General features: G+C 41.8%; 50 protein-coding genes, 2 tRNA genes and 1 pseudogene (2 of these 53 cut by a window edge). 24 read left to right on the top strand and 29 right to left on the bottom strand.

Going from position 1 to position 57,671, the window contains the following annotated elements; all coding sequences use genetic code 11:
* On the top strand, positions 1-1,920 hold the final stretch of the coding sequence (locus tag FD725_RS12680) for a Calx-beta domain-containing protein (RefSeq protein ID WP_179048481.1). The gene continues 3,717 nt to the left of window position 1, outside the view; only the last 1,920 of its 5,637 coding nucleotides appear in the window; the start codon falls outside the window, past its left edge; its stop codon occupies positions 1,918-1,920.
* A 368-nt stretch (positions 1,921-2,288) separates the two neighbouring features.
* On the opposite strand, the gene FD725_RS12675 is transcribed toward FD725_RS12680, so the two are convergent.
* On the bottom strand, positions 2,289-2,588 hold the full coding sequence (locus FD725_RS12675) for a hypothetical protein (RefSeq protein WP_256871895.1): 300 nt from the start codon (positions 2,586-2,588) through the stop codon (positions 2,289-2,291).
* Positions 2,589-2,640: 52 nt separating this feature from the next.
* On the opposite strand from FD725_RS12675, the gene FD725_RS12670 reads away from it, so the two are divergent.
* Positions 2,641-3,264 (top strand): Uma2 family endonuclease, encoded by a 624-nt coding sequence (locus FD725_RS12670; protein ID WP_179048480.1) that lies wholly within the window; start codon positions 2,641-2,643, stop codon positions 3,262-3,264.
* 93 nt (positions 3,265-3,357) lie between these two features.
* On the opposite strand, the gene FD725_RS12665 is transcribed toward FD725_RS12670, so the two are convergent.
* The 5 genes from FD725_RS12665 to FD725_RS12640 form a co-directional block, all read right to left on the bottom strand.
* Entirely contained in the window at positions 3,358-3,912 is a 555-nt protein-coding gene (locus tag FD725_RS12665; RefSeq protein WP_179048479.1) for a hypothetical protein, read from the bottom strand.
* A gap of 12 nt (positions 3,913-3,924) precedes the next feature.
* The gene (locus FD725_RS32450) at positions 3,925-4,833 is read right to left on the bottom strand and encodes a hypothetical protein (protein WP_179048478.1); all 909 of its coding nucleotides are present in this window, start codon (positions 4,831-4,833) and stop codon (positions 3,925-3,927) included.
* Positions 4,834-5,274: 441 nt separating this feature from the next.
* A complete protein-coding gene (locus FD725_RS12650) occupies positions 5,275-6,759 on the bottom strand; it encodes a glycosyl hydrolase family 57 (protein ID WP_179048477.1) in 1,485 nt (494 codons plus the stop codon).
* Between the two features lie 166 nt (positions 6,760-6,925).
* Positions 6,926-7,807: an SDR family oxidoreductase gene (locus FD725_RS12645; RefSeq protein WP_179048476.1), complete on the bottom strand. Its 882-nt coding sequence runs from the start codon at positions 7,805-7,807 to the stop codon at positions 6,926-6,928.
* A gap of 716 nt (positions 7,808-8,523) precedes the next feature.
* A complete protein-coding gene (locus tag FD725_RS12640; protein WP_179051515.1) occupies positions 8,524-10,179 on the bottom strand; it encodes an alpha/beta hydrolase in 1,656 nt (551 codons plus the stop codon).
* 343 nt (positions 10,180-10,522) lie between these two features.
* Here FD725_RS12640 and FD725_RS12635 point away from each other — a divergent pair, with 343 nt between their 5' ends.
* Positions 10,523-10,705: a hypothetical protein gene (locus tag FD725_RS12635; RefSeq protein WP_179048475.1), complete on the top strand. Its 183-nt coding sequence runs from the start codon at positions 10,523-10,525 to the stop codon at positions 10,703-10,705.
* A gap of 81 nt (positions 10,706-10,786) precedes the next feature.
* Here FD725_RS12635 and nagZ read toward each other — a convergent pair whose 3' ends face one another.
* Complete coding sequence (nagZ, locus tag FD725_RS12630) at positions 10,787-11,872, bottom strand: beta-N-acetylhexosaminidase (RefSeq protein WP_179048474.1); 1,086 nt, start codon at positions 11,870-11,872, stop codon at positions 10,787-10,789.
* Positions 11,873-12,245: 373 nt separating this feature from the next.
* Here nagZ and FD725_RS12625 point away from each other — a divergent pair, with 373 nt between their 5' ends.
* The 5 genes from FD725_RS12625 to FD725_RS12605 all read left to right on the top strand — a co-directional run bounded on the left by FD725_RS12625 (position 12,246) and on the right by FD725_RS12605 (position 17,485).
* Positions 12,246-13,226 carry a hypothetical protein gene (locus FD725_RS12625; RefSeq protein WP_179048473.1) on the top strand — a complete coding sequence of 327 codons (981 nt, stop codon included), beginning with the start codon at positions 12,246-12,248 and terminating at the stop codon, positions 13,224-13,226.
* Between the two features lie 175 nt (positions 13,227-13,401).
* Entirely contained in the window at positions 13,402-14,841 is a 1,440-nt protein-coding gene (pds, locus tag FD725_RS12620; RefSeq protein ID WP_179048472.1) for a 15-cis-phytoene desaturase, read from the top strand.
* The gene (gene crtB / locus FD725_RS12615) at positions 14,825-15,757 is read left to right on the top strand and encodes a 15-cis-phytoene synthase CrtB (RefSeq protein ID WP_179048471.1); all 933 of its coding nucleotides are present in this window, start codon (positions 14,825-14,827) and stop codon (positions 15,755-15,757) included. Before pds ends, crtB begins: the two co-directional genes overlap by 17 nt.
* Positions 15,758-15,883: 126 nt before the next feature.
* Positions 15,884-15,975 (top strand) — tRNA-Ser (locus FD725_RS12610).
* Between the two features lie 190 nt (positions 15,976-16,165).
* On the top strand, positions 16,166-17,485 hold the full coding sequence (locus tag FD725_RS12605) for an ABC transporter substrate-binding protein (RefSeq protein ID WP_179048470.1): 1,320 nt from the start codon (positions 16,166-16,168) through the stop codon (positions 17,483-17,485).
* A gap of 117 nt (positions 17,486-17,602) precedes the next feature.
* On the opposite strand, the gene FD725_RS12600 is transcribed toward FD725_RS12605, so the two are convergent.
* Together FD725_RS12600 and FD725_RS12595 are read right to left on the bottom strand one after the other, a co-directional pair.
* Positions 17,603-18,334, bottom strand: coding sequence for a hypothetical protein (locus tag FD725_RS12600; RefSeq protein ID WP_179048469.1), 732 nt, complete (start codon positions 18,332-18,334; stop codon positions 17,603-17,605).
* Positions 18,335-18,517: 183 nt separating this feature from the next.
* Positions 18,518-19,456, bottom strand: coding sequence for a serine hydrolase (locus FD725_RS12595; protein ID WP_179048468.1), 939 nt, complete (start codon positions 19,454-19,456; stop codon positions 18,518-18,520).
* A gap of 6 nt (positions 19,457-19,462) precedes the next feature.
* Here FD725_RS12595 and FD725_RS12590 point away from each other — a divergent pair, with 6 nt between their 5' ends.
* The 3 genes from FD725_RS12590 to FD725_RS12580 all read left to right on the top strand — a co-directional run bounded on the left by FD725_RS12590 (position 19,463) and on the right by FD725_RS12580 (position 23,115).
* Complete coding sequence (locus FD725_RS12590; RefSeq protein ID WP_179048467.1) at positions 19,463-20,167, top strand: C40 family peptidase; 705 nt, start codon at positions 19,463-19,465, stop codon at positions 20,165-20,167.
* Between the two features lie 196 nt (positions 20,168-20,363).
* Positions 20,364-21,377, top strand: a complete 1,014-nt coding sequence (locus FD725_RS12585; protein WP_179051514.1) for a glycosyltransferase family 2 protein — start codon at positions 20,364-20,366, stop codon at positions 21,375-21,377.
* Positions 21,378-21,882: 505 nt separating this feature from the next.
* Positions 21,883-23,115, top strand: coding sequence for an MFS transporter (locus tag FD725_RS12580; protein WP_179048466.1), 1,233 nt, complete (start codon positions 21,883-21,885; stop codon positions 23,113-23,115).
* Positions 23,116-23,160: 45 nt separating this feature from the next.
* Here FD725_RS12580 and FD725_RS12575 read toward each other — a convergent pair.
* Positions 23,161-23,234 (bottom strand) — tRNA-Arg (locus tag FD725_RS12575).
* 37 nt (positions 23,235-23,271) lie between these two features.
* Here FD725_RS12575 and moaC point away from each other — a divergent pair.
* Complete coding sequence (gene moaC / locus FD725_RS12570; protein ID WP_179048465.1) at positions 23,272-23,778, top strand: cyclic pyranopterin monophosphate synthase MoaC; 507 nt, start codon at positions 23,272-23,274, stop codon at positions 23,776-23,778.
* Position 23,779: 1 nt separating this feature from the next.
* Here the strand turns inward: moaC and FD725_RS12565 are convergent, their stop codons facing one another.
* The gene (locus FD725_RS12565; protein WP_179048464.1) at positions 23,780-23,977 is read right to left on the bottom strand and encodes a DUF2795 domain-containing protein; all 198 of its coding nucleotides are present in this window, start codon (positions 23,975-23,977) and stop codon (positions 23,780-23,782) included.
* A gap of 387 nt (positions 23,978-24,364) precedes the next feature.
* Entirely contained in the window at positions 24,365-25,270 is a 906-nt protein-coding gene (gene lipA, locus FD725_RS12560; protein WP_179048463.1) for a lipoyl synthase, read from the bottom strand.
* A gap of 355 nt (positions 25,271-25,625) precedes the next feature.
* Between lipA and FD725_RS12555 the strand changes: the two genes are divergently transcribed.
* The 4 genes from FD725_RS12555 (at position 25,626) to namA (ending at position 30,317) form a co-directional block, all read left to right on the top strand.
* On the top strand, positions 25,626-26,282 hold the full coding sequence (locus tag FD725_RS12555; RefSeq protein WP_179051513.1) for a response regulator: 657 nt from the start codon (positions 25,626-25,628) through the stop codon (positions 26,280-26,282).
* Between the two features lie 386 nt (positions 26,283-26,668).
* The gene (locus FD725_RS12550) at positions 26,669-28,231 is read left to right on the top strand and encodes an NAD(P)H-quinone oxidoreductase subunit N (RefSeq protein ID WP_179048462.1); all 1,563 of its coding nucleotides are present in this window, start codon (positions 26,669-26,671) and stop codon (positions 28,229-28,231) included.
* 650 nt (positions 28,232-28,881) lie between these two features.
* Positions 28,882-29,067 carry a hypothetical protein gene (locus FD725_RS12545; RefSeq protein WP_179048461.1) on the top strand — a complete coding sequence of 62 codons (186 nt, stop codon included), beginning with the start codon at positions 28,882-28,884 and terminating at the stop codon, positions 29,065-29,067.
* Positions 29,068-29,246: 179 nt separating this feature from the next.
* Positions 29,247-30,317: an NADPH dehydrogenase NamA gene (gene namA / locus FD725_RS12540; protein WP_179048460.1), complete on the top strand. Its 1,071-nt coding sequence runs from the start codon at positions 29,247-29,249 to the stop codon at positions 30,315-30,317.
* A 155-nt stretch (positions 30,318-30,472) separates the two neighbouring features.
* On the opposite strand, the gene secA is transcribed toward namA, so the two are convergent.
* Positions 30,473-33,265 carry a preprotein translocase subunit SecA gene (gene secA, locus FD725_RS12535; protein WP_179048459.1) on the bottom strand — a complete coding sequence of 931 codons (2,793 nt, stop codon included), beginning with the start codon at positions 33,263-33,265 and terminating at the stop codon, positions 30,473-30,475.
* A gap of 314 nt (positions 33,266-33,579) precedes the next feature.
* Positions 33,580-34,662, bottom strand: coding sequence for a class I fructose-bisphosphate aldolase (locus tag FD725_RS12530; RefSeq protein WP_179048458.1), 1,083 nt, complete (start codon positions 34,660-34,662; stop codon positions 33,580-33,582).
* A 427-nt stretch (positions 34,663-35,089) separates the two neighbouring features.
* Between FD725_RS12530 and FD725_RS12525 the strand changes: the two genes are divergently transcribed.
* The 5 genes from FD725_RS12525 (at position 35,090) to FD725_RS12505 (ending at position 40,786) form a co-directional block, all read left to right on the top strand.
* Positions 35,090-37,315 (top strand): FdhF/YdeP family oxidoreductase, encoded by a 2,226-nt coding sequence (locus FD725_RS12525; RefSeq protein WP_179048457.1) that lies wholly within the window; start codon positions 35,090-35,092, stop codon positions 37,313-37,315.
* A 31-nt stretch (positions 37,316-37,346) separates the two neighbouring features.
* Positions 37,347-38,135, top strand: a complete 789-nt coding sequence (locus FD725_RS12520) for an ADP-ribosylglycohydrolase family protein (RefSeq protein WP_179048456.1) — start codon at positions 37,347-37,349, stop codon at positions 38,133-38,135.
* Between the two features lie 5 nt (positions 38,136-38,140).
* Positions 38,141-38,980, top strand: a complete 840-nt coding sequence (gene fdhD / locus FD725_RS12515) for a formate dehydrogenase accessory sulfurtransferase FdhD (protein ID WP_179048455.1) — start codon at positions 38,141-38,143, stop codon at positions 38,978-38,980.
* Positions 38,981-39,042: 62 nt separating this feature from the next.
* The gene (locus FD725_RS12510) at positions 39,043-39,840 is read left to right on the top strand and encodes an alpha/beta fold hydrolase (protein WP_179048454.1); all 798 of its coding nucleotides are present in this window, start codon (positions 39,043-39,045) and stop codon (positions 39,838-39,840) included.
* 100 nt (positions 39,841-39,940) lie between these two features.
* Positions 39,941-40,786: a polysaccharide deacetylase family protein gene (locus tag FD725_RS12505; protein WP_179048453.1), complete on the top strand. Its 846-nt coding sequence runs from the start codon at positions 39,941-39,943 to the stop codon at positions 40,784-40,786.
* A gap of 277 nt (positions 40,787-41,063) precedes the next feature.
* On the opposite strand, the gene ureA is transcribed toward FD725_RS12505, so the two are convergent.
* Genes ureA through FD725_RS12480 form a run of 5 tightly spaced genes read right to left on the bottom strand, consistent with a single transcriptional unit; the run spans position 41,064 to position 45,324 of the window.
* Positions 41,064-41,366: an urease subunit gamma gene (ureA, locus tag FD725_RS12500; RefSeq protein WP_179048452.1), complete on the bottom strand. Its 303-nt coding sequence runs from the start codon at positions 41,364-41,366 to the stop codon at positions 41,064-41,066.
* A gap of 10 nt (positions 41,367-41,376) precedes the next feature.
* Positions 41,377-42,258, bottom strand: coding sequence for an urease accessory protein UreD (locus FD725_RS12495; protein WP_179048451.1), 882 nt, complete (start codon positions 42,256-42,258; stop codon positions 41,377-41,379).
* A 19-nt stretch (positions 42,259-42,277) separates the two neighbouring features.
* The gene (locus FD725_RS12490) at positions 42,278-43,564 is read right to left on the bottom strand and encodes a photosystem II assembly protein (protein WP_179048450.1); all 1,287 of its coding nucleotides are present in this window, start codon (positions 43,562-43,564) and stop codon (positions 42,278-42,280) included.
* Positions 43,557-44,495, bottom strand: a complete 939-nt coding sequence (locus tag FD725_RS12485; RefSeq protein ID WP_179048449.1) for a radical SAM protein — start codon at positions 44,493-44,495, stop codon at positions 43,557-43,559. Before FD725_RS12485 ends, FD725_RS12490 begins: the two co-directional genes overlap by 8 nt.
* 49 nt (positions 44,496-44,544) lie before the next feature.
* Entirely contained in the window at positions 44,545-45,324 is a 780-nt protein-coding gene (locus FD725_RS12480; RefSeq protein WP_179048448.1) for a class I SAM-dependent methyltransferase, read from the bottom strand.
* 347 nt (positions 45,325-45,671) lie between these two features.
* On the opposite strand from FD725_RS12480, the gene FD725_RS12475 reads away from it, so the two are divergent.
* Positions 45,672-45,953: a hypothetical protein gene (locus tag FD725_RS12475; RefSeq protein ID WP_179048447.1), complete on the top strand. Its 282-nt coding sequence runs from the start codon at positions 45,672-45,674 to the stop codon at positions 45,951-45,953.
* 228 nt (positions 45,954-46,181) lie between these two features.
* Here FD725_RS12475 and FD725_RS12470 read toward each other — a convergent pair.
* The 9 genes and pseudogenes from FD725_RS12470 to groES all read right to left on the bottom strand — a co-directional run.
* Positions 46,182-46,490: pseudogene (locus FD725_RS12470) on the bottom strand (flagellar assembly protein H); the annotation flags it as partial.
* Between the two features lie 447 nt (positions 46,491-46,937).
* On the bottom strand, positions 46,938-47,333 hold the full coding sequence (locus FD725_RS12465; protein ID WP_179048446.1) for a DUF5615 family PIN-like protein: 396 nt from the start codon (positions 47,331-47,333) through the stop codon (positions 46,938-46,940).
* A complete protein-coding gene (locus FD725_RS12460; RefSeq protein WP_179048445.1) occupies positions 47,330-47,704 on the bottom strand; it encodes a DUF433 domain-containing protein in 375 nt (124 codons plus the stop codon). The genes FD725_RS12465 and FD725_RS12460 overlap by 4 nt, the downstream gene beginning before the upstream one ends.
* 35 nt (positions 47,705-47,739) lie before the next feature.
* Positions 47,740-47,925: a hypothetical protein gene (locus FD725_RS12455; protein WP_179048444.1), complete on the bottom strand. Its 186-nt coding sequence runs from the start codon at positions 47,923-47,925 to the stop codon at positions 47,740-47,742.
* A gap of 421 nt (positions 47,926-48,346) precedes the next feature.
* On the bottom strand, positions 48,347-48,946 hold the full coding sequence (locus tag FD725_RS12450; protein ID WP_179048443.1) for a GNAT family N-acetyltransferase: 600 nt from the start codon (positions 48,944-48,946) through the stop codon (positions 48,347-48,349).
* The gene (locus FD725_RS12445; protein ID WP_179046225.1) at positions 48,930-49,067 is read right to left on the bottom strand and encodes a hypothetical protein; all 138 of its coding nucleotides are present in this window, start codon (positions 49,065-49,067) and stop codon (positions 48,930-48,932) included. Before FD725_RS12445 ends, FD725_RS12450 begins: the two co-directional genes overlap by 17 nt.
* A gap of 146 nt (positions 49,068-49,213) precedes the next feature.
* Positions 49,214-49,714, bottom strand: coding sequence for a hypothetical protein (locus tag FD725_RS12440; RefSeq protein ID WP_179048442.1), 501 nt, complete (start codon positions 49,712-49,714; stop codon positions 49,214-49,216).
* A gap of 492 nt (positions 49,715-50,206) precedes the next feature.
* Positions 50,207-51,841 (bottom strand): chaperonin GroEL, encoded by a 1,635-nt coding sequence (gene groL, locus FD725_RS12435; RefSeq protein ID WP_179048441.1) that lies wholly within the window; start codon positions 51,839-51,841, stop codon positions 50,207-50,209.
* Positions 51,842-51,903: 62 nt separating this feature from the next.
* Complete coding sequence (groES, locus tag FD725_RS12430) at positions 51,904-52,215, bottom strand: co-chaperone GroES (protein WP_066375868.1); 312 nt, start codon at positions 52,213-52,215, stop codon at positions 51,904-51,906.
* A 1,074-nt stretch (positions 52,216-53,289) separates the two neighbouring features.
* On the opposite strand from groES, the gene FD725_RS12425 reads away from it, so the two are divergent.
* Complete coding sequence (locus FD725_RS12425; RefSeq protein WP_010997804.1) at positions 53,290-53,967, top strand: response regulator transcription factor; 678 nt, start codon at positions 53,290-53,292, stop codon at positions 53,965-53,967.
* A 136-nt stretch (positions 53,968-54,103) separates the two neighbouring features.
* On the opposite strand, the gene FD725_RS12420 is transcribed toward FD725_RS12425, so the two are convergent.
* Positions 54,104-56,923, bottom strand: coding sequence for a Calx-beta domain-containing protein (locus tag FD725_RS12420; RefSeq protein WP_179048440.1), 2,820 nt, complete (start codon positions 56,921-56,923; stop codon positions 54,104-54,106).
* Positions 56,924-57,286: 363 nt separating this feature from the next.
* Between FD725_RS12420 and FD725_RS12415 the strand changes: the two genes are divergently transcribed.
* On the top strand, positions 57,287-57,671 hold the 5' portion of the coding sequence (locus FD725_RS12415) for an HdeD family acid-resistance protein (RefSeq protein WP_179048439.1). It continues 194 nt past the right edge of the window; 385 of the gene's 579 nt are visible here — the first part of the coding sequence; it begins with the start codon at positions 57,287-57,289; its stop codon lies beyond the right edge, outside the window.

Below are 57,671 nucleotides of genomic sequence, written 5' to 3'. Positions count from 1 at the left end.
GTGTTTACTTTTTACGGGATTGCAGGTGTCAGTGTCGGGGTTGATATCGAAGCCATCATCTCAATGTTAGTTGATACAACTGTAGGTTTTGATACACAAGGATTCTATGTGATTGAAAGTGGGGCGAAAGCTCCTTCAGGTCGAACTGTAGGAAATATGTTATTTTCTCTCAATCCTACGGTAACTGGAATCATAACAGGAACCCTAGACATAATAACAGTTGTGCCGTTGATTGATATTGCTGGAAGAGTTTCTTTGATAGGGCAACTCGGACTTCGCCTAGATGATAGTCCTTCGGGGGTTGATTCCGATCCTAAAGTTCGTTTATCAAAGCTGAATGATACGAATCTATTTCCGACACTGAAAATCGATCTTGGATTAGGTCTGACTTCTACTTTGTTCCCTATAGGGGATTTGGGTCTGCCTTTAGTTAAAAAAGGGGAAGTTGAAAAGATTGTGCCTCTTTATAACAAGAGCGCAGGTTCTCTTGCTGATGTCAAGAATGATGTTAAGGCTTTTATTGATAAAACTAGAGGAGAGGGGGCATTAAAAGTTTATGCACTAGGTGTTATTACTGGCGATCCCACGTTACTTACTGCGGGTACTGTCCTTTTGGGTACTTCTCCCCAAGTGACTCAAGCATTTAGTGAGTTGGCGACTGGGTTGAAGGAAAGTGGTCGTGATATGTTGGGTGCAGCAAAGGATTTGGCACTGGTAACGAAGACCTATGGACTTAAGTTAGGAGACACAGCTAAATTCCTGTATGAGAATTTTACGGGGGGTGTTGTCGGTGTTGCGAGTGCTTTATATAAGGAAGTAACTCAAGATATTAGTGATATTGCAAAGGGTCTTTACAATGGAGTAACTCAGGATTTACGGAGTATTGCCAGAGGTCTTTACGATGGAGTTACAACCAATTTAGATAGCATTGCAAAAGGTATTTATAACGGTGCTATTCAAGACATCGGTAAAATTGCAAAAGCAATTATAGATGAGTTTGGGAAAGGCTTTTTCTTCTCACTTGGTAATTTAGTGTCAGAATTTCTTCCTGATGGTAGACAAATAGAAAACTACTTCAATGATGCAGGGAACTATTTGAGAAGAACCTTTAACTCAGCAGGTAAACTCATTGAGAAAATAGATTTTCTTCCTGATGGCAGACAAATAGAAAACTACTTCAATGATGCAGGGAACTATTTGAGAAGAACCTTTAACTCAGCAGGTAAACTCATTGAGAAAATAGATTTTCTTCCTGATGGCAGACAAATAGAAAACTACTTCAATGATGCAGGGAACTATTTGAGAAGAACCTTTAACTCAGCAGGTAAACTCATTGAGAAAATAGATTTTCTTCCTGATGGTAGACAAATAGAAAACTACTTCAATGATGCAGGGAACTATTTGAGAAGAACCTTCAACTCAGCAGGTAAACTCATTGAGAAAATAGATTTTCTTCCTGATGGTAGACAAATAGAAAACTACTTCAATGATGCAGGGAACTATTTGAGAAGAACCTTCAACTCAGCAGGTAAACTCATTGAGAAAATAGATTTTCTTCCTGATGGTAGACAAATAGAAAACTACTTCAATGATGCAGGGAACTATTTGAGAAGAACCTTTAACTCAGCAGGTAAACTCATTGAGAAAATAGATTTTCTTCCTGATGGTAGACAAATAGAAAACTACTTCAATGATGCAGGGAACTATTTGAGAAGAACCTTCAACTCAGCAGGTAAACTCATTGAGAAAATTGAGTGGTTAGGAAATATACAAAAAGAATTTTATTATGTTGAAGGTCAGTTAAATAAATATTATGAATACGTTGGAGGAAGCCTCAAAAAATACTGGGATACTGCTCAAGGTTGGTGGGATTCTGCGATTGGCTGGTTAACTACAAAGCCTAGCTGGTGGCCTTTCTAAAAAATTTCTACATTGTGACTTAAAGGATAAAGTAAACCTTAAATTTTAGAGTGCATTATAGCAACGCTTAACGCACCGAGAAACATAGTGCGTTACGGCTGATTTCTACTCTCTCAAACTCCTAAATCTTTGCACAGCCGTAACACACCCTACCTTAATATTTACTTTATAAATAGGCTCGAATTTTATGTTGGAGATTTACTAAAATGGCTTATCTAGTAGATTGTATTAACCAAATTCAATGCGCCTTTACCCTATTTTTAGAATTTAGTGTAACAGGCAATCATGGCGATCGCTCTCTATGTTGATAAGCTTTTTGGGCTTGTTCTTTGATATCTTCTGGTAGGTTTGCATAAGCTTCCCAAAAATCACTTGTTGCAAATGACTTCATTGATATTCTTGACCCTGTTACCTGCAATGTCTGCTTCTGCTTTAGCCATGAGTTTATCTAATTTGCCTGATTTCAAGTCTTCTGCAATTTGTTGATCCCATATCTCATTTAAATATTCTTGCAGCCATGTTGCAAGTTGACGAATATCATCTTCTGGTAGCTGTCTAATCGCTGCCTCAATCTCTGATAAAGTACCCATACATAATCTCAAAACTACTTTTGTATTTATATTATCTTCTCCTTGAAGGAGCGATCGCCCTCCCTTACCCAACCTCAAGCTATGATTTCAGAAGTAGAGTCAAGTACCCGTCAGCAAGAGGAAGAAGGCGATGTACGCAACCGTTACACAACCACTGACTTTTGCGGAGTTTCTGGCCTGGGATGATGGTTCAGGCAGAGAGTTTGAACTATTAGATGGGATTCCTGTGCCATTATCAGAACCAAATGCTAATCATGAGGATTTAATTCAGAGGCTGTGTGCTTACTTAGAAAATCACTGCCAAGAAAATAATCTACCTTACGTGTCGCGCCAGTCTAAGCAGGTTCGGCTCAAAATAGCATCAGGAGAAAAGGAAAAAAGCCGCAAAGCAGATATTGTGATCTTTGCTAGGGAGGAATGGCAGAGAATGAAAACTAGCTCTAGTTCTGCTGCTGCTTACATTCCCCCACCAGGAATCATTGAAGTTGTTAGTAATAACTGGAAAGATGACTATCTGACAAAGCTGGCAGAATATGAGGATTTGGGTGTTTTCGAGTATATTATCATAGACTATGCTGCTTTCGGTGGCATTCGGTTTATTGGTTCTCCCAAGCAACCGACTATTACAATCTACCAACTTGAAGATGGAGAATATTTACCGCCAAAGGTATTTCAAGGACAGGATAGAATTGATTCTAAATTGTTTCCTAATATTCCCCTAACGGCAGAACAAATTTTTGCTATGAGTCGCTGATTAGCCACAAAAAAGTTTATTCTAATCATCTTCTTTTCATAATCAGCCAAAGGTAATCAAATGTAATGTATCTAGTGATAGTGATTCGCTGTTTCAACAAGTATTCTTCGTAATTCTAATCAAAAAACGTAGAGCTTCATTTACTGCTTGAGAATTAGGAAACATTGCTGCAACATCTGCTTCTAAACGAACTGTCAAAGCTCCAGAATTTTTGCTATTATGTTCAAATTTGTCTATATTGTTATTTTCCAAAACTTGTTCTGAATGAGTTTTAATCTTATGTATAAGCTTGTGAGAAGATGAATCATTTAATTTGTTAACAAGGGATTGCCAACTAGTTGCTTTTATCTTAAAGTGATTCTTTGCTTCACTTAATGTTTTAAATTTTTGTTTGAGAATCTCAACTGTATAAATATCATTTTGATACGTCTGAGATGGTTGATTAAGGTCTTCTTCAACCATCTCAACTACCTCATCAATCAGTCGGTCGTGATTTTCGGAAATTTGAGCCGCAGCTCCTAAAATACGAGAGGTGGCTTTGATCTGTATTTCTGTTTCTTGTTTAAGCTTATCGGCAATATTACGAATTTGCTGTCCCAGCTTTGCTTGATTTTGAGTTCCTATAGTTGATGCTGATTTTTGACTCATAAAGATGCTTGTTTATTCTGAAAGTATCTCTTTAATAGCAAGCCAGATACGTTTAAACTTTTGTACCAAACCTACAGGATTGCCTGTTGTTTCTGCTTCCACCGAATCTACTAGAGATTGAATTCTATCCATGCGATCTGCTACAACGTAGAGATTATTTATAGCTTCATCTTTGCTTGCCAAAGATTCGCGTAGTAGAACAACCATCTCGGCAATTTCCCGTTTTAGCCTTTCGTTCTCGGCTTTACGACGAGTTTCCCATCCCTTAATACCAGCCTTAGAACGTCGCTCATATTTAAGTTGTATTTGTACTTCATTATACATACTTAAATAATTGTCTCGCTCAGACCTGACTTCCTCATATTTGGCAAGTAATTCAGTCGCTCTTGCTTTTTCTTCAGTGTAACGATGTAGAGCTTGCTGATAATTTTTTTGCTCATCAAGATATATCTGATAATTGTGTGTTGCACGTTCTTTTAATTCATGAACCTCAACTTGGTAAGTTTGGATATCTTGCTGAACTTGAGTCAGTTGGGATGCAGCTTCCTGATTTTCTATCGCACGTTTTTCCCATTCATCACATTGGGTAATTAATTCAGTTACTCTCGTTTTTTCTCCATTGTAAAGGCATAAAGCTTGCTGATAATTTTGTTGTTCATTCAGATATATCTGATAATTGTGTGTTGCACGTTCTTGTAATTCATGAACCTCAACTTGGTAAGTTTGGATATCTTGCTGAACTTGAGTCAGTTGAGACGCAGCTTCCTGATTTACTTTAGCTTGTTGTTCCCATTGAAGTGCATCAGCACGAGCATTCTTCCATAGGTGTTTAAGCTCATGATAAGAAAGTGGTTCTTTGGCAGGCGGGTGAGGATTGTTGACAGAGGGATTTTTGCGACGATCCTTATCTGCGTCTCGCATAGCTATAATAAATGTGATAAATATTACTTCAACTTCTATATTAATACAATTTTTTTCAGTTTTTTAGTATCCTCGTGCCTTGATATTTTCCAGTAACCTGGGTAAAGACTCATCATCGTATTCAGTATATTCTCCATTGTTTAGCTGTTCAGATGCGATCGCCATATCTCACTGTAATACTTTTAATTTCAGCTGATGTAGTTCCTCCTCTGCACTTTTAAGTCAAAGGTTTGACAGTAGCTAGTTGCTTCAAGAAGTGCGGCTACAAGAAGAAGGCACTCATCCGCGACTTCTATGCAGTGGGTGATGATAAGATCATGTTCTGCAAAGTTTGAACGCAGACTAGGCTACAACTAATTACATTATTCTGAAATACAAATCTTCCAACTGAATTACCTTGCCGATTAAGGGTTTAGCTGAAGTCGGACTAGTCAAAACACTTTATGCTAGGACATTTTTACCACGTTGGTAAATTTCCCGCGCATAATCTGTCCAAGCACCTTGTCCCCAATAGCGAAAACAGCTGGTTTGCAGTAAAAGATTATGTAGCAGTGCTTGACGATAATCAGCTTGTTTAGTAATAGATGCTGCTGAGTTTGTGAGCAATAATTCATCAAATTTTTGATGAAATAAACTACTCAATTCATACATAGGATTTAAAACATTATCATATCCTTTAACCCAACTAATATGATTTGTCCAAGAAGCTCCGTCTAGATGAAAATTAGGATTAATTTGCTTTAATTCTTGGATAGCATTTTCCACTGCTTCCGGTTGACAATTATCTGGAGAAACCTTCTCCCATATTAGATGTTGCCCCACTGGCTGACAAGTAGGAAAGTCTTCCGATTGACATCCAGCAGCTGCGATTAATTCTAAATATTCTGTACCACACACTCCCACAGTCCCAGATTTTTTGCCACCATGATTAACCATATCCCACCAAGCTTGTTTAAAGGCGCTGGGAAATTCGTTCATCATCACGCCGCCGTTTTCACCATCACCAATTTGGCTGACTATTGGTGGGATCGATATATTACCCAAGTTGCGTTTTGATAATGTTTTGGCTTCATAGTATGGCTGCATCTGTCCCACTAATTTAGTATCTGAACCTTGGGTTTTAATTAAAGCTGTGATACTAATTGTTTCGCCTTGAGAATTCCGCGCTATTAAACGATGGGGTAAATGTTTATCACTCAGAGATTTACCATCAATTGTTTCGACAGTATGTTCTTGCACTAGTAGCCAGCGATAACCACATTCTTTGAGGGCTTTGATAAAGGCAAATAGTGTGTCAGGGTGATTGGGTAAGTGCATTTCTGGTGGTGAAAAACCTTTGACTCGCGCTAATGCTTCCCAGCCAAAAATTGCGGCAAAATATTGTTGCCATGCCAAAATATGCAACTTAATATCTGGTATGGGGGTAGAAGGGACGACTGCATGACCCCACATTGTCCCTAACCATTCTACATAGGGTTGATAGGTGGGGTTACAAGTAATGCGCTTCAAGTTATCTAACACATCGTTGCGTCCCATTTGTCTGAGTCCCCACAATAGATTACCAGAGTAATCCAACATAACACGGGGATTGCAACCTTGACTCACCAGTTCGGGAATGAAATCGCCCATGCGACTATAGCAATAGGCAAAAGTCCCGGCGTTGTGGTTGTCCCCGTCGTGGGGATGAGCAAACATATATTGCAGATTACTGATCAGTTCGCCACTATCACCAGCTGGTATAGTTGGTTGGTGCATATGTAAGGCGATCGCAAATGCTGCATTCACATCCTCTAACTTCAGATTCGTTGAAGGTAAGAACACTGGTGCATCACGATTAACTACGGTAAGAACCTCAGCTTCCCATCCAGATATATTCGGTAAACCATCAATAATTTCCGGTGGAGTTGTATCAACTAAGGAAAGCATTTTGGTCGCTCCAGCACAAGAGAACATCTCATTATCTAATGAGAACACCAGTAAATAATTACTAATTCGTAATTCGTAATTCGTAATTCGTAATTAAAATCGGCTGATGCGCGTCTGGATAACACAGTCTCACTGGTGAGATGTCCAGAGTGACTAATGACTACTATCAAGATTTGCGTGCAAACACAAAGGGGAAACGATTTCCTAACAGTAATGAATCGCTAAAACGGTGAATTTTTGTCCAAATACTCACATTTTCAGCAAATTGTGGCTTTTTGGTGGTTGGTGGTGCGGCAATTTTTAAAATAAATTCCAGTAACCACGGTGCTAGGCGTTGACACCAAATAGCGACATGACTTTGCCATCCTACCAGGATTTCTGCTGAATCTGTTTCTAGTCCAGCAATCAGTGCTTTGGCTACTTGTTGGGGAGTCATCGGTGTTACCCAGCGAAATAGTTTTAAGTCACGCACCATATCTGTGTCGGTGAGAGATGGTAACAAAGCTTTTACCTGAATATTATACTCAGCTAATTCTTGTCGCAAGGCTTGAGTAAACCCCAAAATGGCAAACTTCGTTGCAGAATAAGTCGCCATTGTCGGTGCAGCGACTTTCCCCATTAAGCTAGACACATTGACAATTGTCCCTTGTCTTTGACTCGCCATCCGTCTGGCGATAAGGCTGGTGAGGGTGTACATTCCCAATAAATTGACAGACAATTCCTCTTGCACTTGGGGAAGTTTTGAGCGCAAAAATGAGTTTTGATAAGCTACCCCTGCACAGTTTACCAATAGGTGAATGGGGCCGTAAGTGCGCCATAGTTGAGCGATCGCAATATTAACCTCCGTCGCTCGTGTCAAATCAATTGCTAACGTTGTCGCTTCAACACCCATTATCTCAATTTCTTGGGCAACTTCCGCTAACTTTTGGCGATCGCGTGCCACTAAAATTAATCTTTGTATGCCCTGTTGGGCTAATTCTACAGCGATCGCTCGCCCAATGCCACGTGAAGCCCCAGTGATCAGGGCTACTTTGCCTTGAACATCCATAATTATCATCCTCTAGAGTCTAAGTCTTACACCTGTTTTTGATTAACCTCTCAGCACAGGTAAGACAAATCATCAGTTGTATTGAATTCTCGACAGCAATTAGCCTTATAGCAACGAAATATTTTTAGGCTAATCTGCAATGCAAATCAATTTCTTACATCATTGGCTGAATTGATATAGCTCATAGGTTTAACTTACCTCTCTTAAATCAGAGCGTTCATCAGCATCGTTGCCTCTACACACGTTAGCAATTAAATCAAGGTCTTGCAATATTCTTTAATAAGAATTTCTTAATACTTTTTTACAATACTATATATAAACGATCAATTTTTAAATAAGTTTTTGTGAATACTTCCAGTTAAATGTTGTGATCCCCTGACAATGCAGCATAAAGCTTTTAACTAATAAAAAATTGTCACGTCAAAGACATAAAAAAACACATTTTTTAGGAACAGTTTTTATTAGATTGTCGTCAGCAATTGTACTGAAAATTTCAATAGTCAATAGTCAATAGTCATTAGTCAATAGTCAATAGTCATTAGTTATTGATAAAACTCTTACCCAATACCCAATACCCAATACCCAATACCCAATACCCAATACCCAATACCCAATACCCAATACCCAATACCCATTACCCAATACCCAATACCCAATACCCAATACCCAATACCCATTACCCAATACCCATTACCCAATACCCATTACCCCTTCCCTCACTTAATTGCTTGATTTAACTGTTCTGGAGTCAATGACTGTATAAGATTGAGATTGAGGGGAGCTTTACTGATATATTGGGCGTAAGCTGGTTGTAAATAAGCACGATATTCAGGACGGTTGAGAAGGTTAGCTTCTAAAAAAGCCACACTTAAAGCATTGAGATAACCATAAGCTGCTGTACGTTCTGGCCCTACCAAACTAGTCGGTACAGGTAATACATTAGCCACCAGGGGAGAATCGGCAATAACAGTAAAATGGGTGGCATTTTCCATCAATACTAAATACTTGTTGGGATTAGGAAGGAAGGTAAAAGGGCGGACTTGTTCAGGAACTGGTGGGGCAAAAATATCTTGGCTAGCTGCTACTAACATGACAGGGACTTGAATCTGACTGATCCCAGTTTCACCAAAAATAGAACTATCAATTGGATTAATTGCAATGACTGTCTTGATGCGCTCATCCTGTAATGAATAATCTTGTGGGGGTAACAAAGCAGCTTGGCATTGCAATAACAGAGAAAAATTTAAATTGGAATTATTAGGGTTACAATCCTGACGGAGTTGCGTAAAATTTAGCGTTGCCCCTGCTAAAGATAAAACAGTATAACCACCAAAAGATTGACCGATCGCACCAATTTGCTGAAAATTAATTTTACCTTCGATTTGGGGATCAGACTTGTCTAGGCGTTGGAGTTCATTGAGCAAAAACTTGATATCTAAAGGTCTGTCGATAAATTCTCTGGGTTCTGGTGGCCCTGCTAAACCAGTAAAATATTGCTGAAAGCGTTGAGCATTACTACCAGGATGTTCTAATACAGCCACAGCAAAACCATAGGATGCTAAATGTTCAGCTAGGTAAATAAAACTGTAACGGTCTGAAGCGATGCCATGAGAAATAATAATTAATGGAAAAGGTGGTTTTTTTTCACTTGTTGTAGTGGTTTTTGGCAAATATATATCTACTGGGAGATTGCGGTTGCCTTCGGTTGGAGTTAGACCTCTACGAGTAGCATCATTTAACTGTAAGCTCACTACTTGCCAACGGAACTTACCAGGGGATCTTAAATCTGGTAGTTTGGTAAAGTCTACTGGAGTAGCGATCGCTCTAGCAAAGGACTCTCTTTGTAAAAAAGCGACAACCTTATCTCTAGTTTTCAGCAACTGTGACAATTGATCAACTATTCTTACCCCTTCTGAGAAATTGATCCGCACATCATTGCTAGGAAACCTCCGCAGCAAATTAATTACAGATAAACCTTCTGAGTCAGCAGCTGATAAAATCAAAGCAGCACGCAAAGCATAAAAGCCATTTTTGCGAGAATCAGTTAGAACTAATTGCCCTAATCGTTGTAAAACTTGTTCACCAATTGGTGAGTAAGTTACTTGGGAGACTAAGGTAGGTGTAACATTAAAACGCTGCTGGAGTACTTCCCGTAGTTGAGCTAATTGCTCAGGAGTGGCACGTTGAGCGTAAAATTTTAAATCACTATCTATCTTTCCTTCCTTAGCAAAAGTTTCTAGCGATTTCACAGGTAAAGAAAAATCGCCAAACGGAGGATAAAAAAAACTAATCCGTTCAGCACTTAATCCAGGTGTCGCGGTTAAAAGTGTAGATACTAGTCCAAAGCTTAGGTATTTACCAATCTTTTTCATCATAAACAACCCACTTGTCTACCCTGTCCAAATCAGCCTGGAATGTAAGAAAAGCAGGTGTAATATTGACCGCTTTCCTATTAATTAAGTTGAGATAGCAGAAATCAGCTATTAGCATCATAAAGCAAGTACTTACCCTCACACTCTCGCACTTGCATGATTAAACACAACAAGTTGTCAGATTAGCCATTCTGGCTGTAAACCGCATGGGAGGGAGTGCTGAGTGCTGAGTAGGGAGTGAGTGCTGACTATTGACTATTGACTATTGACCATTGACCATTGACCAATGACTATTGACCAATGACTAATGCAATAATAGATTATAGAGATCAAAATACCTGATATGACTTTACCTTCCTGCGCCAGTTGTGCTGTTACCCTGAACCAGCAACAGGAGCAAAATATCTCCCATCAAAATCAATGCCAGGGTGTTCCTGTTCAGCACAGTCAGCACGTGGGTAAAACTTGTACTGTGGTAGAAAATGGTAAGGTTGTAGTTAAAGCAGTACAATCGCCAGAAAGTTAGTCTCGAATCACAAATTCCCGCAGATTAGTGCTTCTTACTACCTACATTGATGTAATACCATTTTTAATTGTTAAAACATCTTCAACAAGCACAAGCGATCGCCAATTCTGCATGACGTAATAAAATATCTTTATCTAACGCTTGTACAGCATATTGTGGTGTCATTGCCAACAACGTCTCAATTCTAGTTTTTGCTGTTGTTACAACTTCTTCAGCTAGTTCGCCTTTACTCAAAGACTCAGCAAAATCTTCAGCAATTTTATAAGTACGTTCCATAGATGATGAGTGGATGTTGCGCGAGACAATGAATAAGTCACAGCCAGCATTTACTGCTCGTGCTACTGTACCATTCTGAGTAAACATATCAGAAACAGCTTTCATATCCAAATCATCAGACACAACCACACCCTGAAAACCCAGTTCTTCTCTGAGTATGCTTTTAAGAATAGGACGAGAAAGGGTAGCTGGCAAATCTGGGTCAATTTTCGGGAATAAAATGTGAGCTGTCATAATTAAGGAAATTTGTTCCTTAATCAAAACTTGGAAAGGTATCAGTTCTCGATTTCGCAATTCTTCCGGAGTTAGGTTGAGTATAGGTAATTCCACGTGGGAGTCTTTACTCGTATCCCCATGTCCGGGGAAGTGCTTGGCGCAGCCAATAATCCCCACTTCTTGCAATCCTAAATAGTATTCCCGTGCCACTTTTGCCGCAGTATTCGGCGTACTACCAAAGGCACGAGTACCAATAACCGGATTTTGAGGATTAGAATAAATATCAGCGACAGGTGACCAAGATACATTAATTCCCAGAGACTTTAACTCAATTCCTGTAGCTTTCGCTACTTCACGTGAGTGCGATCGCAACAATAATCCATGAGGAAATCGAGTAATTGGTAATGGTGTCCGAACAACACGCCCGCCCTCGTGGTCTAACGTGAAAAACATAGCTTCACGTTCAGTATATTCTCGTATCTGTCTATTCAATTGCTGAAATGTTTCTAGCCAATGTTCATAAGGAAAACCATCTAGAAAGTTTTTAGCAAAAAATATTACACCTATTGGTTTTAATTCATTGAGGGCGCGTTTATCTTCATCACTTAAACTAGTACCGGAGATCCCCAGAATCAAGTGATTACCAAAGTTATTGAACTCCTGTGATGCTGACATAATTCTTTACCTATGATTGTGTTGCCATTTGTCATATCAGATGCTTAACCCGAATTTCTCACAAAATTTATCAAACCGAAGTCCAGAGGCTGTAGGGGCGGGTTAACGAGATATTTGTGAATGATTGAAGCATATTTGTGAACCCGCCCCTACTGTTTTGTGAGAAATGCAGCTTAAGGAAATATTTTTTGGCCAAATTTCTCAGCTTTTTCAGTAATTATCCAAAAAATAGAAATATTTTTCTAAAAAATTATCATACTCTTCAAATTCATTCATCTACTAGTCATGTAAGATAGCACGTAAGTAAAGTTACTCATCAAAAAATCTATAATTTGTTTTCGTAATTTTATGCTTAGTTAAATTATGAGCTTTTATGTCTACACTTATTTTAAAAAATTGGTCAGAGAAATTATTTGCAACTTTGTATGACACTTGTTCTGAAAATTACAAAGGATTAACGAAAAACCCCAGATGGTTGTTAATGCGTAAACTGGCGAGGTTTAAGTGGGTACGCAATATCATCACTTATTTATCCAAACGTTCGACCAAAGCATATTTATCTCTAATTAATATTGATAATTCTTGTTTGAGAAATGTTGATGTAGATAAAGTTGTTAAAAATCTGCAAACTGAAGGATTATATTACGGTCTTTATCTACCTCAAGAGATTGTCTTAGAAATAGTGCAATTTGCCAATTCTACTGTTTGTTATGGTAATCGCAAGCCAGAATTAGGATTTTATTACCATAATAAACAAGCAGCACAAATCAAAGCAGGTACAAACTTTATTACGGGCAACTATTTCAATACAGGCTTAGAATGTCCAGCCATTAAAAAATTACAAAACGATCCCATCTTATTGGCAATAGCAGCTAGATATCTAGAAGCTCAACCAGTACACCAAGGAAATCAGATGTGGTGGAGTTTTGCTGGTAGTTCCACATACCGAGAACAAGATAAAGCTGCTCAATGTTTTCATTATGACTTAGATGATTATCGATTTATCAAATTTTTCTTTTACTTAACTGATGTCGATGAGCAGAGTGGCCCCCATATCTGTATTCGTTCTAGCCACAAACGCAAAAAAAGCTCTCACATTTGGTTCCGCAAAAAAGAAACCGATCAAGACATTATTGATTACTACGGTCGAGAATCTGTAGTCCAAATCTGTGGTCATGCAGGTTTTGGGTTCGCGGAAGATACCCTTTGTTTTCATAAAGGTCTTTCTCCTACTCATCAAGACCGCCTAATGTTGCAAATAGAATTTGCCATAACAGACTATCAAATGCAACATGACATCAGAGCAAAATCTCTACTGAAACTGATCAACAACACAGGCGTTGGTGTAGTCTGATGGCACGCTACAAGATCAGACGATCGCTAATGACTATTGACCAATGACTATTGACTAATGACCAAAATAAACTTTTTCGGGAAGCGATCGCACAATTACTGCCAAATGTAACAGATTGCAACGTATAATGAGAACGACAAAACTATAAAGAAATCTTGAAGAGCAGTAGGTTTAAATGCGAGTAGCGATCGCGGGTGCTGGACTAGCAGGACTTTCCTGCGCGAAATATCTCACAGACGCAGGTTACACCCCCATCGTCTTGGAAAGCCGGGACGTATTGGGCGGTCTTGTGGCCGCGTGGCAAGACTCGGACGGCGACTGGTACGAAACTGGGTTACACGCCTTTTTCGGTGCATATCCCAATATGCTCCAGTTACTCAAAGAATTGGGCATTGAAGACCGACTTCAGTGGAAAGAACACACACTGATTTTTAATCAACCAGAAAAACCAGGAACATACTCCCGTTTTGATGTTCCGGATATTCCCTCACCATTCAACGTCATTGCATCGATTCTGCGTAACCAAGATATGTTGACTTGGGAGCAAAAGATTCGCTTTGCTGTAGGCCTACTTCCAGCCGTAGTCAGGGGTCAGAAGTACGTTGAGGAGATGGACAAATACAGTTTCTTAGAATGGTTGGAAAGGCAAGGTGTAGACGAACGAGTTACAAGCGATGTCTTTATCGCTGCGTGTAAAGCACTAACCTTTATTAACCCCGATGAAGTTTCATCAACAATCCTCTTAACTGCACTCAATCGCTTTCTCCAAGAGCGATATGGTTCTAAAATTGCCTTTTTGGATGGTTCACCAACAACAAGGCTATGCCAGCCCATCGTCGATTACATCACAGAACGTGGTGGACAAGTGCGATTAAATGCCCCTTTAAAAGAAATTTTGCTCAACCCTGATGGTACAGTGAAAGCATTCGTCTTGCGGGGGTTAAATGGGGAACCAGATGAATTACTCACAGCAGACTGTTATGTGTCAGCCATGTCAGTTGACGCAATAAAAGTCATGTTGCCCCAAGCTTGGCAGCAAATGGAATTTTTCCAGAAGTTGCAAGGTTTGGAAGGTGTGCCAGTAATTAACCTCCATCTATGGTTTGATCGGAAATTAACAGAAATTGATCACCTGCTATTTTCGCGATCGCCCCTCCTCAGCGTATATGCTGATATGAGCAACACTTGTCGTGAGTATGCTAATCCAGATCGCTCAATGCTAGAACTAGTTCTGGCTCCAGCTAAAGATTGGATTGCCAAATCTGACGAGGAAATTGTGGCTGCAACTATGACAGAGTTGGAAAAACTATTCCCCGATCATTTTGGGGGAGAAAACCCCACCAAGTTGCTGAAATATCATGTGGTGAAAACACCACGCTCAGTATATAAAGCCACTCCTGGTCGTCAACAATACCGCCCCACACAAGTTACGCCCATTGCTAACTTCTATCTGGCAGGAAGTTACACCATGCAACGTTACTTAGGAAGTATGGAAGGAGCCGTACTTTCTGGTAAGCTGACAGCGCAGGCGATTTGTGAATCGCTGCCAGTGGCAAATGCCTCAAACCTGCAAACGCTAACCCGACCGCCTGCAACGAATGCTGCAACTGTCTGATTCCAAACCGCGCATGAAAACGCTGGTCTCTGTAGACGAGTCCTATAAACTTTGTCGGCATCTCACAGCCAAGTACGCCAAAACCTTCTACTTGGGTACTTTGTTGATGAGTCCGGCAAAGCGTCAAGCTATTTGGGCAATCTATGCCTGGTGTCGCCGTACAGATGAATTAGTGGACGGCCCCGCATCTGCCATTACTACACCAGAAACCTTAGACCTGTGGGAGCAGCATCTGGAATCAATTTTTACCGGTCGCCCCACAGAAAACTACGATGTAGCCTTAGTAGATACACTCCAACGCTTCCCCATAGACATTCAGCCCTTCCGGGATATGATTGCTGGTCAGCGTATGGATTTATACCGTAGTCGCTACGAAACATTTGAGGAGCTATACCTTTACTGTTATCGTGTGGCTGGCACTGTCGGCTTGATGTCCACAGCAGTGATGGATATAGATATGACTACCAACACAGCACCGTGGCATCAAAAACAACCAGTCTATATTCCCACAGAAGAAGCGATCGCTCTAGGAATTGCCAATCAATTAACCAACATTCTCCGGGATGTGGGAGAAGATGCCAGAAGAGGACGAATTTACATCCCTCTGGAAGACTTAGCGCGATTTAATTACACAGAACAAGATTTTTTCAATAGTGTAGTAGATGAGCGCTGGCGTTCCCTCATGCGCTTTCAAATTGAACGAGCGCGACAATTCTACATCAAAGCAGAAAAGGGCATTACTTACCTAGCACCCGATGCTCGTTGGCCTGTGTGGGCAGCATCCATGTTATATGGACAGATTTTAGACGTAATTGAACGCAACGATTACAATGTCTTTACCCAGCGTGCCTACGTCCCCCAATGGAAAAAATTACGCACCTTGCCCCTAGCGTGGATGCGATCGCAAGTCTTATAAATATTAGTCAATAGTCCAAAGTCAACAGTCCACAGTCAAAAACTAATGACTAATGACTAATGACTAATGACTAAAAATTATTTGACTTAGCAAAAAAAGTCTGCTAATATTAGCATTCGTAGACCTGGAGAGGTGGCTGAGTGGTCGAAAGCGGCAGATTGCTAATCTGTTGTACGGCAGGCAACTCCGTACCGAGGGTTCGAATCCCTCCCTCTCCGTTTTCATCAGATTGTTGACACACAAAAAACTTGTGTAACAAAAAGATACTAATCTCAGAGCAAAAACTTTTATATCCAAAGGTGGATGTTATTATTTAACCTTTGGAGTCCTGTTAAGATAAAGCTAACCTGAAAATTTAGTTTACATCTTACTTTCAGGCTCCCAAATCTTTGAGGAGTGAAAGTAATCATGGAAAGAATTAGTACTGCTCTCACTTTAAGTTTAACGACCTTTGCAACTGGGTTCTTCCTAGCAGCCTGTGGAAATAATACCACTAACCCTGGTGGCACAGCAGGAACCAGTAGCCCAGCAGCCAACTCCACCACCGCAGCTAGCAGTGGCACAGGTCTGAAAATTGGTTCTTTACTGCCAACAACAGGTGACTTAGCATCTATCGGGCAGCAAATGGCAGCAGCCGTCCCCTTACTAGTAGATACTGTTAATACCTGTGGTGGTGTTAATGGTCAACCAGTCACGCTTGTAGCGGTAGACGACCAAACCGATCCCAAAGCCGGCGCGGCGGGTATGACTAAACTGGCGACAGTCGATAAAGTTGGAGGTGTAGTTGGTTCCTTTGCTAGCAGCGTCTCTACAGCGGCCGTCTCCATTGCAGCCCAAAACAAAGTCATGCTCATCTCACCTGGTAGCACTAGTCCCGTCTTTACAGAAAAAGCGCAAAAAGGTGATTTTAAAGGTTTTTGGGCGCGGACAGTTCCCCCCGATAGCTATCAAGGCCCAGCCTTAGCCGAACTCGCCAACAAAAAAGGCTTCAAGCGAGTTTCCACCGCCGTCATTAACAACGACTATGGGGTGGGTTTTGAAAAAGCATTTGTCCAAGCTTTTGAAAAACTCGGGGGAACCGTAGTTAACAAAAGTAACCCTGTACGTTATGACCCGAAAGCCACTACCTTTGAAACTGAAGCTACCGCCGCCTTTGCGGGTAAGCCAGACGCAGTTCTAGGCGTTTTTTACGTAGAAACAGGTAGCTTGCTGCTGAAATCAGCATATCAGCAAGGTGTGAGCCAAGGTGTGCAAGTCATGCTTACCGATGGCATGAAATCCGATGAATTTCCTGGTCAAGTTGGCAAAACCAACGATGGTAAATTCATTGCAGCTGGAGTAATTGGTACAGTCCCCGGTTCTGATGGTAAAGGATTGGAGGCTTTAACAAAACTCTGGCAGTCGAAAAAAGGTAGTGCGCCAGGAGAATTTGCCCCTCAAGCATGGGATGCGGCTACATTATTAGTCTTAGCAGCCCAAGCAGCTAAAGACAATACTGGTGTGGGAATTGCCAGTAAAATCCGTGAAGTGTCCAGTGCGCCTGGTGTAGAAGTGAGTGATGTCTGTGAAGCATTGAAGCTAGTCAAAGAAGGCAAAGATATCAACTACCAAGGTGCTAGTGGTAATGTCGATGTTGATGCTAACGGTGATGTCGTCGGTGTCTACGATGTGTGGCGAGTAGAAGACGACGGTAAAATTAAGACCATTGATAAGGTGACTCCTAAGTAGTTTGGGAGATGGGGAGATGGGGAGATGGAGGGAAAGAGTAATAAAGAATTTTCTCCTTGTCCCCTCGTCCTCTTGTCCCCTTGTCCCCTTCCTTGTCCCCTTCCTTGTCCCAATTAATTAGAAGCCAGAGAAGTTGTAACCAACTCCTATTAACAAACCTACGTCAGTGGTATCAAAAAAGCCAGCATTGACGGCAGCTGTGGCTGTGAATTGAGCATTTAATGGTACATCAAGACCACCAGTGGCTAAAAAGCCGACTTGAGAGTCATCACCAGTTTTAATAGCAGCACCGATGCCAACATAAGGTGCGATCGCTAAAGGTTCACTAAAAGCATCGGCTGATTTGAGACTAAAATCATATGTGACGGGAATTAAGATGGTGGTGTTATCGCCAAAAACTGCTGATGGTCTGACAGAGATGGCATTGCTCAAGCCAATTTTACTGACAGCCGCAAAATTACCATCACTGATAGATGAGTCTTCACCACTGAGGCCAATATTTCCAGCCACACCGATGTAACTCCGTCCACCACGAGTAGGTCTACCGACATCAATATCTGATTGGGCGATTGTGGAGGTAGATGATTGAGATGGTTGAGTAGTCGGTTCTACATAACCAGAAGCCAGAACAGAGGATGAAGTAGCTACTGTTCCTGGAACAGGCGTGATTGTGCGACTAGTAGCATCCTCTGTATTAATATCGGGAAATTGCTGTAAGCTAGTTGCTGTTGATACAGGTGCTTGAGTGTCAACTGGTGCGACGGTTTGAGCATGAGCCGATAAGCCAGTATTGGCAACAGCGAGAACAGTTAAACTGGTCAACCAAAAAGTACTTTGACGAAGAAACATATTATTCACATTCACTCCTAACAAAACAAACCCACATCAAATAATTCTAGCAATTGCGATAAATTTGGCGAATTTATCCCAATACCAAAACTCTAGCACCTGAAAATGTATTCTCACATCCTGATATGGACGCAAATAGCTAATGTCCACTCAGCCAAAATTATGGAAAATTTGTATTTATGCCTATAGCCTGCTAATTGCTTGAGTGATTAACTTAGACACATAGGGCAAAATATCACGGTTGGTAGCATTGGCTTTGCCTTCAGTGAAGACTACCAATAGATAGGGACGCTGATTTGGTAACTCAATGTAGGCTGCATCATGGCGTACTTGACTTGTCCAACCCGCTTTTGACCAAATTTGCCCGCCTTGGGGTAATCCACCGCCTAAAAAGCCGATTACTTGGTCTTCTTCTCCGTTTTGAGATAAATCATCGACGTGGAGAGAGCGTTTGAGCAAAGCCATCATTGCTTGCGATCGCCCACTAGAAACTGCTACACCACCGACGATACTATGTAATAGACGAGCGATCGCATTTGTCATCAGCATATTGCGATTCTCAAACATCTCGCCATAAAACTCCCTCTCCCGTCCATAGGGGCCATCACACCAAGTTTTTTGGCAGACGTTAATTGTGGCCATATCTTCCCAGCCCAAAGACTGATAATAGCGGTTAATAATGTGACGCTGCTGTTGCCAAGTTTCAAAGGGACTTAATGGTAACTCTGGCCCTGAAGTTGTCCCAGTTAAAACATCTACCACTAAGCTAGTAGCATCATTACTAGAGTCAACAATCATATCACGTAATGCTCGATCTAACTCCTTCGAGGGTTGCGTCATGCCTTTTTCTTGCCACTCATGAGCCGCTACCAAATAAAACAACTTAACTACACTCGCCGGATAAATCCGTTCCACACCACGATAACTAAAACCCCGGACTGGATGATGCCAAAAAGCATCAGGAGTCAAAGCACCGCCAGTATTTACAGGGACTGGTGGATCGTAAACAATCCACGTCATAGCAATTTGATTAGAGGCTAAAGTGGGAAACTCTGCCCAAGTAGCCTCTAAAATGCCATTACCAAGATTTTCTAATTGTTCGTCTTTTTTGAAAAAAACCATTGCCGAATGCTCTCTAATCTAAAATCCGAAATCTCAAGTTCACGATTAGCCGAATATCAATGTCTGGCTGATTTGAACTTATATGATTCTCCTGAATGCACCCTTCTCGCAACTCAGGCCGCAGTTGGGCGACATTTACAGGTAACATCAAATCATCAAGGTACAGCTGTCGAGGTGTGTTTATGTGAGGATGATTATCCGGGGTGGTTGTCTGTTGGTGACTTAGATTTATTACAACCTGCTACTGTACTTTATCAGGCTAAATCATTTTCGCCAGCAGAAATTAACAAACTACTACCAGAGGCGATCGCTTTTACGCAAACAGCCAGGCAACAATCTAATTATTATCTCTGGGGTGGTACAGTCGGGCCAAATTATGATTGTTCCGGTTTAATGCAGGCGGCGTTTGTGTCTGTGGGTATTTGGTTACCGAGAGACGCTTATCAACAAGAAGCATTTACCCAACCCATCGCTATGACTGAATTATTACCAGGAGATTTAGTTTTTTTTGGCACTCCCGCCAAAGCAACTCATGTAGGATTGTATTTGGGTGATGGCTGTTACATCCACAGTTCTGGGAAAGCTCAAGGACGCGATGGTATTGGCATTGACATTCTTTCGGAACAGGGAGATGCCGTTAGCCAGTCATACTATCAACAGCTACGGGGTGCAGGTAGAGTAGTTAAAAGTTATGTACCTAAAAGAGGGTAATCGGGAATGCTGTTAGCGGTAGCGCGGCGTTTAGCCGGTGCTGTTAGCGGTAGCGGGGCGATGCAGCCCGTGCTGAGTGATGAGTAAAGAGTGAGGGAGTGAGAGAGTAAGGGAGTAAGGGAGTAACAATTGCTAATGACTATTGACCAATGACTATTGACTATTGACCACTGACCAATTAAATTTTGAATTGCTTATGAGGGGTGGATTGATTTCGGCTAGGATGTCTGAGGAAAATGAGGCAATATCCGCCATTATTCCTGATGTTTCTGTAGTAGTACCAGTACATGACGAAGTAGAAAGTTTGCCTTTTTTGTTAGAAGCGATCGCCTCTACTTTATCAACTAGTGGTGTGAGTTACGAAATTATTTGTGTAGATGACGGCTCGACCGATGGTTCAGACGTATTTCTCAAACAACAAGCACAACTGCGTACAGATTTAAAAGCAGTAATTCTCCGCCGGAATTATGGACAAACGGCGGCCATGTCAGCCGGATTTAATTATGCTTTAGGGAATGCGATCGTCACTCTAGATGCTGACTTACAAAACGATCCAGCCGATATTCCCATGTTATTGGCCAAGTTAGAGGAAGGCTACGATTTAGTTAGTGGTTGGCGACACAAACGTCAAGATGCAGTTGTCTCACGCTTACTTCCTTCCAAAATTGCTAACTGGTTAATTGGCAAAATCACCGGAGTCCAATTACATGACTATGGCTGTTCTCTCAAAGCCTATCGTGCCGAAGTCGTGGCAGATATGAATTTATACGGAGAACTGCACCGCTTTTTACCAGCCTTAGCTTACATCGAAGGAGCAAGAATTACGGAAATACCCGTGCGTCACCATGCCCGCCGCTTTGGCAGGAGTAAATACGGCATCTGGCGGACATTCCGAGTCCTGATGGATTTGTTAACCATTTCCTTTATGAAAAAATTTCTCACTCGTCCCATGCACGTTTTTGGGCTATTGGGTTTAGTTTCTATGGTTTTGGGAGTCGGGATCGGGATTTACCTAACTTTTGTCAAATTAGCTATGGGACAAATGATTGGTAATCGCCCGTTATTGATTTTGGCAGTATTACTATTAGTCACAGGAGTACAGCTATTTTCCTTTGGTTTGTTGGCAGAATTACTCATGCGTACATACCATGAATCTCAAGGCCGTCCCATCTACCGAGTGCGTGAGGTAGTAGCAAAAAATGGCAACTAAGGTAAAAATATTAATCAAACATATTAGGACTTACGCAGTGTCACTAAATTTTCTGGCTTTTTGTCAATAGTCAATAGTCAATAGTCCAAAAAAACTTGATTTTGAACGCCAGTCCGCACAACGGGAAGGCAGTCATACCAATTCAAAATTCAAAATTCGTCTTGAAAAGTTGAGCCACTGCGTTGGACGGGTTTCCCGGCTTATAGCAAGTGGCGTTCCTACGGCGGGAAACCCGCCTACAGAACTTTCCGCAAAATTCAAAATTAAGAAAGCCTGGTTTTACAAGGATTTCCGTGTTTGGATCTGTATCAGATTTTTCGTGAATTGGTATCACGTGGACGGGTTTCCCGACTTGAGCGAACTGCCGTGGAAACCCCCGCAAGCGGCAGGCTCCCCTTGACTATGGACTATGGACTATTGACCACCCTCAGAAGGATTTATTGGTTGAGTGCGTAAGTCCTACATATCTAGCTTCTAGCCTCTAGTCTCTAAAATGAGGTCTAATTTGAAAGCTTTTAATACCTTTGACGCTAGCCTGCGACTTAACCTGCTGATTCTATTTACGGCAGGATTATTATTTTGGTCAAGTACTGCTACTTTTTTACCAACCCTACCGCTTTATATTGAAAGTGTGGGGGGAAGTAAGCAAGAAATTGGCATTGTGATGGGTGGTTTTGCCATTGGTTTGTTGCTGTTCCGCCCGATTTTAGGACGCATGGCAGACAAACACGGTCGAAAATTGTTGTTATTAATTGGCACAATCGTAGCCACGATCGCCCCCTTTGGCTATATGGCATTTACATCAATTCCTTTATTGATGTTGGTGCGGATCTTTCATGGCATTAGCATCGCCGCTTTTACCACTGGCTACAGCGCTTTGGTGGCAGATTTAGCCCCCTTGGCTGTGCGTGGTGAGATTATTAGTTACATGAGTTTAACTGCTCCCATTGGCTTGGCAATTGGCCCGGCTTTGGGGGGATATCTACAAGAATCTACTAGTTATTCTCTGTTATTTTTAGTCACTGCCGAATTGGCTTTTATTGGCGTATTGGGAGCGATTCAAGTCAATAATTCCCCCATCCAGCGACAGCAAGCGATAGATCAGAATAGTAATTTTTGGCAAATTTTAGTGAGTCCACGGGTAAGAATACCAGCTGTTGTCATGTTGTTAGTTGGGATTGGGGTTGGGGCTGTACATACATTTGTCCCATTGTTTATCAAATCAACCGGGGTAGTTTTTAACGTTGGGTGGTTTTTCAGCATCGCCGCTATTGGCAGTTTTTTGGTGCGAGTGTTGGCGGGACGTGCTAGCGATCGCCTCGGCAGGGGTTTATTTATTACCATTGGTATTATTGCTTATCTGGTGGCATCATTATTGTTATGGCAAGCCAACAGTACCAACGCCTTTATCATCGCTGCCTTAGCCGAAGGATGTGGTGGTGGAACGATGATCTCGATGATTACAACCATGATGGCAGACCGATCGATGCCGCAAGAACGAGGGAGAATTTTTGCGATTTGTATAGCTGGATTTGATTTAGGAATTGCGATCGCTGCACCAATTTTAGGTTTTGTGGCTGAACAAACTGGCTACCGGAGTTTGTTTGCTTACACTACCAGTCTCACCTTATTAGCGTTGCTCATTTTCCTCACCCTATCAAATAAAAACTTACCCCACTCCCTGCGTTTTGCTTTGGGTCGGGGTGAAGATGTCTACTCTTTGAATAATGTTAATTAGAGCCATAAAAAAAGAGGCAAGCTTTTTGCCTCATTTTTGATCAAGCGGGCGAGGAGGGATTCGAACCCCCGACACCGTGGTCCGTAGCCACGTGCTCTAGTCCACTGAGCTACACGCCCTTACAAGAAATACATAATAGCACTTTATTCAGGAAGTATGCAAGACAATTTACCAAAAAAATCTGCCGACCTCACTCATCTAGATAGCCAGGGACAGGCACAGATGGTAGATGTATCTGCTAAAGCATCCACTATCAGGCAAGCAGTAGCAGCTGCTCAAGTGCGGATGCTCCCAGCGACTTTAGCAGCCATCCAGGCTGGAAACACACCCAAAGGAGACGTTTTAGCCACCGCCAGACTAGCAGGAATTATGGCGGCTAAACAAACATCCACCCTGATTCCTCTGTGTCATCCCTTGCCATTACAAAAAGTTGCTGTGGAAATTACTCCTGATTTCCAACTACCCGGTTACCAAATCCAAGCCACAGTCAAAACCAAAGCCGAAACTGGTGTAGAAATGGAAGCTTTAACAGCCGTTTCTGTTGCAGCTTTGACTTTATACGATATGGCAAAAGCTCTAGAAAAATCCATGCAAATTGAATCAATTAGGCTAATTAGTAAAACTGGTGGTAAATCAGGAGATTACTTACTTACAGAAACTTAAATTACTCAATCTCGCCTATCGCTTTGTTGAGATCAGTAGGATTTTCATACTCATCTTCTTCTGGTAATTGTTCTAATAGGGAAATTACCTTCTGATCGGCTCCCTGCCTTTGCGCGTGCTGGATTAATTCTTGCTTGTTAGCAGGATAATCAACCCCTTTTAAGTGTTTTTGAATTTGGACTGGGTTTGCCTTAGCCATCGTTATCCACCTCTAAAGATTAGTACCATCTTTACGGGTGAATATGTTAGCTTCCTCTGGCCAAAAGGTGAATCATTTGTAACGCCAACCAAGACAAATGTCATCCAATTGATTGATGTTATGTGGTGATTTGAAATTAGATAGTTGAATATCGACGGCTTTTATACATGGAAGTTTTCAGGAAGATTATCGGGATCAACACCCAAGTTACGAAGATACTCTGCTAATTGTTCAGTGCGTTGGTATTCTTGTTTTAATAACATAGGACTTAGGCAGTGTCACTAAATTTTCTGGCTTTTTTGTCAATAGTCAATAGTGATACCATTTCACGTTAATCATGATACACATAAATTATCTAGAGACGTTGCATTGCAACGTCTCTACTGTTCACTCCTCCCCTGCATGATAGGAACTGCGAACCAATGGCCCAGAACGGACATGACTGAATCCCATTTCTGTAGCTAGTTTGCCGAGTTGGTCAAATTCTGCTGGTGTCCAGTATTTTTGTACTGGGAGATGTTCTAGGGATGGACGCATATATTGCCCGATGGTGAGGCGATCGCATTTTACAGCCCTTAAATCTCTCATCGCTGCAACGATTTCTGCTACACTCTCCCCATGCCCCAGCATTAAACCTGATTTTGTGGGGATGGTAGGGTTGAGTTCTTTGACGATGGAAAGAACTTGGAGTGAGCGATCGTATTTTGCTCCCCGGCGCACCGGGCCAGTTAAGCGGCGTACTGTCTCTATATTGTGGTTAAAACAAGCCGGAGCCGCTTCGACAATCATTTCTATCCGTTGGCGCTGTCCTGCCTCTCCAGACCCCATACCACCCCAAAAATCTGGTGTTAGCACTTCAATTTGCGTATCTCGGTTCACCTGACGAATTGCTGCCATTGTCTTGACAAAATGACCTGCACCTTGATCTGGCAAGTCGTCACGAGCTACAGAAGTCAGTACAACATAACGCAATCCCAGAAGCTGTACCGCTTCTGCTACCTTTTGCGGCTCATCCAAGTCAAGAGGCATTGGTGCATGACCCTTATCGACTTGACAAAAAGCACAAGCACGAGTACAGACAGGCCCCATCAGCAAGAAGGTAGCAGTTTTTTGGGCATAGCACTCACCCCGGTTCGGACAACGTCCTTCTTCACAAATCGTATGAATTTGACGCTGTTTAATAATCCGTTGTACCGTCGAGAGTTCGCTAGCCTTACCAATGGGACGGCGTAACCAGTCAGGCATTGCCATAATTTCGGACTTAAATTCGGCCGGTTGTGAAGAAGAAGTCATAAACCTGTAAGTAAGTAGCTAAACAACAATAGTCATTAGTCAATAGTCATTGGTCATTGGTCACATTATTCACTCCCTCACTCTCTTACTCAGCACTCAGGACTCAGCACTCAGTACTCATCACTCTCTTACTCTCTTACTCAGCACGGGCTAAACGCCCCGCTACCGCTAACAGCACTCATTACTCATCACTCCCTCCCACATAAAAGTTTTATAAAACATTGCCGACAATGAGATTTATACCGAAATATACTATCCCCCAATTAATAACAATGTTGGATATAGTGGGATGACTCTCAAGGTCAATCGGCAAAGCCGCTATTTAAACTTAAATATTCTGTTAGAGCAATCAGTCGTGGCAAGTAACAAAATTCTAGTTATCGATGACACTACCGTTGTCAGGGTAAAAGTACGAGAAATGTTGCCTCCTGGCAATTTTGAAGTATTAGAAGCAAAAGACGGGTTGGAAGGACTAAATTTCATCCGTCAAGAAAAACTCAGTTTAATCATGTTGGATTTCCTTTTACCCAAAATGAGTGGTTGGGAGGTTTTTCAGCAAGTGCAAGCTCATCCTGAACTCAGAAAGATTCCCTTAGTCATCATGTCTGGGCGCAAGGAAGAGGTGACGGAGAAAATTACTGAACCTTTTGAATATTTTGAATTTTTAGGTAAACCCTTTGATCAAAAACAGTTAATTAACGCCATTAAGTCAGCAATGACTAAGGCTAAACTACCACGCCAAGAACCTGTAGGAGCAGTTGCCTCGGTGAAAAATAGTGCGGTAGTCACAGCTACAGTTACCAATGGTTCTGTAGCTGTAGCCACCCCTCCCACAACGGCTACGACTACAACTACTACAGTAGCGACTCCTGAAGTAGAATTAACCTCATCTGCATCTGCCGCAGAAATTCAAGCACTCAATGAGAAAATTGCCACAATGCAAGCCGAAATTGAAGGCTTGAAGAAGCAGCTAGCTCAAGTAGTAACTTTTATTAAGCAGAAGATTAAGTAGGGGATAGGTGACAGGGGATAGGGGATAGGTGACAGGTGACAGGGGATAGGGGATAGGTGATAGGTGATAGTATTTATGCTCAACACTCAGTACTCAGCACTCCCTCACTCAGTACTCAGCACTCCCCTACTCAGCACTCAGCACTCAGTACTCCCCCACTCCCTACTCTGACAAAGATATAAATATTACATTTCAACATAATTTAATCTGATGGTATGTATAGTAGTGTGGCGTAAATAAAAGCTACGATGCCATCGGCAAGCAGTTTTTGAGCAAAACAGGGTATAAGCTAAAAGACGAAAAGATAAATGCAACTTTGGTCAAGAACAATAGATAGAATGATCACAGTTAGCGTTGATGTCTAATCGCCAAAACCTATATATCTCATGGATTTTGCTAATCTTGCAGCCCAGTTGAATGCTGGAACAATTCTGCCAGAGGGAATTGTCATTGTTACCCTCATGGGGGTTTTGATTGTTGATTTGATTTTAGGGCGTACATCTTCACGCTGGATTGGATATCTAGCGATCGCAGGTTTACTGTCTGCGGTTGTTGCCCTATATTTTCAATGGGATGCTAGTAATCCCATTGGTTTTACTGGTGGGTTTAATGGCGACGACTTGAGTATCGTTTTTCGCGGTATCGTCGCTTTATCTGCCGTTGTGACTATTTTGATGTCGATTCGCTACGTTGAGCAGAGTGGCACTGCCTTAGCTGAATTCATCGCTATTTTGTTGACTGCGACTTTGGGAGGGATGTTTGTCTCTGGGGCGAGTGAGTTGGTGATGATTTTCATCTCCTTAGAAACCCTGAGTATTTCCTCTTATTTGTTGACAGGTTATACCAAGCGTGACCCCCGTTCTAACGAAGCGGCACTGAAATACTTGCTGATTGGAGCTTCCAGTACAGCAGTATTTTTGTATGGTGTATCATTGCTGTATGGTCTGTCTGGTGGACAAACAGAATTAAATGCGATCGCTCATGGTATCGCTACTGCTAATGTTGGTCAATCGTTAGGTTTGGTGATTGCCCTAGTTTTCGTCATTGCTGGTATTGGCTTTAAAATCTCCGCCGCACCCTTCCACCAATGGACACCGGACGTTTATGAAGGCGCTCCCACCCCAGTCATCGCCTTTTTATCTGTCGGTTCCAAAGCAGCTGGTTTTGCTCTAGCTATCCGCCTCTTGGTAACGGTGTTCCCTCTCGTTGCGGATGAGTGGAGATTTGTCTTTACAGCCTTGGCTGTCCTCAGCATGGTTTTGGGTAATGTCGTCGCTTTAGCCCAAACCAGCATGAAACGGATGCTTGCTTATTCATCCATTGCCCAAGCAGGTTTTGTGATGATTGGCTTGATTGCTGGTACTGATGCTGGATACGCTAGCATGATTTTCTACTTGCTGGTTTACCTGTTCATGAACCTGTGCGGTTTTACCTGCGTGATTTTGTTCTCACTGCGGACAGGAACCGACCAAATTGCCGAATACTCTGGGTTATATCAAAAAGATCCCTTACTAACTCTGGGCTTGAGTATCTCCTTACTCTCTTTGGGTGGTATACCTCCATTAGCCGGGTTTTTTGGCAAGATTTACTTGTTCTGGGCTGGTTGGCAAGCTGGGCTTTACTGGTTAGTTTTGCTAGGTTTAGTTACCAGTGTTGTCTCCATCTACTACTACATCCGTGTAGTCAAGATGATGGTAGTCAAAGAACCTCAAGAAATGTCAGACGTGATCAAGAATTATCCCGAAATCCGGTGGAATTTGCCTGGATTTAGACCATTACAAGTGGGTTTGGTGGTAACTTTGATTGCTACTTCCATCGCGGGAATTTTCTCTAATCCCCTGTTCACTTTGGCAAATAATTCTGTTGCCAATACTTCTATGTTACAAACAACAAAAGTTGTTAGTACTCAGGCTAGCGTTATTTCTCCTGAGCAACCAGAAGGTTTGTAGACCCACTTGTTCGAGCTACTTTGAATGATGGCTAATAGCTTTTTGCCTATTAGCCATTTTTTTTACCCATATTCTGTAGGTGATATCAATTTCATTAATCCTATTTGATTTTTTCAAAACCTCAGTTCACATCGAAATACCTTTTGAGTATTTATTATGGTTACTCGATGATTTCATTCAACAGGTGAAAAAATGATTCACCAACTGCAAAATTGTGATGATAAACACATTTATAGCTTTTGTGGTGCTTTGACAAGCTGAGTCAATTTACTAAAAAGCTATTCAACTATCTTCTAATTAAGAGGGTCAATACTAATATTTAAATTATCTAAAAAAGAATGTATTATTGAAGCTAAATAGAATATATTTAATAGTTAATAGACTATTTTCAGCCTGATCTCGGACTAGTCTTTGATTTTTGAGAAGACCTAGTTAAAGCTTGATGGTCGCAAATCTTATTGCCTATTGCCTTTCTATGCAAATCAGTCGGCTAAACCAAGTTATAACAGTCTTTGAAGCGGCTGCTTATATAAATACGTATTGCTCACTATTGAGATATTGTCAGCAATTAAGTTAGAAATGAATATTTTTTATCACTATAAACATCACAGAAAAAATTCACATTTTTTGTAGTCAAGGAGACAAAAATTATGTTTTTTGGGCATATTGAACAAGAACTACTCTGGGAAGCAGTTGATGCCAACTGGCAAAATAAAAAGCTGCCAGATAATGTACAATTACCAATTGAATCAGAACTAGGAAAACAGGATATCTGGGAATATCAGAGTCAAGATATGCAGCCAGAGCAAAGTCAGCAGCCAAAGCAAAAAGCATAAACTCTTATTGTAAGAATTCAGCACCCAGGAGTCAGAAGTCAGTTACCAGTTAACAGTTATCAGTTACCAGTTAATACACAAAAATCTTGGTACAAGGTCACTGTTTACGGATGTATCCTTACCTCTTATTTTTTGTCACCCAAATTTCTTTCACCTAACAAGAGAAGGAATTAATATCAATGACACATTTATTTGAACCGTTAAAAATTCGGGATGTTACCTTGCGCAATCGGATTGCTGTGTCACCGATGTGTCAATATTCTAGTACTAATGGCTTTGCTAATGATTGGCACTTGGTTCATTTAGCTTCTCGTGCAGTTGGTGGTGCAGGTTTGGTCATCACAGAAGCTGCGGCGGTGGAACCTTGCGGGCGAATTAGTCCACAGGATTTGGGAATTTGGTCAGATGCACATATAGAATCTTTATCTAGAGTTGTGGGTTTAATTCATAACTTTGGTGCAGTTGCTGGTATCCAACTGGCTCATGCAGGGAGAAAAGCCAGTGTTAGCAAACCTTCTAAAGGGGGAAAAGTATTAGATGAATCTCAAGAGGGTTGGCGACCTGTTGTTTCTAGTAGTGCGATCGCTTTTAATAAAGACAGTCCAATACCAGAAGCTTTAAGCCTTGAAGGTATTGAGCAATTGATTCAAGCCTTTGTCCAAGCTGCTAAACGTTCGTTGCAAGCGGGTTTCAAGGTGATAGAAATCCATGCAGCCCACGGTTACTTACTCCACCAGTTTCTCTCACCCTTAGTTAACCAACGCCAAGATGATTATGGCGGTAGTTTTGAAAATCGCACTCGTCTCCTACGAGAAGTTGTTGAGAAAATCCGCGAAGTCTGGCCAGAGTCATACCCTTTACTTGTGCGTCTCTCGGCTACAGATTGGGTAGATAAGGGATGGGATATCGAACAGAGTGTTGCTTTGAGTGATAAGCTGAAATCTCTCGGTGTAGATTTAATTGATTGTTCTTCCGGGGGGGCTATACCGGGTATTAATATACCTGTTAAACCTGGATACCAGACTCAGATTGCTGAACAAATCCGTCGGGAAGCAAACATCTCCACTGGTGCTGTAGGTTTAATTACTTCCCCAGAACAAGCCGACCAAATTATTCGCAACGAAGTCGCTGACATGGTGTTGTTAGGACGAGAACTACTGCGTAATCCCTATTGGCCTCACCTAGCAGCCAAACAACTAGGACATGAGAAACACTGGCCGATACAATATGATAGGGCTTGGTTATCGTGAGAGGTTAATTTGTCAATGGTCAATAGTCAATAGTCAATAGTCATTAGTCATCGACCGAATTTAATTCTGCATTGCCCAAAATCCCTGTAGAGACGTTGCACTGCAACGTCTCTACATTCATTTTCGGATATGTCTAATACACATCTTTAGCAAATTTACACCATCTCTGATGATGTTTGGACTACTGGCTGGGGCTGGGGTTGGAACATGAATAAGGAGTAGACAACATCACGGCGGATGTTGACCATCATATCCAAGAACAACTCATAACCTTCGCTCTTGTACTCAATTAGCGGGTCTTTCTGACCGTAGCCACGTAAACCGACGGATTCGCGCAAAGCGTCCATTTGTTGTAGGTGTTCTCGCCACAGGGTATCAATCCGTTGCAGGATGAAGAAGCGTTCGGCTTGACGCATCAGTCCGGGCTGAATTTGGTCGATTTGGGCTTCCTTGAGGTCGTAGGCAATTCTTACTTGTTCGTGTAAGAAAGCTTTAATTTCGCTGACTCCCATGTCTTCTAGTTGACTCGCCTGCATATCTGCTAGCAAATAGACAAATTCTTTGACTTTATCTACCAGCTTCTCTAATTCCCATTCTTCTGAGGGTAGGTCAGCGTTGATGTAGTAATCAACGATGTCGTCCATCGTTTTTTCCGCGTACTTGATGACCTGTTCTTTTAGGTCTTGACCTTCCAAGACCCGGCGACGTTCGGCGTAGATAGCGCGACGCTGGTTGTTCATCACCTCGTCGTACTCAAACACCTGCTTACGGATGTCGTAGTAATAGGTTTCGACTTTCTTTTGTGCGCCTTCCAAGCTGCGAGTCAACATTCCCGATTCAATGGGCATATCATCTTCGACGTTGAAGGCTTCCATTAAACCAGCCACGCGATCGCCACCAAAAATCCGCAGTAAGTTATCCTCTAAACTGAGGAAGAATCTAGTCGAACCGGGGTCGCCTTGACGACCTGCACGTCCGCGGAGTTGGTTATCTATCCGCCGGGACTCATGGCGTTCTGTACCGATGACGTGTAAACCACCCCTTTGGACTACTTCGTCGTGTTCTTTGCTGGTAAATTCTTCATACTCGTGCTTAATGCGTTTGTAAGCATCGCGCAATTTCTGAATTACGGGGTCACTGGTGGGGGCTTTTTCAGCGGCTACAGCGACTTTATCTTCTGCTTCTAATTCTGGCAGAGTGCGATCGCCATACTCACGCACGGCAAAATCTACGGCTTCTTTTAATAGCTGTTCTGCTTCCTTGGACAGTTCCACAGGGAAAATTTCTGGTGAAGCCTTCCAAGTCTTAACTTTTTTCCCAGGTACAAAACCTTGACCACCACCGTGTCCTGTGGGTAATCCCGCAGCTCGTTGTACACCAAATACATCTTCGTCATCTGGGCGGACGACACGGGGCATGAAGTATTCCCGCAGTTTCAACCGGGCCATATATTCTGAGTTACCACCCAGGATGATGTCTGTACCCCGTCCTGCCATGTTGGTGGCAATAGTCACAGCACCCCGACGACCAGCTTGGGCAACAATTTCTGCTTCCCGTTCTACGTTTTCGGGGCGGGCGTTGAGTAATTCGTGGGGAATACCTTGTTCTCTGAGCAGTTGACTTAAGTATTCTGATTTTTCTACACTGGTGGTTCCCACAAGCACAGGTCTACCCAATTCGTGCATCTCAGCACATTCTCGCGCGATCGCCTGCCACTTGCCAGTCTCTTTTTTAAATACTAAGTCTGACCAGTCTTCTCTTCTCCTAATTCTATTGGTGGGAATTACCGCTACTTCTAATTTGTAAATCTTTTCAAACTCAACTTCTTCTGTCTTGGCTGTTCCTGTCATCCCGCCTAGTTTGGGATAGAGCAAAAATAAGTTTTGATAAGTAATTGTGGCTAGAGTTTGAGTTTCTGGTTGAATTTCTACGTGTTCTTTGGCTTCTATAGCTTGGTGTAAACCATCACTCCAGCGTCTTCCCGGTAGCACCCGTCCGGTAAATTCATCCACAATCACCACTTCCCCATTGCGGACGATGTAGTTTACGTCTTTGAGGAACAGTTCTTTAGCTTTGATGGCATTAAACACAAAATGCGCCCAAGGATCTTCTGGGTCAAATAAATCTGTCACACCCAACAAATTTTCGGCTTGTGCGAAACCTTCATCTGTTAACAGCACGTTACGGGCTTTCTCATCTACCTCGTAATGCTCATCTTTGTGGAGAGTTAAAGAAATTTCTGCCGCTTGCAAGTATTTTTCTGTCGGTCTTTCTACTTGCCCCGAAATAATCAGAGGTGTGCGGGCTTCATCGACTAAAATTGAGTCTACTTCGTCAATTACACAATAGTTAAATGGACGCTGTACCACATCGGCCATGGATGTCGCCATGTTATCCCGCAGGTAGTCAAAGCCCACTTCACTGTTGGTGACGTAAGTAATATCACACTCATAATTTCTCTGGCGCTCGTTGGGAGTCATGCTTGCCTGAATTAACCCAACGCTCAAACCCAGGAAGCGATGCACTTGCCCCATCCATTCTGCGTCCCGACGAGCCAGGTAATCGTTGACGGTGATTACGTGGACACCCTTACCACTTAAAGCGTTTAAGTAACTCGGTAAGGTAGCCACTAGGGTTTTACCTTCACCAGTTTTCATTTCTGCAATTTGCCCAGAGTGTAAAATCACACCACCTAGTAGCTGGACATCAAAGTGCCGCAATCCCAAGACTCGCCGTCCCGCTTCTCTCACCACTGCAAAGGCTTCCGGCAGAATATCATCTAAAGTTTCGCCCTTGGCAAGTCGCTGTTTAAACTCTGCCGTTTTGCCTTTCAAATCTTCGTCAGAAAGGGCTTTAATGTCTTCCTCTAACAGATTAATTTCTGTAATGTAAGGCTGGTATTTTTTGAGTTTACGAGCGTTGGGGTCGCCCAACAAGAGTTTTAGCATGGCAGATTATGGAACTAAATCTAGGGGATGGGAATAAAGGGTTTTGGCTATTGACTATAAAGAAGTTAACTCAACCTACCATTTTAGTTATGGACAGGTATGAATGGAAAATTAGCTCAAAAACAGCAAAAAGTTGGTCTAATCAGTTTACTAAATGATGGCTAATGATTTCACAGTTTGAATTTGAAACTCTTTTAATACTATCATTTCACCCCCAGATGAGGCAGAGAACGCCGACCATCCCCAAGTAGCGATATCCGATGAGTGCTGAGTGCTGAACACTCAGCACTCAGCACTCACAACTCCCTCACTCTCTACGCCACTGTCACATCTGGTGACAAATAAACGTCCTGAATGGTGTGGAATAACTTCACTCCTTCTTCAAAGGGACGCTGGAAGGCTTTTCTGCCAGATATTAATCCTGTACCACCGGCGCGTTTATTAATCACGGCGGTGCGGACTGCTTCAGTGAAGTCATTTTTGCCAGAAGCACCACCGGAATTGATTAAACCGGCACGTCCGCAGTAGCAATTGAGGACTTGGTAGCGTGTCAAATCAATGGGATGGTCGGTGGTTAATTCTGTGTATACTCGTTCGTCGGTTTTGCCGTAACTCTTGCCTGTAGCTTTGACTACTGCACCGTAGCCATTGTTATTTTCGGGTAATTTTTGTTTAATGATGTCGGCTTCGATTGTCACCCCTAAATGATTGGCTTGTCCGGTAAGGTCGGCGGCGAGGTGGTAATCTTTATCTTGTTTAAAAGCGTTGTTCCGCAGATAGCACCAGAGAATAGTGACTAAACCTAATTCATGGGCGCGTTTAAATGCGCGACTGATTTCTTGAATTTGTCTGGTGGAGTTTTCGGAACCAAAATAAATTGTTGCTCCCACTGCTATTGCACCCAAATTCCAAGCTTGTTCCACATCGGCAAACAAAACTTGATCAAATTGATTGGGGAAGGTTAACAATTCATTATGGTTAATTTTGGCAATGAAGGGAATTTTATGAGCATATTTCCGAGAAACACTGCCCAATACACCTAATGTTGTGGCTACCGCATTGCAACCACCAGCGATCGCTAAACGGATGATATTCTCAGGATCAAAGTAGATCGGATTGGGGGCAAATGATGCGCCGGCTGAGTGTTCAATCCCTTGGTCTACCGGCAGAATCGAAAGATAACCTGTATTCGCCAAACGACCTGTAGAATATAGTTGCTGGAGATTTCGCAATACTTGGGGATGGCGATCGCTATTTAACCAGACTCTATCAATAAAGTCAGCACCTGGTAAATGTAGTAAATCTTTTGAGACTTTGGCTTTATAAGTTAGCAAGTCTTCTGCTTCGTTCCCTAATAATGACTCGATAGAATTAGCTTCTAATAGCGTTGTAGTCATTGTGGTTTCCTCAAACCTGAGAAAATTACTTGCCCTTAAGATAGCATTTTTACTCTTAGCTGATTACTGGTACTTGTGTTGATTAATTCTGTAAAATGCAAATAACCTAATTCTTACAATAAGTCATGTATCTATGAGTAATTAAGTCATGTACCAAAAGATATAATTTTAATAGTAAATAAAGTATTAAAATATAACCAATATTTAAACACTCATGCCTAGCAATTTACTCACAATCATTTAAAGATTTTGGCAAAATATCTCACATATCATCAGTTATACTAACAAGACTCACGAGCAAAATTTTAGACTCAGTATATAAATTTCTCAGATAAGTCTTTTAATTACGAATTACGTTAGCGTAGCGTAAAGCCTTCGGCATAGCTTCGCTTAGAGCGAGTCCTCGAGCGTCATTACGAACTAACTCATGTTGCCTAAACCAATCAAACGCTGGACACCTGCAAATTGGGCAAGTTGGAAACCTTTCGGTATTGGTGAACAATATCCCAACAATTATTGGGAAGTTTTTCGCGCTATTTGGTTATCTCGTGATAAATTACCCTATGCTTGGAAGATTCTCAATCAGGGTGTCTGCGATGGTTGTGCTTTGGGAACCACGGGGATGAAAGATTGGACGGTGGATGGGATTCATGTTTGCAATGTCCGGTTGCGGCTATTGCAGATGAATACTATGTCAGCCTTGGATGAGCAATTATTGACAGATGTTTCCCAGTTACGCCAGCAAACAAGCGCCCAATTACGGGACTTGGGACGGCTACCTTACCCAATGATGCGGCGACGGGGAGAAATAGGTTTTCGCCGTGTGAGTTGGGATGAGGCTTTAGAAGTAATAAGCGATCGCATCTGCAATACTCCACCTCATCGTCTCAGTTTCTACGTCACCAGTCGCGGCACAGTTAACGAAACTTATTATGCTACTCAAAAAGCTGTCCGGGCGATGGGGACTAATAATATAGATAATGCTGCTCGTATTTGTCATTCCCCTAGCACTGCCGGTTTAAAAGCAGCTTTGGGTGCTGGTGCGACAACTTGTTCCTATAAAGACTGGATAGGTACTGATTTATTAGTCTTCATCGGTTCCAATGTCGCCAACAATCAACCAGTCACCGTTAAATATCTCCACTATGCCAAAAAAGCCGGGACAAAGATTGTCGTCATCAACACCTACCGCGAACCAGGGATGGAACGCTATTGGGTTCCCTCGATTCTGGAAAGCGCTTTGTTTGGAACCAAGTTTGCCGAAGATTTCTTTTTAGTCAACTTGGGTGGAGATATCGCCTTTTTAAATGGCACAATTAAACATCTGATTGCGAATAACTGGGTAGATGAATCGTTTATTCAAAACTACACTCATGGTTTTGCTGAACTTACAGCCGCATTAGCCAATCAATCATGGGCAGAATTAGAAAAACTATCGGGTGCATCCCGTGACGAAATGTACGCCTTTGCCAAAATGGTGGGGGAAGCCAACAAAGCCGTGTTTGTCTGGAGTATGGGCATAACTCAACACGAGTGCGGCGAAGATAATGTCAGGAGTATTATTAACCTAGCCCTGACTAAAGGCTTTGTGGGGCGGGAAGGCTGCGGTTTAATGCCAATTCGCGGCCATTCTGGGGTGCAAGGTGGTGCAGAAATGGGTTGTTACGCTACAGTCTTTCCCGGTGGTAAACCCATCAATGCCGAAAATGCTGCCCAGTTGAGTCAGCATTGGGGCTTTACAGTGCCAGAGAGTCGGGGTTTAATTGCCCCAGAAATGATTGATGCTGCCTTCAAAGGACAGTTAGATGTCTTGTTCTCGGTTGGTGGGAATTTTTTAGAAGTTTTGCCAGAACCAGCGTATATAGAAGAGGCTTTGCAACACATACCCTTGCGGGTACATATGGATATTGTCTTGTCCAGTCAAATGTTGGTAGAACCAGCCGATACTGTCGTGCTGTTACCCGCCACAACTCGTTACGAAATTCCCGGAGGAGTCACGGAAACCAACACGGAACGCCGGATTATTTTTAGTCCAGAAATTCCTGGACAACGCATTGGGTCAGCCCGTCCCGAATGGGAAGTATTTTTAGAATTAGCCAGACGAGTTAGACCAGACTTAGCAGATAAGTTGACTTTTAGCAATACAGCCGCTATCCGCCAAGAAATTGCTCAAGTTGTTCCCTTATATGCAGGTATTCAACATTTACAGCAGGCGGGAGATCAATTTCAATATGGTGGTTCACATTTGTGCTTTGGCTGGAACTTCCCCACAGCAGATGGTAAGGCTTATTTTGCACCGTTATCTCCTCCCCAAAAAGAATTACCAGCAGGTTATTTTTGGCTAGCAACTCGCCGAGGTAAACAATTCAATAGCATGGTACAAGAACGCAAAGATGCGATTACTGGTGCATTACGGGAAGCTGTATTGATGAATTATCAAGATGCAGCCAACTTAGGTTTGCAAGATGGTGATAAAGTAATTCTCAAAAACCAATTAGGGGAATTCTCAGGGCGAGTTTACATTGCACCGATTCAGTCAGGTAATTTACAAGTACATTGGCCAGAGGGAAATGTACTTTTAGATAAAAGCAAGCGATCGCTTGAGGGTGTACCTGATTATAACGCATTAGTGCGCCTGGAGAAATCCATCTAACAGAGACTGACAGGGAAAGCGAGAGGTAAGTATGCTGGGTGCGATCGCAGGTGACATCATTGGTTCAGTCTATGAGGGAAAAAGTATCAAAACTAAAGATTTTCCCCTATTTGATCGGCAATGTCGCTTTACGGATGATACAGTCTTAACTGTCGCTGTGGCAGATGTCATCCTCAACTATCATCAATACCCACCCAGTAGTAAATACATCGACCAATTCAAATGGTACTATCGTCGCTACCTGTATGCTGGTTATGGGCGTAACTTTAGCAACTGGGCTAAATCTAACAGCACCGCACCATACAACAGTTTTGGTAATGGTGCAGCCATGCGAGTCAGTCCCATTGCCTTTGCCTACGATAATCTCGATACAGTCTTACAACAAGCCCAACGCAGTGCCGAAGTTACCCACAACCACCCCGAAGGTATTAAAGGCGCTCAAGCAACCGCCGCTACTATTTTTCTAGCACGTATCGGTCTTGATAAATTCGGCATTAAATCTTACATTCAAAATCACTTCGGTTATGATCTAGAGCCAACTTTAAACCAAATCAGACCCACCTACCAATACGATTCTACCTGCCAAGGTTCCGTTCCCCCAGCCATCATTGCCTTTTTAGAATCCACAAGTTTTGAAGATGCGATTCGCAATGCCATTTCCATCGGTGGTGATAGCGATACCATTGCCTGCATCACAGGTGCTATTGCCCAAGCATACTATGGTGGCGTACCGAAGGCGATCGCTGATCAAGCCCTATCTCATCTCAATGAACATTTGTCCCACATCACAGAAAAATTCATGTACAAATACTGTGTTTAGAATGAATGGAAACGCCTATTAGCAGCAAAACCAAAACCCAAATCTTCGTAGTCGAAAATGGTAAACAGCGCCTGCGACAAGACTATCTCACCACCGAAGAACCTCTGGAGATTCGCCTAGTCTTTCCCCATCGCACTATAGCTGTAACAATGCGAACACCAGGCGCAGATTTTGCCCTTGCCGCAGGGTTTCTCTATAGTGAAGGTTTAATCAGCAGTAAAGCTGACATTCAACGCATCAGTTATTGTGTAGACAAATCTATTGATGGTCAACAAAATTATAATATAGTCAACGTAGAATTACGTACAGGATTATTTGCAGATTTACAATCTTTAGAACGGCATTTTTATATTAATAGCGCTTGTGGTGTTTGTGGTAAAGCCAGTATAGAAGCTTTGCAACTACGCGGTTGTCGAGTGGTAGAGGAGGAGATGATAATCACACCAGAAGTCATCTACAGCCTACCAGATCAACTCCGGGCGGCTCAAGGTGTGTTCACGGCTACGGGGGGTTTACACGCGGCGGCTGTATTTGATACTCAAGGCAGGCTCTTAAACTTACAAGAAGATGTAGGCAGACACAATGCTCTAGATAAATTAATTGGCACAGCCTTATTGAGTGGTGAGTTACCTTTCCACCATCATCTTGTCATGGTTAGTGGACGCTCTAGTTTTGAAATTTTACAAAAATCCATAGTTGCTAGAGTACCCATTGTTTGTTCTGTTTCGGCTCCTAGTAGTTTAGCTGTATCTCTAGCCCAAGAATTTGGCATTACCCTCATTGGCTTCTTGCGGGGAGAAAAGTTTAATATTTATGCCGGTTCAGAAAGAATTCATCTAGCATGACTTAACCTCTGTGTTCTTTGTGACTCTGTGGTTAAATAAAGAATTTGCATTTGTCATTGTGTATGCCCAAAGTTACAGTCAACGATATCGACTTGTTTTACGATATCAAAGGCATGGGAGAACCTTTGGTATTAATTTCTGGGTTACTGTGCGATCATGCTTATTGGTCGCTCATACTGCCATTTCTAGTGGCTCAATATCAAGTCATTCGCATAGATAATCGGGGTATGGGGCGTAGTTCTGCTCCTGATGATCCTTACACTATTCAGCAGATGGCTGATGATGTCGCCGCATTACTTGATCACCTGGGTCTTGATAAAATACATCTAGCTGGTCATTCAATGGGTGGTCAAATTGCCCAAGAATTTACTCTAGCCTATCCGCACAAGGTTGCCAGTTTACTGTTAATATCGAGCCTAGCTAAGGGTGATGAGCGATTTAACAGCGTGATCGAAACATGGGGTAAACTCCTACCAATTATTGATACTAGGCTTTATCAAAAAGTTGTCTTACCTTGGATATTTACCGATGCTTTCTACTCAATTCCCGATATGGTAGAACAGCTGATTGAATTTGCCGTTCATTATCCTTTTCCGCCCAAAACACATACCATCTATCATCAAAGTCAAGCAATTCTGAACTGTGATACCACAAACCGACTTAAAAATATTCTCTGTCCTACCTTAGTTCTCGTTGGGCAACAAGATATCCTCACCCCCATCAAATTTTCCCAACAACTAGCCGTAACTATTCCCCAGGCTGAACTGGTAGTGTTAGAAACAGGTGGACATGGTTTTTTGATTGAATCCCCCGATGCAGTAGCTCAAGCCATGAGGCAATTCTTAGCCCAGGTGAGATAATTTGAGTAGAGCGAAAATTACAGCCAACTACTTTGCAAACAATATCTAAAAGAATACCATATTTAGCTTAGGTATCCACAGTATTTGCAGGAGAATTACGATGACAAACCCGAAATTGTCGGTTAAAAAAGGCATAATCTTCATTCCATTGATTGCTGGAGTCTGTGCTTTTTGTGCTGGATTTTTCTGGTTGATAAGTCAAGCAGACAATCAGATGCAGATTAAAAAATCAAAATCACTTGCTGCCAAAGCATTAGTTAATCAGCAAGATGCGGTTTTAAAGACGCAGGCTATGATAAATAGCCACATCTTTGAAGTACCGCCGCAGTTTCAGGGGCAAACTGTTGGGCAAGTAAAACTAAATGAGCAAAATAAAGTCATTGCCCTGACTTTTGACGATGGACCTGCACCTAAGTATACAGAGCAGATTTTGCATATTCTCAAGCAAAATAATATTAAAGCAACGTTCTTTTGTGTGGGAGAAATGGTGCATTATTTTCCTGTGATAGCCAAGCTGGAAGTGTCTGATGGTCACGCCATTGGCAATCATACGTGGCATCATTGGTATCACTGGATGAATCCATCTACAGCCAAGCTGGAGATTGAATCTACAGCAACACAAATGTATGAAACTATGGGAGTAAAAACTTCTCTATTTCGTCCGCCTTTTGGCAGCCTCAGTAATGGTGTAGCTGACTACGCGAAAAAGAATAATTATGCTATTTTAATGTGGTCAGATGACTCTCAAGATTATCGTCGTCCTCCTGTATCTAAGTTGATTGACAATGTGCTAAGAGGGGCAAAACCAGGTGGAATGGTGTTAATGCACGATGGTGGCGGCAATCGTGCAAATACAGTTAAAGCTTTACCTGAAATTATTAATGCTCTCAGAAAGCGCGGCTATCGGTTTGTCACTGTACCTGAATTGTTAGAAATACAAAGATAAAAACCCTTGTTAGCAGGGGCAAAATTCCATAAACCAAATTAGGGAACAATCTCAGAAAATAATCTGAGTGATACGTTATGGCGGTTTCAGTTACATGAGCATAGAGCTTACTCTCTAACCTCAACAAAATGCACTTCACTAAAGCGAGAAATGCTATAGTCAAGCGATCGCCACACCTTTGTCATACCAGATCCAAAGTCAAACACGATAATGGTCTATGAATAAAGCACACTGTAGATTTATACAAAGGCGGATTGCTCTGCCTTTTTTTATCTGCTTAACGAATAGGATTATGTACTGTGACTAACTTTGTGCCATCTGGAAAAGTGGCTTCCACTTGTACATCATGAATCATTTCTGGTACACCTTCCATCACATCGTCTCTGCTTAAAAGCGTTGTCCCATAACTCATCAATTCCGCTACTGTATTGCCATCCCTAGCACCTTCTAAAATTGCCGCAGAAATATAAGCAACTGCTTCCGGATAGTTAAGTTTTAAACCTCTATTTTTCCGTCTTTCTGCTACCAAAGCGGCGGTAAAAATCAATAGTTTATCTTTTTCTTGTGGTGTAAGTTGCATTCTTACTTCCTTAAATTTGCCATACTCTTGGGATGCAAATACCACGGTGGAAAAAATTCATCCGTAGCATTTGCCAAACAGCTGTCAACCAGTTTCTCACTTCTGTTGTGGAAGTACCACAATATCGACACAAAAATCCATTTTCTAAACGGGTAACGCCTGTGAGGGAGTGGTGAGTTGTGAGTTGTGAGTGCTGAGTGGTGAGTTGTGAGTGCTGAGTAAATAAAGAACGTGCTGTTGCGATAATTTCTAGAGAAACTGGACTACCCAACCAAACTAAGCTACCGACAATTGGTTTTCCTGATAAACCGTGGGGACTGTGAAAAACTGCTGCACTACCCGGTAGCCATTGACGATCAATCCACAATGGGATACCATTCTGCCAAACTTCAGTATGCGATCGCCATTCTCCCTGATAAAATTTTTCACCTCTGGCACTACGTCCAAATCGGGTAATTTCCCAGCCAACAAAATTAGCTCCGTCTGCTAATTCTACCCGTAAATCTTGGCGATAAATCCCACCATCAAAGACTATTGTTTCTTGGGGTAGCCATTCCAAGCAAGCACCAGTTTCAACTTGGATATTGATGGTTTGTTTGGCAATTAAACCATTACTGCGATATATCTTACTGGCGGCGGCTGTCGTCATGACAGCTTGCGCGTTTGCTTGCAGGTGAATATCACAAGATAAGAGATCGCCTCCCACTATCCCCCCAGCCGTATGTAAAATGACACTATGACAAACTTTTTCCCCTTCTGGATAAAACGGACGTTGCACTTTTAGCGGTGCTTGATGATGGTTGTAAATTAGTTGAGTAGAATTTAGGCGATCGGCATAAACTAATTTAAGTTGGCCATGCCAACCTTCCCCGGCTTGTAGATTTGCAGTCATTTATCTAGTAGTCTAAATTTTACTTTTTAGCCAAAATTATGTAATCATCTAATGTATAGTTGGCATCATGTTTCTGATGAGAATATTTCTGAATCATCGGAGTCATATATATTTGCTTAGGTAGTTTCTCTTCTGCAAATTTCGCAAATTCCATTGCCGAACATGGTTTTCTAGAGTCTCTAGAAGTTAAATATTTATACCAAACTAAATCCAGCCCTAATTCAGCAATAAAGCTTGCAACTAATTTTTTTTCCAGGTCTTGATTTTCCTCTTGTTTAGTTTTATAAAACTTAAATAATTTTTTATCTTGGATGATTAGTAAAACGTAACCTTGCTTTTTTAGGTTATTAGTAAATATAGATTTATAAACACTATTAGCTTGGTTTCTGGCAGATGTATCGGCAAAGAAACAGTGAGATATGACAATAAAATCAAAAAAATCTTGAGGTAAATTGTCAAATTCATGATTTGATGATAACAAATCAGCCGTAACAAAACGAAAATAAGTATTCACTGGTGTTATTAGTGATTCTATATATTTTCGCCAAAACTGAAGTCCTCTAAATTGAAATCCATCTTGTTTTTCCAAAGAATAGTAAGATATATGATCTTGTGATGATTTTTCTGACTCACCAATACTTTTTAGAAACAAAGCTAAGGAATAAGCAACGGTTCCTGGCCCTGCTGCAATATCTAAAATATTGAGTTTATTGCTGAGTAACCCATCCTGATAAATAAAAAACCAAGCTAAATATAGACAATATACATTCTCTAAAAAAAACTTCATAAAATAGACATGAGGAGTCAAACTAAAATTATAGTCTGGGTCTTGTCCAATTTTTAAGTTATGAATGTCCTCAAAAGCATCTGCGAGTTTGATATTTAATTTATCTACGGGGATTTTATTAAATTCATCTTGGAGATAGGCTACTAACTTACTTTCAAAATCATCAAATATCTCTACATCAATTCCCGTAGATTGAATAAGATAATGATCATGCTGAATTAATTGGAATTTTTGGTAAATAGAATTAATTAATTCTTGATTAGGATACAATTTACAGTTATCGACTGCTGAGTCTGATAACTGTGTTAACTTCTCAGTTAAATTTCCTATCTCTCTTTTATATTCCAGAGAAGCACGCTCAAGTTGCAGCTTATCTCGAAACAATTTTTCTAACCAAGAAAATCTTGCACCTGATTTTTGAATATCGTGTAAGATTTGCACAGCTTTTTGTGTATCGCCACGGCTGACTGCCAACTTAAATTGCTGACTACGCCACCAATTGACAATAGGATTACTCATAACCAAATCCGTCTTTACCCTCTTTAATTTCTACACCTACAAGTTGAGCTAATAATTGACTTTTAAATTTCGCATAACTTGATTGTTCACAATCATACCACCAAGCATATTTTTGTTTGATTTTGTCTGCTGCGGAACGAGTAGAGGCGATGAGTGAGCGATTATGGCTAGGATGGAAATCTTGAATTACAACTCTATCAGCGATTTTTAGTTGCTCAATAAAAGCTATTTCATCAGTATCTAAAGTCGGAAGTAGAGGTGTTATGGTAATGGAAATTTTAGGGATATAACCTTTAAAAGCATCTATATTTTTTTTGATTAGGTAAATAGCATTTAATCTAGCTTTAATACTAGGCGATCGCGGTTCAAAATCTCTCCTGACTGATTCACTTCCAGTAGGGATACTCATGTTAATGCGTAATCGCTGAAATCGTTGTAAATAATCAATATCTCTAGTAATAATTGGGCTACGAGTTTGAATCACCAAAGTTGGTGTAGGATAACCATCATTTCTCACATCTAGCATCATCTCTAATAAACTACGAGTTAACTGATACTGAGATTCTAAAGGTTGATAAGGATCAGTCACACTACTCATATAAATTCTTGGTGGTTGTTGTGGATTTTTTTTATACCATTTTTGTAATTCCTTAGCTAATATTGTCGCAGCATTTTCTTTTAAAATTACCCAATTACCCCAATCCTGTTGCATTTTGCTATTGGGACTAAACGCCGCAGCATAGCAATAACTACAACCATATTGGCAACCTCGATAAGGATTTAGTGTGAAATCATAAGCACTAATAAAACCTGTAGCTTTTGTCAGTAATGATTGAGCATTTTGAGCATAAACATTAGCATTGCCAAATTTTTCTCGGACTAATTTTGTTGGCTCACATTCGCAGTAACCTTGATACCGTAGTTTTGCCATTTTGAATGGTGAGATTGATCTAGAGTGCGTTCATGCAGTCTAACTTATGTTATTCCTGTTGTTGAATAGCTTCGCCAATATGTACGCTGGTGCGATAAACCATGTAAACAAAACCTTGCTCATTACGAAACTGGTGATATAAATCTTGTAAATCAGCGATCGCACTTTCATATGCCAACCCTGTATCGGGAAGGTAAGAAACACTCATCGCCCGACCAATCAATCCAGCTAAATCTAATTCTTGGTAATAAGTAAACGAATATTCACGAATATTTACAAAAAGTGGACTCACCAATAACGGTTCGACAGATTGCATTCGTGATTCTGCTGGATGGTTATTAGATGCTTGGCGAACTATGCGGCTATATTCAGCAGTTAAAGCATCCTCTTGATCTCGATTATTCCACACCACAGCCAACCGTCCCGATGGTTTAAGAATGCGGTGAAACTCCTGTAAAGTTGGTTCTGGACTAAACCAGTGGAAAGCTTGAAAACAAGTGACTAAATCCACCGAATTATCGAGTAGTTGAGTAGCTTCTGCTGTACCCCCACGAAACTCTACTAAAGGGTGTGATGCAGCAACTCCTCTCATCGCTGCATTAGGTTCAATCGCTATCACTTTAACACCACGTTCAGCTAATAGTCGTGAAGAAATCCCCGTACCAGCACCAACATCTGCGGCGACAATTTGCGAGGATAGACCTGCAAGAATAATATCAATTGCTGCTGCTGGGTAACTTGGTCGATATTTTACATAATTTTCTGCTCTATCGGAAAATCTATCTAGGGGATTGAGGGTGTGTAGGGGTGTGGTATCAATTTCACTCATATTATATTTTTGTCGAACTAATAATTAATATATGGCGTTTATCGCTTTAGTTCAGGTTAAAGTTGCTAGAGGTAAAAGTGCGGGATTGGCTAAAAATAGATATGAATCTTGCTCTCACAGACAAAAAACTCAATATTTGTGAAATATGAGATTTTTATACATCTGTTTCAGCTTACAGATTCATCGAGATTGTTTTTATCTTGAGAAATTTTAAAAAGTGGGATGTTCCCTTAACAAATTTTATCTATATTGACCCACCCTACTGGCTTAGGAGGACTGAAGATATGTTACTATTTTTTCACTAATTCTATGTGCTTGTACATATAAGTTTAAGGTCAAAACTTGAGATGCCAGAATATATAACTCCTGAAAAGTTTAACAAAGCTGAAATATCAATTCCTATTTTTGCAAGAATTAGAGATTTTTTTAATAGTAAAGAAGAGATAATTACGATTGAATGGTTTAGTCCAAACTACGGTTCAACAGAAGTAATAATATTATGGGGTCTTTTTCGGTTTAGACATGAAACAGGAGAAAAGAAGACTTTTGTTATACGTGGTAAATCGGGATTTTGCGCTGCTGTTATAGAAAAATTACAGCAAGATGGGAAAATTGTAAAAAAAACCTAATATTTTTGGCGGAAACATTACTTCCTCCCGCACTAATGACAAAAAACAGCCGCCTCCACAAAAGAAGCAGCTGTTTTTAAAAACTTACCCGACTACAGAATATTAGTAATCGAAGTCACCGCCGCCAGCACCAGCGCCACCAGGAGCGCCGTCTTTGGGTTCTGGCTTGTCAACTACAATACATTCGGTTGTCAACACCATCCCAGCGATAGAAGCAGCGTTTTGCAGTGATGTAGTGTGCTTCAGGTAAATGACTACTTGGTGCATTGGCTTCGATGGATCTCTTCGGTATCCTCGCAACCGATAATCTGTCACTCGAAATGGAATGTTGTCTTTCGGCCGCGTCTGAAACTCGATATGCAAAATGGCTTCGTCTGATTCCAGGAAGATCAAGGCATCAGCACGAATCGGATCAAGGGACAGTTCAGAGGGTTGGAGTTCTGTCAAAGTGACAGCTTTTCCTAGTAGCCAACTGGCGAAGTCAGCAGAGAAATGTTCAGCCAGGAATCGGCAAGCCCTACATAGAAATAGTAAGATTGTACGCCCTATGATGCCAATTTAGTTTTGAGGGGATCTAAAGTTTGATGAATGATTGTTGCAGTGCGTTCGGCACTTCGCTGTAGCGCTTCGCGATCGCCCAACTGACAGATAATAATACTTATCGCCAGAAGCTACTTCATGTAGAGAAAGTTACTCCTATGCGTCAAGCTTCCAAATTAAAGAAACGTGATTATCGGCAAGGCTATCTTGTCCAAAGGAGAAACTAAGGATATAAAAAAATATTCAACGTTCCCATTAGGGACTTCCAGATAAAAAAATATCCAAAATGTAGGGTGCGTCAGTGTGAGAAAACCTAGCTACACCAAGGAATTCTTCCTACTGACGCACCCTACCAACCATCAATTTGGGATAATTTATTTTTTGGTGTTCCCATTAAGCCGCGTCCCCACAGATACGACTGCAACCACTTTTAATATTCAGCGATCACGGGATGAAAATCCGCCGTGCGCCTTGGTAATCTTCGATGTCAATCACTATATCAACCAAGCGATCAACACAACGTTCTCGATAATCTGGTTCAGCCATCAGCCGATCAATATTGCCTATTGTGACAACAGGCAAAGACGTAGGAGTATTTTCCTCACGCATCACTTGTTCCAAAGAGTCTTTCCCCTTCATACTGCGGTTAGCAGTAATTAGAATCATCTGATTATCCTGGGCATATCGCCAGACAACTCGATCATCACTTGTGACCGCTAAACCTACTTCTTCAAACAGAACGAAGCGAATCGGGATTAGCTTAAGCCAACCACTTGCAGCAAGGCTACCTGCTAAGACAACAGAATGCCCTCGTAAATTATGGTCAACCAGAAAATTCATGCTTGTGATTCAAGCTTGGCTCTTCTTGCTTGAAGCTTGGCTCGAATCGCTTCTGTTCCAGGCTTTGGAGGTTTGGCAGCAATGCGAGCGATCCGCTCACGATTCTGCTCCTCATAATACTGCCGCAATTCCTCGGCTTCTTTGAGAACAAGTTGATACTCTGCTTCAACATCCGTACGATGTGCCGCAATGTAGGACAGCGCAGCATTCACCTGCTCATCGGTAAGGTCAAGCATGGCACGAATAAACTTTGACGGATAGTGTTCTGTCACGTAGTCCATCACGTCGTAGAGCGTGATGCGTGTTCCCGCAATTGTGAGTCCTCGTTCTGTGCGGATGATAGCAGCTTGCTCATTAGGCGCTAGAGTCATAGCTGTAGCCTCTTGAAAACTAAGTTTATATTACTCTAGGTTAAAGGCAGGTGGAACTTGAGTTGTTGCTGAAGTTGTTGCACTTCCTTAACGGATAAACCGGTGCTACGAACGATAGTTTCAATCGATACACCTTCTCGCAGAAGATTGAGTGCGATCGCTCGTGTCTTTTCGTCTTCAGCCTCTTTCCAGATTGAGCGATAAACGGTAGACTCTTGCATAATGTCCTTCCGCAATACCCGATAAATAATCTTACGACTATCTCCTCATATCTCACATCCCTCAGACAAGATCAACAACATCAATTCCCTTGGAAAATCTTGAAATTCAGATTTACCCTGCGAGAAGAATTCTTCCTCGATTTTATCTTCAGTCCAAAAATCATAGTCGTCAACTATATCTGATGCTCAGAACAAATCGTATGCAGTCTCGCCAAAATCTTGTAAGGCTTTTATAAACTCTGCGGAAAATCTCTTTAGCGAAAACTCAGCACTCATTGAAGAAAATATAAAAATACCAAAACAGATCAACTAGAAGACTAACGGCTAAAGTGAGCGGCGGCAGATATGCCTGAAACGAAGCGCGAAATCTCTCTACCGTCCGATCCACTGTGTTGTTAGGCTGTGACTCCACGACTAGGCATCATGTGGAATCGATATCCTGACTATCTAACAGATCAATGACAGGCTTCAGATCCAGATACAACGTTCGGTATGGCTCTGTAGGTGGTAATTCCTCATTTGGAGCAGCAAATCGAAATCCAATCCTTCGATAAAATCCTGAAGCATCGTAGGGAGGCTCAACATCCGGGTCATAGAGTGCATCAACCGTCATGAATCGAACGCCCAGCATTGGGGAGATTTCCGCCGCCACGTATTCAATTGCCCATTCAAGAAGCTGGCGACCTACCCCCTTCGTTCTGCGATCAACTGCCAACAACCCAATTTTGACAGCAGGGAAAGTTCGGTACTTAACACCTTCATTCAGAAGAATTGGATCTTCCAGGGTCAGCTTATCTGCAAGCAGCGTGATATACCCGACCAATGACCCCTCAAACTGTAGAATCCAGCACTGACTAATATTTGCGTTGACTTCTCGAAGAACTCGCCCCTGCCGCCAATAGGTGACAAATTCGCCACGAACAGAGCGAAATCCTTGTCCAGACACATCCATTTCGAGGGTCAATCTCTCAGGGTTCATTTGAGAGAAATCAACTCCCTCGAACTTACTGCTTTGAGGCATTCTGGAGTCTCCGACGGCGACGAGCAGCAATACGTTTTGCAAGTTCGAGTGCTGCCTCGTCTGCCACGTAACCACCAGACTCTAGCGCCTGAGCAAGCTTTTCCGCCTCACTCCCTGACACTGGTTTCGATTCTGTATGAAAAGGATATTGCATCTGGTGTACGGTAACCAACAATTCCATATTAACAGAATAAAATTGTGTTTCCTCAGTAGACCAGTATGGTGCGACAAGATGTATTGTATCTGTTCTACTCAGTCTGGAGTTAACTAACCGTCTGTAAAATCACTTCTCTTGATAATAGCCCAGCGATCGCCCTGAAACTCTTCTATGGAAGCTTTAACCCCAAGAGTTATCAGTTGATGCCAGATATCTTCAGCCTTTTCCTGAGCAATGTTTCTGGTTACTGAGCGAGGCAAAGAATCTAGGACAGCAGTAATTGCTTTTTCTCTAACTCCTGTAGCAACGCAAATGATTTGAATTGCTTCGTCTTGCTTCTCTTCGGGAATCTCTTCAGCAACAACAACACAGCGCTCAGGACTACCGTTGTAGATAGCATAACCACCAAATTGCCAGACTGTCATTTGCTCTTTATTATTCAAATTTGCTGGAAAATCATAGTCATGCAGATAAGTACGAATTTCGTCTACGTTTCCCCAACTAATTAACTCTAGGTAGGTGCGCCCTACACCAATCTCTAAACCGTGTTGGTCATAAACCTCAAGACAGCCATCGTCACCATCGGTTGTTACTCTTAGAGCATAAGTCACATCATCCTCATACGGTAACTTGTACAGCCTAACCCAGTATCTATTAAGACAGTAATAGTAATCATAGGCGGCTCTTACAGACGCTGGAATGCTTTGAAGCAAAGCTGGATTGTGATCAATGTCAACTAAGTATTTTTCAAACAAGTCCTGATCTTCAGGTTCTTCGTTCTGAATGTATGCTCAATACCTTTCTAAAACATCATTCTCATAAAGTTCCTCATAGTATTGCTTAATCAAGTCGTTTCTTTCCATGTTGCTGCCGGAAGTTGTTTACCTGATAGTCCTTAACATAAGCGTACCTAATTTTGGATATACAGCCTAACTATTTCTTACACGGAAATTTTCTGTATAGTCTTTAGACTTAAAAAATAAACTGGATGAACTTTTAGTTGTGAGTTGAATTGAAGTAGGTGTTTATGGGTTTCAAAACAAAAAACAGCCGCCTCCACAAAAGAAGCAGCTGTTTTTAAAAACTTACCCGACTACAAAATATTAGTAATCGAAGTCACCGCCGCCAGCGCCAGCGCCAGCAGGAGCGCCGTCTTTGGGTTCTGGCTTGTCAACTACGATACATTCGGTTGTCAACACCATCCCAGCGATAGAAGCAGCGTTTTGCAGTGCAGAACGAGTTACTTTCGCAGGGTCAACAATACCAGCTTCTAACAAGTCAACGAATTCGTTGGTTGCAGCGTTGTAGCCGACGTTGAAGGCTTTTTCTTTCACACGTTCAGCAATCACAGCACCATTTTGACCTGCGTTTTCTGCAATTCTCTTTAAAGGTGCGGGTAATGCACGAGCGACAATCAACGCACCAGTCAACTCTTCATCCTTGAGGTTAGCATTTGCCCAAGCATCGAGTTCAGGAGCTAGGTGAGCTAGAGTTGTACCACCACCAGGAACGATACCTTCTTCTACAGCAGCCTTGGTAGCGTTGATAGCGTCTTCTAGGCGGAGTTTCTTATCCTTCATTTCGGTTTCGGTGGCTGCACCTACTTTGACCACAGCCACACCACCGGAGAGTTTTGCTAGACGCTCTTGCAGTTTTTCTTTGTCGTAGGAAGATTCAGTTTCTTCGATTTGACGACGAATTTGTTCTACACGAGCTTTAACGGCAACGTCGTTACCTTCAGCAACAATTGTGGTGTTGTCCTTGGTAATGGTGACGCGACGAGCTTTACCCAAACTTTCTAGCTTGGTGTTGTCCAGTTTCAAACCAGCATCTTCGGTAATCAGTTGGCCGCCGGTGAGGATAGCGATATCTTCTAGCATAGCTTTGCGGCGATCGCCAAAGCCAGGAGCCTTAACAGCAGCTACATTCAGTACACCGCGCAAGCGGTTAACTACAAGGGTTGCTAAAGCTTCTTTTTCGATATCTTCAGCGATAATCACCAAAGGACGACCAGAACGAGCTACTTGTTCGAGAACTGGTACTAGGTCTTGTACTAGAGCAATTTTCTTATCTGTTAATAGTAAGAAAGGCTCATCAAAAATCGCTTCCATCCGTTCAGGGTCGGTGGCAAAGTAAGGAGAGATATAGCCTTTGTCAAAGCGCATCCCTTCAGTAATTTCCAACTCGGTAGTTACAGACTTACCTTCTTCTAGGGAAATTACGCCTTCCTTACCAACTTTGTCCATCGCTTGAGCAATCATCTGACCGACTTCATCGTCGTTACCAGCAGAAATTGACCCAACTTGAGCGATCGCTTTAGAATCTTCTACAGGGCGAGCGTGTTCTTTAATTCTATCTACTAAGAAACTGGTAGCTTTATCAATACCGCGCTTCAAGGAAATAGCGTTAGCGCCTGCTGCTACGTTTCTTAGACCTTCTTTAACAATTGCATGAGCCAAAACGGTAGCAGTGGTTGTACCATCGCCTGCTGCGTCGTTGGTTTTGGAAGCAGCTTGACGAATCAAAGCCACGCCAGTGTTTTCAATATGATCTTCTAATTCGATTTCTTTAGCAATGGTGACACCATCGTTAACGATTTGTGGCGCACCAAATTTCTTTTCTAGTACTACGTTACGACCTTTGGGACCAAGGGTAACAGCCACAGCTTCAGCCAGGATGTCAATACCTCGCTCCAGGGCGCGACGGGCGTTTTCGTTGTAGATAATGCGCTTTGCCATAGGTGTCTCGATGTGTGGAAGTTAAGTCAATTGTTTTGTCTTGAAATTTGGTAATTGGTCAATTACCCAACCACTGCTAAAATATCTTTTTCAGAGAGCAGTACATATTCTTCAGTTCCCAGCTTGATGTCAGTGCCAGCGTACTTGGAGTACAGCACCTTATCACCAACTTTGACTTCCAATTCTTGACGGCTACCGTCATCATTACGTCTGCCAGGGCCAAGAGCGACTACTTCACCTACTTGGGGCTTTTCTTTCGCCGTGTCGGGCAAATACAGACCACCTGCGGTCTTTTCTTCAGAGGCGCTCACTTTAACAAACACGCGATCGCCTAAAGGTTTTACTGTGGATACGCTTAGAGATACAGCTGCCATATTTAAATTTCTCCAGAGTTAGCACTCTCAACTCCTGAGTGCTAATCTACCGAAGAAAACCCCACAATGGCAATATTTCCAAGTGTACGGGTTTCCGAACTAAGAGAAGGAATGGGGAGTGGGGGAGTGAGGGAGTGAGGGAGTGCTGAGTGGGGGGAGTGGGGGAGTGAGGGAGTGGGGGGAGTGAGGGAGTGGGGGGAGTGGGGGGAGTGGGGGGAGTGAGGGAGTGGGGGGGTGGGGGAGTCCTGAGTTTTGACTAATGACCAATGACCATTGACTATTGACTATTGACTATTGACTATTGACCATTGACTATTGACCAATGACTATTTACCAATTCTCCGTCCCCGTATATACACTCCATTACATTCCCGTAAGTATTAATCCCTAATTATTCGTATTTTTCAGGTTCTTTTCTATAAGTAACGAATATTTTTATATGGATAACTTTATTTGCAAAGTGGAGAAATTGTTATAGAACAGTAATCAGAGAGCCGCTTAATGAGTAACAATACAGTGGTTTAGTGCAACAAAACTTAAGCTTATCGCTTGCGAGTTTGTTGTTCTAGACCGATAATAGTTGTCTACCCGGAAGTGTATGGTATTGCCAAGCAAACCCGGAGGTTATTGAGCGGATCATCGAACAACACTTGATAGGCATAATGGTGGTGCAAGAATAAGCATTTTTACCCCATCCTTTGCCAACAACTCCCTGACTTGCTTGTGAATGTCTAAATCTAATGCTGAATATCCACAAGATATTGTAAAGCAGTAAGCCTAATGAAAGCGCGGGTTATGTTGCAGCTAGGGTCATCTTAAGCCAATACTTACTTGTGAACTAGAAAGATTATTATTTAATCAGTGTTTTTTCACCCGCCACTTTCAAAGGGATATATAATAGCGCATTATAATATACTGCTCTACGTGTCCTTACTGGAATATTGCTAATGCACTAGTGGTTTCACAGCCAGTGAAAGCCACTCTCAAGACTCCAACAAAGAAAGGGCTAGTTAAGTGGGAAAAATGACAACATCTCAACAATCCACCATAAAAGGATAACCATTCAAGACCTTGATGGATCGAAGCGCGACAAGTGCCACTGCTATGAAAGAACCCAGCATGAAAGATCACAAACGACTTCTATTGATTGATGATGACCCTAACCTCATCTTGCTGGTGAAGGATTATTTAGAATTCAGAGGATATGAAGTCATCACTGCGGAAAACGGACGAGAAGCTCTGGAAATACTTGAACACGATGTTCCAGATATGATCATCTGCGACGTGATGATGCCAGAAATGGACGGATATACCTTTGTAGAACAAGTCCGGCAAAACGAACGCACCAGTTGGATTCCAGTTCTTTTCCTTTCCGCAAAAGGACAAAGTGCAGACCGAGTTAAAGGTCTGAACAAAGGTGCGGATGTTTATATGGTCAAACCCTTTGAACCAGAAGAACTCGTAGCCCAAGTAGAATCTTCACTCAAGCAAACTATCCGTTGGAAGGAACACCAAGCCAAAGGCGGGGAAAATGGTTCCCGCATCCAGGTTCCTTTTGATGTGCAGTTAACCCCAACCGAACTGAAGGTAGTACAGTTTGTAGCCAGGGGTTTAGCTAACCGAGAAATCGCTGAAGAATTAAATGTTAGTCAGCGCACTGTAGAAAGCCACGTGTCCAATATGTTGGGCAAAACTAATCTCCACAACCGCACTGAACTAGCGCGGTGGGCGATTGAAAATCAAATGGCTTAAGTAGTTATCAGCACTTCAGCTGTCAGCTGGGAAAAACTAACTGACAGCTGATAGCTTCAACAATTTGGGTGAATTGGTAAAAATTACCATTTTCCCATGCTCCATTAATCTTAGCGATCGCCAAATAATGCTGCTCTTAAGCAATACTAAGATTGACTCGCACAATGGTATCGTTGAAATCTTGATCACCGCCATTTGGTAAATCTTCAAAACCAAAGACGTTATTTGCCAATAGTCTAATATGGTCAACTTTGTCGGTGTTAGCACCTAAGAATGGGAAATAAACTGCGGGATCATTATTGGCATTACTATCAAGAATCGCCTCTGGTCTACCATTAACAATGATGAATGGTGCAAGTAAAGAACCCGGTTGAAAATTACCAGTATAAGTTGCAGTTCCTTGATTATTTACTGTTAAATCTATCCCAGAAATTCGATTACGAATGGCAGCTTGAGTATAACCAGCTTGTCCAGGAAGAATATCGGCTGTACCATCACTATTGGTATCAATGCCACCATCTTCATTAGTTACTTGATAGAAGCCAATAAAGTTGTTGTAAGCGGCTTCTCTATTCACAACAAAATCAGCTTTTACTAGTGGTGTTAATCCCCGTAAATCAATTAATTCCCCTTGTATGCGACCTTGTAAATTTATCCCCAAAGGTAAGTTTTGATTTGTGGTCTGAATCCTGACTACCAAATCTTGAAAATCATTGGTATTACCAAATCCACTCTCCCAACCTATAGAGAAAGCATTATTACCTAAATTAGTGACTTTTGTGGTTGTCGCATTAGCAAATAACACATTTGTGATGGGAGTTAAACCTGCTTGTACAGCATCAGTTGTACTATTTTTGACGAGATAAAATCTTAAATTATCACCAGAAGTAAATTCTAGTAAACTTGCTAAATTATTAGAATTAAAGCCGTTGGGATTGTTGGCTATAGTCGAGAAAATTACTCTAGCTCGTTGTAGTGCGGCTTGAGTGTAGCCTGCTGCACCAGGAGCAATACCATTGATGTTGCCGTTAGCATCATCTACAACAAATACACCTAATTCATCAACGGAATTAGTATTGTGTTCTATAAGAGTAGTTTGGAGTTTGACTTGATCACTTTCACCTTTAATAGTGAAAATATTATTATTAGGATTCTGTAACAGTGGGATATCGTTATCAGTGATACTAACTTCAATAGGGTTGATCAGAATGCCATTATAGTTAACATCATCACTGGTAGCTGTATGTTGAATATTATCGCTGCGCTCTCCTTCTACCAATGAATCATCTACCGCTATTACTGTGATATTTTGTGGTACATTCCAATTTGCAGATGTAAAGGTAAGTTTTTGCCGATCAGTAGTGATTTGCTGACCGCTATTAATAGTAATAATGACATCAGCTGTAGGTTGGCTAGCAAGTACAACAGAGTAACTATCAGTTGTCCCACCTTCAGTAACTTTTGTATTGCCATCAGTTTGGCTAATAGTTACGCCTGTATTATCATCATTGTTGATAGTACCCTTGGCTGTACCATCTGTAGAGCTAATAATTGCCCCATTGGTGGGATTGCTCAAACTGACACTAAATGTCTCATCTCCTTCCAATATGTCATCTTGATTTGTCTCGACTGTAAAGGTTTTTTGCGTTTCTCCTGACTGGAAGGTGAGAGTTTGAGTTTTAGCTACAAAGTCGGTGTTAGTGGCTGTGTCGGTTGCTGTGATGGATGTTGATACTGTGATACTTTGCTCGGTTTGAGCATTTCCGGTACGGGTGATAGTGAAGGTGAGGGTATTTCCTTCGGTTGCGGAAGTGGGAGCGATCGCAAATACTGGATTTAAATCATCATTGTTGATAGTACCCTTGGCTGTACCATCTGTAGAGCTAATAATTCCTCCATTGGTGGGATTGCTCAAACTGACGCTAAATGTCTCATCTCCTTCCCATAAGTCATCTTGAGTTGTCTCGACTGTAAAGGTTTTTTGTGTTTCTCCTGGCTGGAAGGCGAGGGTTTGAGTTTTAGCGACAAAGTCGGTGTTAGTGGCTGTGTCAGATCCTGTGATGGATGTTGATACTGTGATATTTTGATCGGTTTCAGTGTCTCCTGTGCGAGTGATGGTGAAGGTGAGGGTGTTTCCTTCGGTTGCGGAAGAGTTAGTAATTGCAAAAATCGCAGATGTATAGTCAAAGTCTTCTGGTGTGAGAGTATTAGCTTGGACATTTCTTAAAATGCCTAATTCCTGCAACTCATTGTTAATGTTGGCTTTAACGACTGTATCCAGTCCTCTCTGCTCTAATTGCAAATCTTGGAACGTCTGCACCTCTGGAATACCAGCGACTATGACTTTATCATCATTTTGAGTAAAATCTAATACCTCAACAGGTACTTCAGGAATAGCTGCACTGGTCAGAAAAAATCTGTCTAAACCTGTTCCTCCGGTGAGTTGACTACCTTTGCTTCCACCAAAAAGGAAATCATCACCAGCATCACCAAACAATTTATCACTAGCTAATCCACCAATCAGAATATCATCGCCTGCATTGCCATTGAGGGTGTTATTTCCTGTACCATTGGAGACATCGAGAAAATCATTACCCAATCCACCAGACAGAATATTGTTACTACTACCTTCTATAATTGTTAGGCGATCGCGTCCAGAACCACCATCCAGTTGGTTATTTCCACCTTCAACTATAAATAACTGATCGTTATCGTCTCCACCTTCTAGGATATTAAAACCGTCAACACCGAGCGCATATAAACTGTCATCACCAGCTCCGCCTTTGAGCCTATCATTTTTGTTGCCCAGTAGGCGATCGCTACCAATGCCACCGTCTAGTAAATTATTACCCTCTCCATTAGTAGCATCTAGAATGTCATCACCCTCAAAACCAAAAACTTGGTCATCTTTATCTGCATACAACTCATCTACGCCGGAAGTGCCGTTAATAATCATATTTTGTGTTTTTATCTAAGATGTTGTTTAAATAAATTTAGTCAGGATTAATAATCAGTAATCAGTAAAATTGACCTTTAATTTCTAATAATTATTAGTTAGTGTTTTTGCCGGAAAATCACTAAGAATATCTACTCACGCTCAAGTTAATAAAAAATTATTAGGAGTTTATCAAAAAATTAAAATATACAAATGTCGTATCTAAAGCATCAAAAAATATCAATCTGCGGATAGAAAATCTATGCCAATGAGTAATATTCCATTGGTTAGATGGAAGACAAGTAGGAAGAATTTAAGCTGAGTCTAGTTAGCAAAGGTCATGAGCAAAATTTGCCAACAGTGTAGAGCTGCTCGACACCAGCAATGAGAAACAACCTTTACTCAACGAGAATCAGCAATCGCCTAGCTAAAAATTGGTGGACATTAACCTTGAGAGGAGCGATCGCCATTATATTTGGCTTAGTGGCTTTAGCATGGCCAACTCTGACACTAACAGCACTGGTATACCTCTTTGCTACCTTTTGGCTAGCTGGAGGAGTATTATTAGCGATCGCGGCATTGAGAGAGCATCTCTACGATACTCACAATTGGTTGCTGTTACTCGAAGGCGTTGTGGGGATTGCCGTCGGTATGCTAGCTTTTATTTGGCCGGGCGTAACTGCATTTGTCTTACTCTATCTGATTGCCGCTTGGGCAATTGTCACAGGTGTCTTGGAAATGATTACAGCCCTGCAACTGCGACAAGCAA

The organism is Nostoc sp. TCL26-01, assembly GCF_013393945.1.
Taxonomy (GTDB): domain Bacteria; phylum Cyanobacteriota; class Cyanobacteriia; order Cyanobacteriales; family Nostocaceae; genus Trichormus.
The sequence above is the reverse complement of the archived record's forward strand: the minus strand, read 5'-3'. Positions and strand labels throughout refer to the sequence as shown.

What these genes read in the sequence shown, in the direction of transcription:
- FD725_RS12670 (WP_179048480.1), top strand. Translation starts at nt 2,641, where the DNA reads ATGTACGCAACCGTTACACAACCACTGACTTTTGCGGAGTTTCTGGCC.
- FD725_RS12665 (WP_179048479.1), bottom strand. Translation starts at nt 3,912, where the DNA reads ATGAGTCAAAAATCAGCATCAACTATAGGAACTCAAAATCAAGCAAAG.
- FD725_RS32450 (WP_179048478.1), bottom strand. Translation starts at nt 4,833, where the DNA reads ATGCGAGACGCAGATAAGGATCGTCGCAAAAATCCCTCTGTCAACAAT.
- FD725_RS12650 (WP_179048477.1), bottom strand. Translation starts at nt 6,759, where the DNA reads ATGCTTTCCTTAGTTGATACAACTCCACCGGAAATTATTGATGGTTTA.
- FD725_RS12645 (WP_179048476.1), bottom strand. Translation starts at nt 7,807, where the DNA reads ATGGATGTTCAAGGCAAAGTAGCCCTGATCACTGGGGCTTCACGTGGC.
- FD725_RS12640 (WP_179051515.1), bottom strand. Translation starts at nt 10,179, where the DNA reads ATGAAAAAGATTGGTAAATACCTAAGCTTTGGACTAGTATCTACACTT.
- FD725_RS12635 (WP_179048475.1), top strand. Translation starts at nt 10,523, where the DNA reads ATGACTTTACCTTCCTGCGCCAGTTGTGCTGTTACCCTGAACCAGCAA.
- nagZ (WP_179048474.1), bottom strand. Translation starts at nt 11,872, where the DNA reads ATGTCAGCATCACAGGAGTTCAATAACTTTGGTAATCACTTGATTCTG.
- FD725_RS12625 (WP_179048473.1), top strand. Translation starts at nt 12,246, where the DNA reads ATGTCTACACTTATTTTAAAAAATTGGTCAGAGAAATTATTTGCAACT.
- pds (WP_179048472.1), top strand. Translation starts at nt 13,402, where the DNA reads ATGCGAGTAGCGATCGCGGGTGCTGGACTAGCAGGACTTTCCTGCGCG.
- crtB (WP_179048471.1), top strand. Translation starts at nt 14,825, where the DNA reads ATGCTGCAACTGTCTGATTCCAAACCGCGCATGAAAACGCTGGTCTCT.
- FD725_RS12605 (WP_179048470.1), top strand. Translation starts at nt 16,166, where the DNA reads ATGGAAAGAATTAGTACTGCTCTCACTTTAAGTTTAACGACCTTTGCA.
- FD725_RS12600 (WP_179048469.1), bottom strand. Translation starts at nt 18,334, where the DNA reads ATGTTTCTTCGTCAAAGTACTTTTTGGTTGACCAGTTTAACTGTTCTC.
- FD725_RS12595 (WP_179048468.1), bottom strand. Translation starts at nt 19,456, where the DNA reads ATGGTTTTTTTCAAAAAAGACGAACAATTAGAAAATCTTGGTAATGGC.
- FD725_RS12590 (WP_179048467.1), top strand. Translation starts at nt 19,463, where the DNA reads ATGCTCTCTAATCTAAAATCCGAAATCTCAAGTTCACGATTAGCCGAA.
- FD725_RS12585 (WP_179051514.1), top strand. Translation starts at nt 20,364, where the DNA reads ATGAGGGGTGGATTGATTTCGGCTAGGATGTCTGAGGAAAATGAGGCA.
- moaC (WP_179048465.1), top strand. Translation starts at nt 23,272, where the DNA reads ATGCAAGACAATTTACCAAAAAAATCTGCCGACCTCACTCATCTAGAT.
- FD725_RS12565 (WP_179048464.1), bottom strand. Translation starts at nt 23,977, where the DNA reads ATGGCTAAGGCAAACCCAGTCCAAATTCAAAAACACTTAAAAGGGGTT.
- lipA (WP_179048463.1), bottom strand. Translation starts at nt 25,270, where the DNA reads ATGACTTCTTCTTCACAACCGGCCGAATTTAAGTCCGAAATTATGGCA.
- FD725_RS12550 (WP_179048462.1), top strand. Translation starts at nt 26,669, where the DNA reads ATGGATTTTGCTAATCTTGCAGCCCAGTTGAATGCTGGAACAATTCTG.
- FD725_RS12545 (WP_179048461.1), top strand. Translation starts at nt 28,882, where the DNA reads ATGTTTTTTGGGCATATTGAACAAGAACTACTCTGGGAAGCAGTTGAT.
- namA (WP_179048460.1), top strand. Translation starts at nt 29,247, where the DNA reads ATGACACATTTATTTGAACCGTTAAAAATTCGGGATGTTACCTTGCGC.
- secA (WP_179048459.1), bottom strand. Translation starts at nt 33,265, where the DNA reads ATGCTAAAACTCTTGTTGGGCGACCCCAACGCTCGTAAACTCAAAAAA.
- FD725_RS12530 (WP_179048458.1), bottom strand. Translation starts at nt 34,662, where the DNA reads ATGACTACAACGCTATTAGAAGCTAATTCTATCGAGTCATTATTAGGG.
- FD725_RS12525 (WP_179048457.1), top strand. Translation starts at nt 35,090, where the DNA reads ATGTTGCCTAAACCAATCAAACGCTGGACACCTGCAAATTGGGCAAGT.
- FD725_RS12520 (WP_179048456.1), top strand. Translation starts at nt 37,347, where the DNA reads ATGCTGGGTGCGATCGCAGGTGACATCATTGGTTCAGTCTATGAGGGA.
- fdhD (WP_179048455.1), top strand. Translation starts at nt 38,141, where the DNA reads ATGGAAACGCCTATTAGCAGCAAAACCAAAACCCAAATCTTCGTAGTC.
- FD725_RS12510 (WP_179048454.1), top strand. Translation starts at nt 39,043, where the DNA reads ATGCCCAAAGTTACAGTCAACGATATCGACTTGTTTTACGATATCAAA.
- FD725_RS12505 (WP_179048453.1), top strand. Translation starts at nt 39,941, where the DNA reads ATGACAAACCCGAAATTGTCGGTTAAAAAAGGCATAATCTTCATTCCA.
- ureA (WP_179048452.1), bottom strand. Translation starts at nt 41,366, where the DNA reads ATGCAACTTACACCACAAGAAAAAGATAAACTATTGATTTTTACCGCC.
- FD725_RS12495 (WP_179048451.1), bottom strand. Translation starts at nt 42,258, where the DNA reads ATGACTGCAAATCTACAAGCCGGGGAAGGTTGGCATGGCCAACTTAAA.
- FD725_RS12490 (WP_179048450.1), bottom strand. Translation starts at nt 43,564, where the DNA reads ATGAGTAATCCTATTGTCAATTGGTGGCGTAGTCAGCAATTTAAGTTG.
- FD725_RS12485 (WP_179048449.1), bottom strand. Translation starts at nt 44,495, where the DNA reads ATGGCAAAACTACGGTATCAAGGTTACTGCGAATGTGAGCCAACAAAA.
- FD725_RS12480 (WP_179048448.1), bottom strand. Translation starts at nt 45,324, where the DNA reads ATGAGTGAAATTGATACCACACCCCTACACACCCTCAATCCCCTAGAT.
- FD725_RS12475 (WP_179048447.1), top strand. Translation starts at nt 45,672, where the DNA reads ATGCCAGAATATATAACTCCTGAAAAGTTTAACAAAGCTGAAATATCA.
- FD725_RS12465 (WP_179048446.1), bottom strand. Translation starts at nt 47,333, where the DNA reads ATGAATTTTCTGGTTGACCATAATTTACGAGGGCATTCTGTTGTCTTA.
- FD725_RS12460 (WP_179048445.1), bottom strand. Translation starts at nt 47,704, where the DNA reads ATGACTCTAGCGCCTAATGAGCAAGCTGCTATCATCCGCACAGAACGA.
- FD725_RS12455 (WP_179048444.1), bottom strand. Translation starts at nt 47,925, where the DNA reads ATGCAAGAGTCTACCGTTTATCGCTCAATCTGGAAAGAGGCTGAAGAC.
- FD725_RS12450 (WP_179048443.1), bottom strand. Translation starts at nt 48,946, where the DNA reads ATGCCTCAAAGCAGTAAGTTCGAGGGAGTTGATTTCTCTCAAATGAAC.
- groL (WP_179048441.1), bottom strand. Translation starts at nt 51,841, where the DNA reads ATGGCAAAGCGCATTATCTACAACGAAAACGCCCGTCGCGCCCTGGAG.
- groES (WP_066375868.1), bottom strand. Translation starts at nt 52,215, where the DNA reads ATGGCAGCTGTATCTCTAAGCGTATCCACAGTAAAACCTTTAGGCGAT.
- FD725_RS12425 (WP_010997804.1), top strand. Translation starts at nt 53,290, where the DNA reads ATGGATCGAAGCGCGACAAGTGCCACTGCTATGAAAGAACCCAGCATG.
- FD725_RS12420 (WP_179048440.1), bottom strand. Translation starts at nt 56,923, where the DNA reads ATGATTATTAACGGCACTTCCGGCGTAGATGAGTTGTATGCAGATAAA.